This window comes from Algoriphagus aquimarinus, from assembly GCF_900112005.1.
Classification (GTDB): domain Bacteria; phylum Bacteroidota; class Bacteroidia; order Cytophagales; family Cyclobacteriaceae; genus Algoriphagus; species Algoriphagus aquimarinus.
This window is the reverse complement of sequence record NZ_FOKK01000025.1, coordinates 1-57,000: the sequence shown is the minus strand read 5'-3', so window position 1 is coordinate 57,000 and position 57,000 is coordinate 1. Positions and strand designations below refer to the sequence as shown.

At 39.5% G+C, this 57,000-nt stretch carries 47 protein-coding genes and 1 tRNA gene; 31 read left to right on the top strand and 17 right to left on the bottom strand.

All coding sequences use genetic code 11. The features are described from left to right. Positions 1-186: 186 nt before the first annotated feature. Positions 187-3,168, bottom strand: a complete 2,982-nt coding sequence (locus BM291_RS20525; protein ID WP_092901425.1) for a glycosyltransferase family 117 protein — start codon at positions 3,166-3,168, stop codon at positions 187-189. A gap of 168 nt (positions 3,169-3,336) precedes the next feature. Here BM291_RS20525 and trxA point away from each other — a divergent pair, with 168 nt between their 5' ends. From trxA to BM291_RS20465, 12 genes are all read left to right on the top strand, one after another. Next, positions 3,337-3,651, top strand: coding sequence for a thioredoxin (trxA, locus tag BM291_RS20520; protein WP_092901422.1), 315 nt, complete (start codon positions 3,337-3,339; stop codon positions 3,649-3,651). A 186-nt stretch (positions 3,652-3,837) separates the two neighbouring features. Next, complete coding sequence (locus BM291_RS20515) at positions 3,838-5,259, top strand: MBL fold metallo-hydrolase (RefSeq protein ID WP_092901419.1); 1,422 nt, start codon at positions 3,838-3,840, stop codon at positions 5,257-5,259. 130 nt (positions 5,260-5,389) lie between these two features. Beyond that, positions 5,390-5,971 (top strand): YeeE/YedE family protein, encoded by a 582-nt coding sequence (locus tag BM291_RS20510; protein WP_092901416.1) that lies wholly within the window; start codon positions 5,390-5,392, stop codon positions 5,969-5,971. Between the two features lie 10 nt (positions 5,972-5,981). Beyond that, positions 5,982-6,464 (top strand): DUF6691 family protein, encoded by a 483-nt coding sequence (locus tag BM291_RS20505; RefSeq protein ID WP_092901413.1) that lies wholly within the window; start codon positions 5,982-5,984, stop codon positions 6,462-6,464. Between the two features lie 262 nt (positions 6,465-6,726). Beyond that, a complete protein-coding gene (locus BM291_RS20500) occupies positions 6,727-7,902 on the top strand; it encodes an MFS transporter (protein WP_092901410.1) in 1,176 nt (391 codons plus the stop codon). Next, positions 7,899-8,615, top strand: coding sequence for an acyl-[acyl-carrier-protein] thioesterase (locus BM291_RS20495; protein ID WP_092901407.1), 717 nt, complete (start codon positions 7,899-7,901; stop codon positions 8,613-8,615). The genes BM291_RS20500 and BM291_RS20495 overlap by 4 nt, the downstream gene beginning before the upstream one ends. Positions 8,616-8,715: 100 nt before the next feature. Beyond that, entirely contained in the window at positions 8,716-9,762 is a 1,047-nt protein-coding gene (locus BM291_RS20490) for a c-type cytochrome (RefSeq protein WP_092901404.1), read from the top strand. Further along, positions 9,759-11,105: a hypothetical protein gene (locus BM291_RS20485; RefSeq protein WP_092901401.1), complete on the top strand. Its 1,347-nt coding sequence runs from the start codon at positions 9,759-9,761 to the stop codon at positions 11,103-11,105. Before BM291_RS20490 ends, BM291_RS20485 begins: the two co-directional genes overlap by 4 nt. A 517-nt stretch (positions 11,106-11,622) precedes the next feature. Beyond that, positions 11,623-12,615 (top strand): fatty acid desaturase family protein, encoded by a 993-nt coding sequence (locus BM291_RS20480; RefSeq protein WP_092901398.1) that lies wholly within the window; start codon positions 11,623-11,625, stop codon positions 12,613-12,615. Between the two features lie 7 nt (positions 12,616-12,622). Then, the gene (locus tag BM291_RS20475) at positions 12,623-13,825 is read left to right on the top strand and encodes a DEAD/DEAH box helicase (protein ID WP_092901395.1); all 1,203 of its coding nucleotides are present in this window, start codon (positions 12,623-12,625) and stop codon (positions 13,823-13,825) included. Between the two features lie 10 nt (positions 13,826-13,835). Next, positions 13,836-14,117: a cold-shock protein gene (locus BM291_RS20470; RefSeq protein WP_175499756.1), complete on the top strand. Its 282-nt coding sequence runs from the start codon at positions 13,836-13,838 to the stop codon at positions 14,115-14,117. 2 nt (positions 14,118-14,119) lie between these two features. Next, complete coding sequence (locus BM291_RS20465; protein ID WP_086501652.1) at positions 14,120-14,314, top strand: cold-shock protein; 195 nt, start codon at positions 14,120-14,122, stop codon at positions 14,312-14,314. 225 nt (positions 14,315-14,539) lie between these two features. On the opposite strand, the gene BM291_RS20460 is transcribed toward BM291_RS20465, so the two are convergent. After that, positions 14,540-15,718: a hypothetical protein gene (locus tag BM291_RS20460; protein ID WP_092901392.1), complete on the bottom strand. Its 1,179-nt coding sequence runs from the start codon at positions 15,716-15,718 to the stop codon at positions 14,540-14,542. Positions 15,719-15,878: 160 nt separating this feature from the next. On the opposite strand from BM291_RS20460, the gene BM291_RS20455 reads away from it, so the two are divergent. Continuing rightward, positions 15,879-16,310, top strand: coding sequence for a Dabb family protein (locus BM291_RS20455; protein WP_092901389.1), 432 nt, complete (start codon positions 15,879-15,881; stop codon positions 16,308-16,310). On the opposite strand, the gene BM291_RS20450 is transcribed toward BM291_RS20455, so the two are convergent. Beyond that, a complete protein-coding gene (locus BM291_RS20450; protein ID WP_092901386.1) occupies positions 16,311-16,718 on the bottom strand; it encodes a hypothetical protein in 408 nt (135 codons plus the stop codon). It lies immediately after the preceding gene. Positions 16,719-16,835: 117 nt separating this feature from the next. Further along, entirely contained in the window at positions 16,836-17,906 is a 1,071-nt protein-coding gene (msrA, locus tag BM291_RS20445) for a peptide-methionine (S)-S-oxide reductase MsrA (protein ID WP_317045674.1), read from the bottom strand. Between the two features lie 225 nt (positions 17,907-18,131). Between msrA and BM291_RS20440 the strand changes: the two genes are divergently transcribed. Further along, complete coding sequence (locus BM291_RS20440; RefSeq protein ID WP_092901380.1) at positions 18,132-18,722, top strand: outer membrane beta-barrel protein; 591 nt, start codon at positions 18,132-18,134, stop codon at positions 18,720-18,722. Between the two features lie 10 nt (positions 18,723-18,732). On the opposite strand, the gene BM291_RS20435 is transcribed toward BM291_RS20440, so the two are convergent. Beyond that, a complete protein-coding gene (locus BM291_RS20435; RefSeq protein ID WP_139229158.1) occupies positions 18,733-19,389 on the bottom strand; it encodes a GDSL-type esterase/lipase family protein in 657 nt (218 codons plus the stop codon). 296 nt (positions 19,390-19,685) lie between these two features. Here BM291_RS20435 and BM291_RS20430 point away from each other — a divergent pair, with 296 nt between their 5' ends. Further along, positions 19,686-20,801: a DUF4407 domain-containing protein gene (locus tag BM291_RS20430; protein WP_092901373.1), complete on the top strand. Its 1,116-nt coding sequence runs from the start codon at positions 19,686-19,688 to the stop codon at positions 20,799-20,801. Positions 20,802-21,160: 359 nt separating this feature from the next. On the opposite strand, the gene BM291_RS20425 is transcribed toward BM291_RS20430, so the two are convergent. From BM291_RS20425 to BM291_RS20415, 3 genes are read right to left on the bottom strand one after another with little or no spacing between them, the layout of a single operon-like run. Then, complete coding sequence (locus BM291_RS20425) at positions 21,161-21,922, bottom strand: DUF5995 family protein (RefSeq protein WP_092901370.1); 762 nt, start codon at positions 21,920-21,922, stop codon at positions 21,161-21,163. Positions 21,923-21,926: 4 nt separating this feature from the next. Then, on the bottom strand, positions 21,927-22,652 hold the full coding sequence (locus BM291_RS20420) for a VIT1/CCC1 transporter family protein (protein ID WP_092901367.1): 726 nt from the start codon (positions 22,650-22,652) through the stop codon (positions 21,927-21,929). Then, the gene (locus tag BM291_RS20415) at positions 22,652-23,815 is read right to left on the bottom strand and encodes a dipeptidase (protein ID WP_092901364.1); all 1,164 of its coding nucleotides are present in this window, start codon (positions 23,813-23,815) and stop codon (positions 22,652-22,654) included. The genes BM291_RS20420 and BM291_RS20415 overlap by 1 nt, the downstream gene beginning before the upstream one ends. A 1,160-nt stretch (positions 23,816-24,975) precedes the next feature. On the opposite strand from BM291_RS20415, the gene BM291_RS22480 reads away from it, so the two are divergent. Further along, on the top strand, positions 24,976-27,735 hold the full coding sequence (locus BM291_RS22480; protein ID WP_139229157.1) for a T9SS type B sorting domain-containing protein: 2,760 nt from the start codon (positions 24,976-24,978) through the stop codon (positions 27,733-27,735). Positions 27,736-27,740: 5 nt separating this feature from the next. Here the strand turns inward: BM291_RS22480 and BM291_RS20405 are convergent, their stop codons facing one another. The 5 genes from BM291_RS20405 to leuS all read right to left on the bottom strand — a co-directional run bounded on the left by BM291_RS20405 (position 27,741) and on the right by leuS (position 33,231). Beyond that, on the bottom strand, positions 27,741-28,580 hold the full coding sequence (locus tag BM291_RS20405) for an FkbM family methyltransferase (RefSeq protein WP_092901358.1): 840 nt from the start codon (positions 28,578-28,580) through the stop codon (positions 27,741-27,743). Further along, positions 28,580-29,650, bottom strand: a complete 1,071-nt coding sequence (locus tag BM291_RS20400; RefSeq protein ID WP_092901355.1) for a glycosyltransferase family 4 protein — start codon at positions 29,648-29,650, stop codon at positions 28,580-28,582. Before BM291_RS20400 ends, BM291_RS20405 begins: the two co-directional genes overlap by 1 nt. A 16-nt stretch (positions 29,651-29,666) precedes the next feature. Continuing rightward, on the bottom strand, positions 29,667-29,981 hold the full coding sequence (locus BM291_RS20395; RefSeq protein ID WP_092901352.1) for a nucleotidyltransferase family protein: 315 nt from the start codon (positions 29,979-29,981) through the stop codon (positions 29,667-29,669). Beyond that, positions 29,960-30,226, bottom strand: a complete 267-nt coding sequence (locus BM291_RS20390) for a HEPN domain-containing protein (RefSeq protein WP_217647347.1) — start codon at positions 30,224-30,226, stop codon at positions 29,960-29,962. The genes BM291_RS20395 and BM291_RS20390 overlap by 22 nt, the downstream gene beginning before the upstream one ends. Positions 30,227-30,456: 230 nt before the next feature. Continuing rightward, positions 30,457-33,231, bottom strand: a complete 2,775-nt coding sequence (gene leuS, locus BM291_RS20385; RefSeq protein WP_092901349.1) for a leucine--tRNA ligase — start codon at positions 33,229-33,231, stop codon at positions 30,457-30,459. 235 nt (positions 33,232-33,466) lie between these two features. Between leuS and BM291_RS20380 the strand changes: the two genes are divergently transcribed. The 9 genes from BM291_RS20380 to BM291_RS20340 all read left to right on the top strand — a co-directional run bounded on the left by BM291_RS20380 (position 33,467) and on the right by BM291_RS20340 (position 44,814). Then, the gene (locus BM291_RS20380) at positions 33,467-34,093 is read left to right on the top strand and encodes a 7-carboxy-7-deazaguanine synthase QueE (protein WP_092901428.1); all 627 of its coding nucleotides are present in this window, start codon (positions 33,467-33,469) and stop codon (positions 34,091-34,093) included. A gap of 4 nt (positions 34,094-34,097) precedes the next feature. After that, positions 34,098-36,020: an OmpA family protein gene (locus tag BM291_RS20375; RefSeq protein ID WP_092901346.1), complete on the top strand. Its 1,923-nt coding sequence runs from the start codon at positions 34,098-34,100 to the stop codon at positions 36,018-36,020. Positions 36,021-36,506: 486 nt separating this feature from the next. Further along, positions 36,507-39,611 (top strand): SusC/RagA family TonB-linked outer membrane protein, encoded by a 3,105-nt coding sequence (locus tag BM291_RS20370; protein WP_092901343.1) that lies wholly within the window; start codon positions 36,507-36,509, stop codon positions 39,609-39,611. Positions 39,612-39,621: 10 nt separating this feature from the next. Continuing rightward, positions 39,622-41,205 carry a SusD/RagB family nutrient-binding outer membrane lipoprotein gene (locus tag BM291_RS20365; RefSeq protein WP_092901340.1) on the top strand — a complete coding sequence of 528 codons (1,584 nt, stop codon included), beginning with the start codon at positions 39,622-39,624 and terminating at the stop codon, positions 41,203-41,205. Positions 41,206-41,227: 22 nt separating this feature from the next. Then, a complete protein-coding gene (locus BM291_RS20360) occupies positions 41,228-42,073 on the top strand; it encodes a DUF1735 domain-containing protein (protein ID WP_092901337.1) in 846 nt (281 codons plus the stop codon). Positions 42,074-42,230: 157 nt separating this feature from the next. Continuing rightward, complete coding sequence (locus tag BM291_RS20355; protein ID WP_092901334.1) at positions 42,231-42,650, top strand: 6-pyruvoyl trahydropterin synthase family protein; 420 nt, start codon at positions 42,231-42,233, stop codon at positions 42,648-42,650. 65 nt (positions 42,651-42,715) lie between these two features. Continuing rightward, positions 42,716-43,102 carry a four helix bundle protein gene (locus BM291_RS20350; RefSeq protein ID WP_092901331.1) on the top strand — a complete coding sequence of 129 codons (387 nt, stop codon included), beginning with the start codon at positions 42,716-42,718 and terminating at the stop codon, positions 43,100-43,102. Positions 43,103-43,178: 76 nt separating this feature from the next. Further along, a complete protein-coding gene (gene lpxB / locus BM291_RS20345; protein WP_092901328.1) occupies positions 43,179-44,291 on the top strand; it encodes a lipid-A-disaccharide synthase in 1,113 nt (370 codons plus the stop codon). A 61-nt stretch (positions 44,292-44,352) separates the two neighbouring features. Continuing rightward, positions 44,353-44,814, top strand: a complete 462-nt coding sequence (locus BM291_RS20340) for a hypothetical protein (protein ID WP_139229156.1) — start codon at positions 44,353-44,355, stop codon at positions 44,812-44,814. Positions 44,815-44,885: 71 nt separating this feature from the next. On the opposite strand, the gene clpX is transcribed toward BM291_RS20340, so the two are convergent. The 4 genes from clpX to BM291_RS20320 all read right to left on the bottom strand — a co-directional run bounded on the left by clpX (position 44,886) and on the right by BM291_RS20320 (position 48,361). Continuing rightward, positions 44,886-46,112 (bottom strand): ATP-dependent Clp protease ATP-binding subunit ClpX, encoded by a 1,227-nt coding sequence (clpX, locus tag BM291_RS20335; RefSeq protein WP_092901322.1) that lies wholly within the window; start codon positions 46,110-46,112, stop codon positions 44,886-44,888. Beyond that, positions 46,112-46,786, bottom strand: a complete 675-nt coding sequence (locus tag BM291_RS20330; RefSeq protein ID WP_092901319.1) for a ClpP family protease — start codon at positions 46,784-46,786, stop codon at positions 46,112-46,114. The genes clpX and BM291_RS20330 overlap by 1 nt, the downstream gene beginning before the upstream one ends. Positions 46,787-46,861: 75 nt before the next feature. After that, a complete protein-coding gene (gene tig, locus BM291_RS20325) occupies positions 46,862-48,187 on the bottom strand; it encodes a trigger factor (protein WP_092901316.1) in 1,326 nt (441 codons plus the stop codon). 92 nt (positions 48,188-48,279) lie between these two features. Then, a tRNA-Leu gene (locus BM291_RS20320) sits at positions 48,280-48,361 on the bottom strand. 157 nt (positions 48,362-48,518) lie between these two features. On the opposite strand from BM291_RS20320, the gene BM291_RS20315 reads away from it, so the two are divergent. From BM291_RS20315 to BM291_RS20290, 6 genes are all read left to right on the top strand, one after another. Further along, positions 48,519-50,735: a RelA/SpoT family protein gene (locus BM291_RS20315; protein ID WP_092901313.1), complete on the top strand. Its 2,217-nt coding sequence runs from the start codon at positions 48,519-48,521 to the stop codon at positions 50,733-50,735. Between the two features lie 54 nt (positions 50,736-50,789). Beyond that, positions 50,790-51,278 carry a Fur family transcriptional regulator gene (locus BM291_RS20310; RefSeq protein WP_092901310.1) on the top strand — a complete coding sequence of 163 codons (489 nt, stop codon included), beginning with the start codon at positions 50,790-50,792 and terminating at the stop codon, positions 51,276-51,278. Positions 51,279-51,282: 4 nt separating this feature from the next. Further along, positions 51,283-51,630, top strand: coding sequence for an STAS domain-containing protein (locus tag BM291_RS20305; RefSeq protein WP_092901307.1), 348 nt, complete (start codon positions 51,283-51,285; stop codon positions 51,628-51,630). A 146-nt stretch (positions 51,631-51,776) separates the two neighbouring features. After that, positions 51,777-53,048: an adenylosuccinate synthase gene (locus BM291_RS20300; RefSeq protein WP_092901303.1), complete on the top strand. Its 1,272-nt coding sequence runs from the start codon at positions 51,777-51,779 to the stop codon at positions 53,046-53,048. Between the two features lie 101 nt (positions 53,049-53,149). Continuing rightward, on the top strand, positions 53,150-55,486 hold the full coding sequence (locus tag BM291_RS20295) for a PKD domain-containing protein (RefSeq protein ID WP_092901300.1): 2,337 nt from the start codon (positions 53,150-53,152) through the stop codon (positions 55,484-55,486). Further along, positions 55,483-56,505, top strand: a complete 1,023-nt coding sequence (locus BM291_RS20290; RefSeq protein ID WP_092901297.1) for a PorP/SprF family type IX secretion system membrane protein — start codon at positions 55,483-55,485, stop codon at positions 56,503-56,505. Before BM291_RS20295 ends, BM291_RS20290 begins: the two co-directional genes overlap by 4 nt. Positions 56,506-57,000 lie beyond the last annotated feature (495 nt).

Below are 57,000 nucleotides of genomic sequence, written 5' to 3'. Positions count from 1 at the left end.
ATGCCTTTTGTGGTAGATTATTTTTGAACCACAAAAGGAACAAAGGACATAAAGCTCAAAATGAGAATTAGCTGTCCAAGGAGATTTTCTCTAGTTTTTTCTATGTGTCTATGTGGCTAAAAAAAATCTCACAAAAAAAGGGGTTCGAATCATCTTCGAGCCCCTTCTCTATAGATTAATAGCTATTTATCTTCTATCCAAAGCGCTACCACCACTTTGCTGTGGTCCTAGGAATTGTTCCATTCTTAGCTTTAGCTCTTGGGCTTTTTCCTGATAACCTCTTTCTTCCAGAAGTGGGATAAAATACTTGAGCATCTCTACTGAGATCATCATTTCTCTGTCGTATTCTCTGTTTTCGCTCGTATAAAATTCGATCATATCAAGAGACTTTTTGGATACTTTATCGATGATATCTAATGCCTTTTCATCCTCTCCAACTTCAAAGAAAAGAGGGACTGACTGACCACTGGAGAGATCGTAAGGAATTGCTTCATTTGGCATTGTTTCCAAACCATAATTAAGCAGCGTTGCAGCTTTTTCCATATCCCCTTTGTCTAGCAGTGCAATGACAATGCTATTCAAAGCACTTCGGTGATTGGAAGCAAACCGTCTGTACTCCTCATCCAAATACGCATCAGGATTGTTCATGCCTCTGAAAGCAAATTTGGTCATGTAGTTTTCATATGCCAAATCTGCATTTACCAGTTCCTCACGAATGTAATCAGGCTTTTGAACTGGTAGTAATCGATAAGTCAATCCTTCCATTACTACATGGTCTTGAATGTTCAGACCTAGAGTTGACAAGGAGGTGTTGTTGAAGTATATCGGGCGATCCCAGTTATTAGAGGCGATTAGATCCAAAAGCATCAAAGTTCCTTTTGTAACATAATTTCCTTTGACTTGAAGGTTCATTTGTGGAGCGAAAAGTGGAGCAAATTCTGCAGGGATAATATCCCTATTGGCTACAGCAGCACTATCAACTTCCAAAATCAGATTTCTTGATGGGACCATGTTTGCAACGGACTTGCCACCTGTCTCCATCTTCAGAAGGTCAGATCCTGAGTTCAAAAGCTTCAAATATTCCTTCACAGAAATGGCATTCATGCCTTCTCTTTCCATTACATACAGCACATCATTTGTGCCTTTTTGGTAACGGTTAGCATCTAAGCTGAACGGCAAAGCTTCAGATTCATTAACTGGTCGTGTCATTTGATCCACATACCAGTCTGTATCGAAGTAGCTCAATACAATCACTCGGACGTCGGTACGGAAACCTTCTACTTCCTGTACATACCAAAGTGGGAAAGTATCATTATCACCACCCGTAAATAGAATGGCGTTTGGAGCACAAGATGCCAAGAAGTTTCTAGCAGAATCCACTGAGAAGTATCTTCCTTTTCTATTGTGATCATTCCAGTTTTGAGCTCCCATCAAGCCTGCTACAGGGAGAGTAAGAAGGGTGGCAATAATACCAGCAGTCGCCAAATTCTTCGTCGCTCGACCTATCATGTGAGCTATCGCCATTACGCCGATTCCCACCCATATTGCAAATGCATAGAAGCTACCCACATAGATATAATCACGCTCTCTCGGCTCTACCGGAGGGGAATTCAGGTAAAGTACCAGCACTACACCCATCATCAGGAATAGCATTAAATTAACGTAGAACGACTTAGGGTCTACCTTAGCCTGGAAGAATAGGCCGATGATTCCCAGTACGAGCGGAAGCATCAAGTAGTTATTGTGGCCTTTGTTCTCCGTGATATAGTCAGGATAATCTTTGAATGCATCTGAGATTCCTATCCATGGAGCATCGCTGAAATCAGATTCACGACCAGAGAAATTCCACATGAAGTAACGCCAGTACATTTTGCCTAACTGATGCGAGAACATGAAAGAAATATTGTCTCCGAAGGTAGGATCTTGACCTTCTCTCAAACCTAGTTTTTGGCGGTAAAGCCTTTTATGATTTTCCTGAGTAGAATAAACCCTAGGAAGAATAGTAGTCTTAGTCGGATCGTAGGTGTTTACCAAAGAATAATCTACAATCTCATACTTGTCTTTGCCTTTCATGTATACAGGTGCACCTTCCTCTTGAGAGACTAATTGTGCAGTGAAATACTGTCCATGAAGTAAAGGTCTGTAACCATACTGCTCACGCTTCAGATACGATACATAGCTGACGATATCTTTTGGCGCATTTTCATTGATTACGGGGTCTTGGTTGGCACGCACTACTATCAGTGCATAACTCGCATAGCCGATTAGAATGAAGATGAATGATAATAATGCAGTGTTGAGAATGGCATTTCCCTTTTTACGGGAATATTTATAAGCATAAAATACCGCTGCAAAAAACAGTAGCATGAATACGACTATGCCAGATCCAAAAGGTAGACCTATGCTATTCACAAAGAAAATCTCCATAGAACCAGCCAAGCTTGGTAGTCCAGGGATAATCAGATTGTTGATAATTATCAATGCTACTCCACCCAAGAACATTGCGAAAATGCCTCCTTTGAAAGTTGGGTTTTCGTACTTTTTGAAATAGTAGATCAATGCCAAAGCTGGCAAAGTCACCAAGTTCAATAAGTGAACGCCAATGGAAAGTCCTACCAAATAGGCTATGAAGATCATCCACTTGTTCTCTTCACGAGGATCTTTGATTACATCCCACTTCAGGAATGCCCAAATCACGATAGCTGTGAAGAAGGAAGACATAGCATAAACTTCAGCCTCTACGGCCGAAAACCAGAAGCTGTCTGAGAAAGTGTAAACTAGTGCTCCGACGATGCCGGCACCCATCAAGGTGATAACTTCACCCTTGCTTTCCTGGCCTTCTACTACTTTAAAAAGCTTTTTTCCAAAAAGAGTGATAGACCAAAAAAGGAATAAAATTGAGAAGCTTGAGAATAGCGCACTACCTATATTCATCCAAAAGGCCACCTGCAAAGGATCTCCGAATGCGAAGAAACTGAACATGCGATAGACTAAAAGGAAAAATGGAGCTCCTGGAGGGTGAGGTACTTGTAACTTGTACGCTACAGCTATAAATTCTCCTGGATCCCAGAAACTAGCAGTTTGTTCGACAGTAAGAACGTAAACCAAAGTAGCTACCGCAAAAACGACCCAACCGGTCAGATTATTGATTTGCTTGTAATTGAGCATTTAGTAAGTGGAATTTGACAGGCGAAAATAAAAAAAATAAATACCAAATAGGGTGATTTTAGGTATTTTAAAACTATTGCTGTTATACCTGCCCATTCCTATGTGATATTAATTACTAACCTGAACTGATTTTGCTTTTACTTTTGTTGTGTCCAAAACACAGAAACTATGAGTGCAAAAGCCAAAACATTCCAAGAACTAATAGACGGAGATCAAGCGGTATTGGTAGATTTCTTTGCCACTTGGTGCGGTCCATGTAAAATGATGCAACCTATTTTGGAGGATACAGCCAAGCAAATGGGCGATAAAGTACGGATATTGAAAGTAGATGTGGACAAAAATCAGTTGGCAGCAAGTAAGTTTCAAGTTCGTGGAGTACCAACCTTGATACTTTTCCAAAAAGGTAAAATCCTGTGGAGAGAGTCCGGCGTCGTCCCAGCTCATCAGCTGGTCAAAACCATAAAATCTAATATTATAGAGTAAGCTTGAGCCTTCTGTGACAAAAGTCATTTAGGGCTAAAACTCAAACCCCTACTTTTGTGAAGAGCTTTAGAAGCTGGAAGACCGATGACGGGAGACCGAAGTGCCGAAATCCTAGAGTTTGTCATACCCTGGGATGCTTTAGTCTCATTTTACTTCTAGAAAAAATACACTAATAGAAACATAGATATGAAAATAGAACAGATATATACAGGATGTTTAGCCCAAGGAGCTTATTATATTGAGTCAGACGGAGAAGCTGCGGTAATCGATCCGCTGAGAGAAGTTCAGCCTTACATTGAGAAAGCCGATCGGAGAAATGCTAAAATAAAGTATGTGTTTGAAACTCACTTTCATGCAGACTTTGTCTCTGGTCATATTGATTTGGCTAAGAAAACTGGAGCTGAAATAGTCTATGGCCCTACTGACATGAAGCTTGGCTTTAATGCTCATATTGGTCAAGACGGTGAGGAGTTCCATATAGGCAAAGCTAAAATCAAGTTAATCCATACTCCTGGTCACACCATGGAGAGTTCTTGCTACTTACTTTTCAATGAGGAAGGAAAAGAGGAAGCGATCTTTACAGGCGACACGTTGTTTATAGGTGACGTAGGAAGGCCTGATTTGGCACAGAAAGTAGTCGCAGATTTGACTCAAGATATACTTGCAGGACATCTTTATGATTCGCTTCGCAATAAAATCATGCCGCTTTCAGATGAGTTGATCGTCTATCCAGCACATGGTGCAGGGTCTGCCTGTGGCAAAAATATGAGTAAGGAGACTTCCGACACACTGGGTAACCAAAAGAAAACTAACTATGCTCTTCAAGAGATGAGTAAGGAAGAGTTTACCAAGCAATTGATTACTGGATTAACTCCACCACCTGCTTATTTTCCTCAAAATGTCATGATGAATATCGAAGGATATGATAGCATTGATGATGTTTTGGAAAGAGGAGTGAAGCCATTGACACCGAAAGAATTCGAGGCGGTAGCAAATGAGACAGGTGCTTTGATCTTGGATACTAGAGCCCCTCAGGTTTTTAACAAGGGCTTTGTGCCTAACTCAATCAACATCGGAATTGACGGGAGCTTTGCGGTTTGGGTAGGAGCTATGATTCCAGACTTGAAGCAGCAAATCTTGGTCGTATCAGATGAAGGAAGAGAAGAGGAAGTGGTGACTAGATTAGCTAGAGTGGGTTACGATCATGCTATTGGATACTTGAAAGGTGGATTTGACGCTTGGAAAAAATCTGGTGAAGAAATAGATCAAATCACTTCAATATCTGCTTCGGAGCTAGCGGAGATCAAAAAAGAAGATAAAAACATTCATGTTCTGGATGTAAGAAAAATTTCAGAATTCCAATCGGAGCATGTACTTGATGCAGAAAATGCACCCCTAGACTACATCAACGAAAGCATGCTGAAGATAGACAAGGATAAAACCTACTACGTTCATTGTGCAGGTGGGTACCGATCTATGGTTTTCAATTCCATCCTTAGAGCCAGAGGTTATGATAACCTTATTGATGTCAAAGGTGGATTCAAAGACCTTAAAGAATCTGGGGAATTTGAGATTTCAGAATTTGTCTGCCCAACTACGTTACTGTAAGTGGTAAGTAGCTAGTATCAAGATTAAAGAGTCAAAATTATAAAACCGTGGTCTGTGTCCTCACAGACCACTTGGTTTAACTTTCAAGCTGATTAACTGCTTGGAATTATATCACCCAATTAATATTCAAATGAATCAATTTATTGACTGGCTTAGCCAGCCCTGGCCATGGTACGTGGCAGGCCCAATGATAGGCCTTACCGTTCCCGCCTTACTGATCTTGGGAAATAAAAGCTTTGGAATTTCATCTTCCCTACGTCATGTATGCGCGATGTGTATTCCTGCTAAAATCCCCTTTTTCCAATATAACTGGAGAAAGGAAATGTGGAATTTGGTATTTGTCTTTGGAGTTTTGGTCGGTGGTTTTATCGCAACCTTCTTTATGTCAAACCCAGATGAAATCGTAATTGCTGCCCAAACTCAAGCCGATTTGGCCGCGTTGGGGATTACTGATTTCTCAGGCCTGATGCCCTCAGATATTTTCTCCTGGGAAAATATATTCACTGCCAAAGGATTAGTATTCTTTGTCCTAGGTGGGTTCTTGGTCGGTTTTGGAACTCGCTATGCTGGAGGATGTACCTCTGGACATGCGATCATGGGGATCAGTTCCCTGCAATGGCCTTCAATGGTCGCTACCATTTTCTTTATGGTTGGTGGCTTTCTGATGACTCAGGTGTTTTTGGCTCCTTTAATGAAGTTGGTAGGATTTTAATCATAAGAAAATGAAAGTAGATAGAAATATATCGGAAGCAGTTTGTGATGCACCAAATTCTCAGGAGACAGGAGAGAAAGGAATGGCATTAGTGAAGTATTTGATTTTGGGGATTTTGTTCGGAATCGTATTTGTAAAAGCGGAGATCATCTCTTGGTTTAGAATCCAGGAAATGTTCCGTTTAGACTCATTCCATATGTATGGAGTGATTGGTTCAGCGATAGTAACTGGGATTATATCCATTCAATTGATCAAAAGACTGAAAATCAAATCCATTGCCGGAGAGGAAATCATAATCCCGAAAAAGGAATTCCGCAAAGGGCAAATCTATGGTGGGTTTGTTTTTGGCTTAGGTTGGGCAATTACTGGAGCTTGTCCAGGGCCGCTATTTGCGCAGATCGGATCAGGGTTTACCGTAGTGATCGTGACGCTACTATCAGCTATTGCTGGAACTTGGGTCTACGGGAAATTTTCAGATAAGCTGCCGAATTGATAGACTCATAGCTCAAAAATCAATAATGAAAGCCACTTTCCTAGAAGAAAGTGGCTTTTTTTAATCAAAAACTTTTTTGATGATAAAGCGCACAATAAATATGGCGGCAACGATTACGGCTCCTGCTATGACCAATTCCATGGTTTTTTTGATAAGGTGAGTAAGACTAAGGTAACTAGTTTTCAGAGGCAATGTTCTGAAAGAGGCAGGTTTTTGACCTACTATTGCCTACTTTTGTGAGCCTCTTAAACCACCTATTTACATGAACACACTTTCCAAAAGACGAGTTGCCCTAGGGGCATTTTTCTTTTTCGTAGGTCTTTGCTTCGCCTCTTGGGCAGCAAGAATCCCGGATATACAGTCCAAGTTTGATCTGTCTGAAGGTCAATTGGGTACCTTATTACTGTTTTTGCCTTTGGGGTCTGTCATTGGTTTGCCTATCGCAGGCTGGGCAGTTCATCGATTTGGAAGCCGCTCAGTAGTGATGTTCGGTAGTTTTGCCTACGCGATGACCTTACCATTAATTGGATTAGCACCTACCACTTGGTTTTTGATCCCAGTGCTGATTCTGTATGGTATGCTTGGGAATGTGATGAATATCTCGCTCAATACGCAAGCTTTGGGGTTGGAAGATGAGATGGGTAAAAGTATCCTAGCTTCATTCCATGGCTTGTGGAGTTTAGCGGGTTTTACAGGCGCAGGATTGGGTGCATTAATGATTTTTGTTGGTTTTTCGCCAGCGCAGCATTATGCTGTAGTGATGGTTATTTCGGTTATCATTATACTTTCTGCCCAAGGCTATATTATCAAGGAAAAGAAAGTGGCAGAAGGTGGAGGCGGATTGGTAATGAAAAAGCCAGATGCTCTTTTATTACGGATTAGCTTGATTGCTTTTCTGGGCATGATGGCCGAAGGTTGTATGTTCGATTGGTCTGGCGTTTATTTTAAGAAAGTTGTCCAGTCAGATCCTTCCTTAATTGCACTTGGTTACGTTGCTTTTATGGGCGCGATGGCTTCTGGTAGATTTATTACTGATAAAGTAGCTGCTCGATATACCAAGGTGGAGGTAATACAAGTGAGTGGAGTTTTGATTTTCATTGGCTTGAGTATCGCAGTTATATTTCCGACTATAGTCGCTTCTACTTTAGGGTTCTTATTGGTAGGACTTGGAGTAGCCTCGATTATTCCGCTTTCATATAGCATTGCTGGGCGATCCAAATTGTATTCACCTAGCGTCGCACTGGCCTTGGTATCTACTATTTCATTCTTCGGGTTTTTGCTTGGCCCACCGTTGATTGGATTTATTGCAGAATTATTTAATTTAAAATTCTCTTTTGCGCTAATAGCAGTAGCGGGATTAGGAATTACCGTTCTGTCAAGCATAAGAAAAGCTGTTTTTCTTATTCCGATTAAGCCTTCACCAAATCGTGCTAAATGAATTCTAAGGTTGCCTTTCAGTTTGAAAAAGATTTTGAAATTCGTTCCTATCAGGTCGATCCAGATGGGAAGTTGAGTTTGACAGCATTGTCTAACTTATTTCAGGAAATTGCTTGGCGACATGCTGATTCAGCTGATTTTGGTAGGAATCTACAAGAGCAACATCTGTCATGGATTCTATCTAGAATTGATATCACCTGTGCCAAATTACCTTCTTGGGGAGATTCAATTAAGGTTTTTACTGCGGGTAGAGGTGTAGACAAGCTCTTTGCTTTTCGGGAGTTTTTGGTTACAAATCCTTCGGGAGATGTCCTTGCCCGAGCGATGAGTTCTTGGGTATTGATGAATTTGCAGAGTAAAAGAATCCTAAGGCCTGAATATGCTTTACCACCTGAGCTTTTTGATCCTGAGGAAAAGCCAGCCTGGCAGCCAGAGAAAATTAGGCTTAAAGGAGATTTACTGAAAAGTGAGAAACTGAAAGTGAGGTATTCCGATCTTGATCTGAACAATCATGTTAACAATACCAGCTATGTTCGATGGGTGGAAAATATCCTTCGTGAAAACGGCTGTCATACCCTGCCATTTTTGATTAATTACCTTGCGGAATGTGTGATGGGAGATGAATTGAATATTCATCTATACAGAAATGAAGGACATTTTATAGTCCAGGGAGTAGTAGAAGATAAGCAGGTTTTTCTGGCAGAAGCCAAATGAAACCTTAGTCTTCAATTATAGTTTTTTAAACCTTCAACGTGATCTTCGTCACATGCTACGAGGAAGATTTAGATCATTTTTGTAGCTTGATCAGGTAATTATGAATCAGACTACTAACTCTTTATTTCGACTCTTCCCACTAATCATGGGACTTCTAGTCTCGGCGATACTTCTTGTAGGTGTAATTGCAGGGCTTTTGTATTTTGATTATGCGGGTATTGAGCCGCCAAAAATGCAATTAGCTGGTGTACCAGCAACTCTAGATTCACCTAAATCAAAAGCTTTGATGGATCCAGTAGGCATGTGGCAAGCTCCAGATTGGACTTCAGTAGATTCCGAATCCAATGCTGACGAGATAAAATATGGTCGTGAGCTTATCGCCAATACGTCTGAATACCTAGGCCCTCAGGGCAAGGTGCGGAAAATTTCCAATGGATTAAATTGTCAGAACTGCCATCTACAGGCTGGGACTGTTCCTTTGGGAAATAATTATTCCGCCGCAAAGAGTACCTACCCTAAGGTGCGAGGTAGATCAGGGAATTCAGAAGATATACAATTGAGAATCAATGGCTGCTTCCAACGAAGTTTAAATGGAGAAGTCTTGGCTGACGATAGTAAGGAGATGATAGCCATGGTGGCTTATATGAATTGGCTTGGTAAAGAGGTCGCCAAGGGTGAGAAGCCAAAGGGCGCTGGAATTTACGAAGTGCCATTGTTGGATAGAGCTGCGGATCCTATCAGAGGGAAGACCATATACGAAAGGCAATGCGTGACTTGTCATATGATTGACGGACAAGGAGTGATGAAAACCGATGGAACAGGTTATACTTATCCGCCTCTTTGGGGGGAGCATAGCTATAATCAAGGCGCTGGATTATTTCGTATGTCTAGATTTGCTGGGTATGTAAAAGCAAATATGCCTTTTGGTGCTACGTATGAAAACCCAATTCTTTCGGATGAAGAAGCTTGGGATGTAGCTGCATATGTGAATAGTTTGGATAGACCGAAGAGAGATTTTCCGAATGACTGGCCTGATATTTCTAAAAAGCCTATAGACCATCCTTTTGGCCCTTATTCAGATGAATTCTCTGAACAGCAACACAAATTTGGTCCATTTCAAGCGATCAAAGAAGCAGCAAGCAAATGATGAAATATGTATTCGGGCTATTCATTTTTATCCCATTTCTAACTTTTGCGCAGCAACCTGAGAAAAAACTTGAAGTATCTCCAGACGTTCATTTTAGAATGTTTTGGATGAGTACGAGCTATTCGAATGATTTCAAAGATGACTATGCGTTGGGAACTAGCTTAAACCTTGGAGCCAACATCGCCTATGCTGGAAATTTACAATTCCGAATAGGTTACCGTATTTTCGGGAATATATGGAGCTCTGATTTGACAGCTCTTGATCCCGTTAGCCAAAATGGAAATCGTTACGAAGTTGGATTATTTGACTTGTTGAATCAAAAGGATCGCTTTTTTGGGAAGTTGGAAAATTTATCCCTAACCTATTCCAAAACTAATTGGGGACTGTCTGCTGGTAGAATGGGCATTCATACCGATTGGATCAATGCGCAGGATGGTAGGCTTTCTCCTACAGGAATAGAAGGTGCAAATGTTTGGTTTTCGACACACGATAAGTGGAAGTTCTCTGCATGGGGAATTGGGAAGATGAGTGTGCGTGGTACAAGTGAATGGCTTTCTGTAGGAGAAAGTATTGGTGTATTTCCTGTTGGTCGCGATCTAAATGGCCACGGATCTCAATATGCTGGAAATACCAATAGTGACTGGATAGGGATAGCTGAAATAGAAAAGGATTGGGAAGGGCTGAGTTTACATGTGTCAAACACATTAGTTCAGAATATTTCCAATACGCTTTGGGCAAAAGCAGAGAAAAAGTGGAAAAATGAGCAATCAGGAATTACCTGGCTTTGGGGAGTTCAGGCAGGGTTTCAGTCTGGATTGGGAGATGGAGGGAATGAAGACCCGATATTTCAATTCAAAAATCCAGAAGACAGGAACTGGGCTGTTTCAACAAGGTTTGGTTACCAGAGAACTGCATGGAACCTTAACCTAAATTACACCAAGACAGGCGGAAAAGGCATTTGGTTAAGTCCTAGAGAGTGGGGGAAGGACGCTTGGTATACCTTTATTCCTAGAGAAAGAAATGAAGGCTTTAGCTCATTGGACGCAGTGACGGCTTTGGTAGAATACACCTTCCCGAACACCAATCTTAAGGCTTTTGCACATGTAGGCTTCCATTGGCTCCCTCCCTTGAATGCACCTTCGGAGAATAAATACAACATGCCGGCTTACCGACAAATAAATTTGGGGATGAAGTATTCGCCCAAGGCAATTTCAAAACTTGATTTTCAATTGTTGGTCATGAACAAAGAAGCAATACGGAATCAGCCTTTAAAACCGGGACAAGAATATAATAAGGTTGGTTTAATTCATGTAAATGGAATAGTGAATTGGAGATTGAATTAAATAATTTCAGGGCTCAAATTTTATTTATACTGAAAAGTGATGTGTCAAGTGCTTCTTTATGAGCTATTCAGGGATTATGGCGGTGTTGATTTTCTTTTTTCTATGATTTAATCCGTCAAAAATAGATTGCTTTTATAATGGATTAGGATATTCGAAATCTTCTCATCACCTTTGTATCCATAAAGGCGCTGTCCGCGGATATCCTTTTTACTTGAAATAAAGTATGCGTTGATTATCAACCTGCTTAAGTAGCAAATTCAAGAGTTTCCCCTCGCAAAGGTTTTAATTCTTCATCTTTCTACTTTTTTAATTCACAAGATTCGGTCAAGTCCATTCTTGGAATTAAAACCTGCAGAGAAAATCCCACGGGAAACATTAGTATTTATAGTTTAATTTCAGTGCCATTAAGACAGTAAGGTTCTCAGAATCAGAATTATCTGAATTCTCCCAAACATTAAGAAAGCGAGTTTATGGACATTTCACGTCCACAAACAAATCGAAGTACGGAAACACGGAAATGGTGATTAAGTCCATTATTCTAGTCTCCATGTATGTCGTGCCTCTTTCTCTAGTGATCACGGGCGTGGCAACCACCACATTCCAGTTATTTGCTTGTTATTTATTCTCAGCTTTTGGAATGGCTGGCGTGGGCATGGGAGTTATGCATGATGCAATTCATGGATCCTATTCAAAACATAAGAAAGTAAACACCTGGGTAGGGTATACCCTTGATATGGTGGGAGCAAGTTCCATGGTTTGGCACCTTCAGCACAATGTGCTTCATCATAGCTATACTAATATTGACGAGCATGACGACGATATTAATGCGCCTTTCTTTTTGAGATTCTCTCCGAATGCTGAGAAAAACGGTTTGCATAAATTTCAACATCTATACGCTTGGTTCTTCTATTCGCTATCCACCATCTCATGGGTGACTGCAAAAGACTTTATCAGATTTACTAGGTATTATAATAAAGGTCTTGTAAAAGGTGGAGAGAAAGCTTACAAAAAGGGCATCATTAAATTGGTATTCTTAAAGCTTGCATATTTCGCTGTTGTGCTAGGATTGCCAATTTTGTTCGCGCCATTTTCTGCGGGCATAATTATACTAGCGTTTATAATGATGCATTTTGTTACTGGTTTTATCATTACCATGGTATTCCAGATAGCGCATATAGTAGAAGTGGTTGATTTCCCTAAGGCTGACACAAATGGTGTAGTTGAAGGAGAGAGAATACTTCATCAGTTGGCGACTACTTGTAATTTCGCTCCTAAATCAAAAGTTTTATTTTGGTTTGTGGGGGGGTTGAATTTCCAAGTAGAGCATCATTTGTTTCCTGATATTTGCCATGTGCATTATAAGGATATAGCACCTATTGTAAAGGCTACAGCGGAAGAATTCAATGTGCCTTATTATTCAAAACCACATTTTTTAATGGCTGTGTTGGACCATTTCAAAATGCTCTATGTATTGGGTAACGAACCCGAAATGGAGCCAATCAAAGCCTGATTATCGTATGAGTATTAATAGAAACACGAATACAAGACCGCCTGCTAACCAAAGACGAAATTCTCGTCCTGCAACAAGGCCAGGTCAAAATAAAAAGAAGGAATCTAAATTAGATCCAAATTTATTGATCAAAAAGGCTGAGCCTAGTGGTCAAGAAGGATTTCGCTCAGAGACACCTTTTTCAAGCGTTAACCTGAATGCCTCTTTGTTGAGAAATATAGAATCAAAGGGTTATGAAAGCATGACCAATATTCAAGAGCAGGCTATTCCGTCCTTGATGGATAGAAGAGATTTGCTTGGAATATCAAATACTGGTTCAGGTAAGACTGGAGCATTTTTGATCCCCATAATTGAGCATGCTAAACTAGATCCACAGAATTTCACCGCTTTGATCGTAACACCGACTCGTGAGTTGGCTTTGCAAATCGAAGAGGAATTCAAAAGCTTAAGTAAAGGAATGAACCTGTATTCTAATACTTTCATCGGTGGAACGAATATCAATTCTGATTTTAAAGCTTTAAGTAGAAAGCTACATGTGATTGTGGGGACTCCAGGTAGATTATTGGATCTTTCAATTCGCAAACTGCTGCATCTCAACCGAGTAAATACGCTTGTGTTGGATGAATTTGATAGAATGTTAGATATGGGTTTTGTACATGATGTAAAAAAACTCGTAAATTTGATGACGAAGAGAAGTCAAACAATGCTTTTCTCTGCGACATTGGAACCAAGTCAAAAACAGCTTATTGACGGATTGCTTAATAATCCTGTTGAGATCAAAGTAAATACTGGTGGTACAACCAGTGAGAATGTAGATCAAGAAGTTATTCATGTGCCGGAAGGCAAGAATAAGTTTGATATACTTGCTGATTTATTCAGAGGCAATGATTTGGAAAAAGTGATTATTTTCACTGAAACCAAAAGGCTAGCAGATAAGTTAAGTAAGCAATTAAATCAGTCTGGTATTAAATCTGGGTTGATTCATGGAAATAAGTCCCAAAACTTCCGGAATAGAACGATTGATGAGTTCAAAACTGGAGTGACTCGAGTGCTAGTGGCTACTGATGTAGCAGCTAGAGGTATAGACGTAGCTGATGTGACCCATGTGATCAATTACCAGCTTCCCATGTCTATGGATAGTTATATCCACAGAATAGGCCGGACAGGTCGAGCCGGAAAAACCGGTACGGCCATAACATTTGCCAACTAAAATCGCCGAAATGTCAAAAAACCAGAACACATTCATTAAAAAGCAAAAAGCAGAACTTAAAAAGAGGAAAAAAAGAGACAAGCAAGAAAAGATGGCTGCTCGTAAAGATCAGCCGAAAAGCGGAGATCTGGACGATATGATTGCGTACGTGGATGAGTTTGGTAACATCTCAGACACTCCGCCAGAACCAGAACCACCGAAAAAAGAAAACGTGCCTAGGCCATCAAGTTTGCCTAGACCGCAGAATACACAACAAAAATTTAATAGAAACAACAAATTTAAAAACGAGTAATCATGAATGAAGGAACAGTAAAATTCTTTAACACAACCAAAGGTTTTGGTTTTATTACACCAGCAGACAACAGTGAAGATGTATTTGTACACCACTCAGGTCTAGTACACGAAATCCGTGAAAACGATCACGTTACTTATGACGTAGTTCAAGGTAAAAAAGGCGTTAACGCTGTGAACGTGAAAGTAGCTAAGTAATTCCAGTCGGGCTCTGCCCAATTAAGAAATACAAAGTTCAATGCCTGCAGATCTATGATTTGCAGGCATTTTCATGTTTAATGTATTCTGTATAGGCCATCTTCTCTGGTTATGGCTACAGTATTGCAGATCCATTATAGATAGAAGTATGAGATAGGTATACTGTACGGGATTGCGGATGAAATCCTCATTGTTCAAATATTTTTCCCTAGTTACAGGTTTCTGTTACTTGTTTTTAAGTTGATATATGGAAAATCTAGTGAATTCCTCCTCAAAATCTGGGTTTTCGCTTTCTTGTACCAGTATTCTATTCTTTGGAAGAGCTAGAATCAGACTACCTTTTATTCCTGCAAGCTCAGTAGAGATTTGTTTATCATTTTTGAAAATTACTATTCGTTGTTCAGATTCGTCAAATTGACCTATGTAGGGCTTCTCCTCCGAATTTCTGCTGTCATATTCCGACTGAGATATTCCAGTGAAATATTGAAGAACATAGGTGTTACCATCGAGCTTCAAAAGCTTTTGATTTCTAGCAGCAAGTCTGTTCAATACCAATACATTTTCATCTGAAAATGGAGTTCCTATTGGGACAGGAGAATAGGATTGGAATTCAGAATGGATTATTGGTATTGATCTCTTTAAAGATAGATCTGGTAAATTATAAATTAGGATTTCCGTGTCTAGGTTCTGGACAAGTGCTAGCTCATTACTATCAAGATCAATAAAAAATGACTTTCCCATTAATTCAGGATAGATGTTTTCTGTTGAATTATAGATTGAATTCGCTTCATAAGGAACTACTGTTTCGGTTCTACCCGTTAGCATATTCAATTGATAGAAGTTTTGAAGTGTGTCTTTTCCTTCTAGATTATGAATAAGATAAGTGGCGGTGAGGTAGTTGCTTGGTCCCACCAAGAGAAAAGTGGTATCATTTTTTTGGTAGTAAGGTGGTCTACCTAGCGGAGTGTTAGCGCGAATAGGTAGGGGCGACATAATTCTGTGCGATTGTTCGATTCCATAATCCTTATTGTAACTGATTACCTGAAAAGGTAATTCTACAATCCTTTGCCCATTTGGTCCAAAGCCTAGTCCAATTGGATTCCAAGTGCCATAAAAATTAGGCCCATCGCCTTTTCTATGAACTCTATTTAAAATCTCCCCATTTTCTGATATTTCTAGAATATCATCCTCGTTTAAAGAGTACCCTAAATAGAGCTTCTCCTCGGAGCTATAGTCAAGAATGCTTATTCGTGTAAAGTTGTCAACTTGAAATGAATCAACTTTGACTAGTTCATAGATTTCTTCTTTTTGCGTTGCTAAGTCACCATTTTTGGTAGAACAGCTACTAGCTATGGCTAATAAGATCAGGTACAAGTTGAAGAAAGAATAGATTGGGTTTTTCATTTATTTTTATTTCGTAGACCTACTAAATTTTCGTTAAATATAATTTTAATATTAAGGAAAGCCTATGATCTCCCATTTTAATTGATTTGGGTATTACAATCTGCTGTTGTCTTAGAATATTTTGTTGAATCTCCCTAGATTGTGATAAAATCTATAACCTATGAAAAAGTATATTTACTTCTTACCTCTGATTTTGGCAATTGCATGCGCTGAGAAATCAGAGCATCACGAAGAAAAAGAAGTGCACGAAGAAAAACACCAAGAAACTATGGCCGCAAAACCTGATTCCGTTCTCCGACACAATGTGTTTTTCAGTTTTAAAGAGACATCATCTCAAGAAGATATTCAATCAGTGATTGATGCTTTTAGAAATTTGCAGAATGAAATTGATGGAATTGAGGCTTTTGAGTATGGTGTGAATTCTAGTCCTGAGGGATTAAATCAAGGCTTGACGCACGCTTTTGTGTTGACTTTTCACTCGGATGCAGCACGTGATGCCTATTTGCCTCACCCTGCTCATGCTGCTTTTGGAGCCATCTTAGGTCCTCATTTGGATAAAGTAACCGTAGTAGATTACTGGTCTCGTCCTTAATTATTGATTAAAGGGCAAGGCTGATCCATCAGTTTTGCCCGTATTATCCACGGTTAGAACCTCTGTGACTACAAAGTTACTAGTACCTCTCCATGGTAGCATCCCGTTGTATTCTTTGTAGCGGAGCTCCACGAACTTACCAGACGCTCTTTCTAGCCGTTCTGCCACGTCGGTATCCACTACGCTGAACCGAAACTCGTTGCTTTGTAGTCCACCCGCTGTAGGGCTCTGAAACCCTTCCTGTACGACTCTGCCTTCATAGGTTTTAAACATTACACCTTTTTTCACGAAGTAGTTTAAGCTTCCAGCCTTTACTCCCTCGCCAAATACGAAGTAGAATTTATACCAAAATATCCCAGCAAATACTCCGATTAAAACAATACCGGCAATCCAAGCGAATTTTTTCATAACGAGAGTAAGTTTGGCTTAAAGATAGAAAGTGGGATGATTTTAAATTAAAAAAGTCGCTAAAAAAATCTATCATCAACAAAAAAGGCTACCCGAGAGTAGCCTTTTTCAAACTAATTAATCTACCAACCAGAGATAAGCTCCATACCCTTTGGCTTCCATTTCCTCTTTTGGGATAAATTTCATCGCCGCAGAGTTCATACAATACCTAAGGTTTGTAGGTTGAGGGCCGTCATAGAAAACATGTCCAATGTGGCTTTTACCAAACTTACTCCTTACCTCCACCCTCAGCATCCCCAAATCGTCATCAGTTGGTTTTTCCAACACTCTAGCATCGATAGGTTTGGTGAAGCTTGGCCATCCCGAACCCGACTCGTATTTGTCTTTAGAACTGAAAAGTGGTGCGCCAGATACAATGTCTACATAGATGCCCTCTTCATGATTGCCATTGTATTCATTCTGAAATGACATTTCTGTGGCGTCTTCTTGTGTTACTTCGTATTGCAGCTTAGTTAAGCTATTCTTGAGTTCAGATTTGGCTGGAGCTTTATACTTGTTCCCACTGAGCTCTGGCCAATGAGCTTTGATAAATTTATCACGCCCAGATCCACTTCTGTAAGAATAGTAGTCCTGCGGGCTTTTTTTGTAGTAATCCTGATGGTATTCTTCAGCAGGATAGAAGTTTGTATACTTGATCAAAGGGGTTGCAACTGGCTTATCGAATTTACCTGACTTATCAAGTAGCTTCTTAGATTCATCAGCTACTTTCTTCTGCTCTGCATCATGAAAGAATATTGCAGATTCGTACTGAGTCCCTCTATCGTAGAAGGAGCCTCCTACATCGGTAGGGTCATACGTCTGCCAGAATATATCCACCAATTCTGAGTAACTGATCACCTCTGGGTCGAATGTGATCTGTACTGATTCTCTATGAGAAGTTCTTCCACTTGATACTTCACCATAAGTAGGGTTTTTTTCTTTGCCTCCGGCATATCCAGAGATAACTGTGATGATTCCATCTATTCCTTCAAAAGGAGCTTCTACACACCAGAAGCAACCACCTGCAAAAGTGGCTAATTCTGTTTTTCCTTTATAGTCATCAAGTTTATTAGCATCTGCGGATGCCACCTGACTTTGAACCGACGTATTTCCGCAGGCAAACATCAAGGCTACGATGAGTGATAACATTGGCGTAATAAGTTTATTTGAGCTAAACATGTTTTTGGTTCTTTTTTTGTTTTGGATGATCTAGCATTCATTAAATACAAACTCAATTTAAGTTATTCTGTTTTGAGAGGTCGTGTATTTTATGATGCTAACATATTGAAATACGAGATGAATCCAAACTCGGTTTGTCTTTCAGCTTGCATTTCCTAAGATTGTTCTTTCTGACTTATTTTAAATCTGAAATTTATGAAAAACGTTGTTCAAGTAATTTTCGCAATTGGTATGGTGTTCCTTTTTGCAATAGAAGGCAATGCACAGCGCAAAGGTTCAGGATTTGGGATAAAGGCGGGAATGAACTACAATACTTCAGGGAAATATTTCAAAGATGCCGGTTCAATATGGAATGATCCAGGAGCATCGATAGGTTATCAGGTTGGGACATTTTATAAACTGGCTTCTTATGATATTTTTCTCCGTCCTGAGCTACTCTATACACATTCCAAATTTGAATCAGGATTAGGTCAAGTCAAATATGATAGACTGGATGCGCCTATAATGGCGGGATTTCACATGTTTAAAGTACTCAGTATTGTGGGAGGCCCATCGTTTCACTATTCACTTAATGAGGAGTTTCCTGAGGTTTTAGAAATTGAGTCGGGCAAAAAAATTGATTTTGGTTATCAATTTGGTTTAGGCCTAAATGTTGGGCCTGTCGGGTTAGATTTAAGATACGAGCGAGTGTTTAACGATCAAAAACTCACATTAGATCGTGTACTAAAACGCGAAGATAGTTTCAAATCGGAGCAAGTGGTTTTGGCGCTGTCTTTCCAATTTTAGAGAAGTTTTTCTACTTCAAAAATGGTGTGAAAATCTCCCTCCAGAGCTCATAACCTTTTTCGTTCATATGGAGATTATCTTCGATGAAAATATCAGCTCTAGGCTTTCCAGTGTCATCTAGCATGATGTCCCAGACATTTACGAAAAACACATTGTCATGTGTAGTAGCATATTGACGTATTAGATCATTCAAGGCCTCGTAGGATGTTTTCTTGTCCCAGCGAGATGGGCTTGGTTTGGCAGCTATCAAATGAACTAGTGCATTTGGATACCTCATGTGGATATTGGTAGTCAGTTCATCCAGATTTTTCATGATAGCAGAGATTTCTTGCCCTGCATTTATGTCGTTATCGCCTTCATAGATGAAGATTTTGGCTGGCGCATATCGAAGCACTGTTTTATCTAGATGAAGCAAAAGTTGGTCAGCTTGGGATCCTCCAAAAGCTGAGTTGATAATAGAGACATCAGGGAATTGATCTTGTAAGTTCTTCCACATTCTCACACTAGAGCTTCCGGTAAATACAGCACTTCCTTTTTCCCAGCCAGCAGCATCAATTTCTAACGCTCGCTTGTTTACCTCCTCTTGAAAAGGAATTTCTTGAGCAAAAGAGAATTGCAGATTAAATAAGAAAAGGATTAGTAGAATGGTGGAGATGGGTGTTTTCATAACTTGAATATAAGAAGGTGACTTTTGGAAACCCAGATTACTTCTCTTGCCCACTCATTTTTTTGTAAAATCCTGCACAGATTCGATCAGTAAAAGTTCATATACGTACAGGTCGGACGTTTTAGGAGCTTTGTTCGCAAAAGGTGACAAGATTCTTTCGTCACATCTATTATTTGAAATATGAACGCTGGGGCTGTTTTTATTGGAATTCGTCCCAGTTGAAAGTTAGGGGCAGGTAAATAATCTATTTTGGAGAGGTTTTAGCGTTATCATTCAGATCAACCCTTTTTCCTTTTATGAAAAATTTCACTCGTTTTTTCTGGTTTTGCAGTGGTGCTAACTTCTCCTTACTCAAGCGTTCACCTACCGAATCGAACAAATATATAGGCATTGGAGCAACTGTGTTTTTCACTGGAGTATTAGCTTCTTTGGCTGCTGGATATGCTTTGTTCACTGTCTTTCAGTCTATTTGGCCAGCTGTCTTTTTTGGATTGCTTTGGGGTTTGATGATTTTCAACCTAGATAGATTTATTGTTTCCAGTATGCGTAAGCGTGAAAAAGCTAGGGCAGAGTGGAAGCTAGCTATCCCTAGATTGGTCCTGGCAGTTCTATTGGCTCTGGTAATTTCCAAGCCCTTGGAGCTAAAAATGTTTGAGCGTGAAATTGATCGTAAGATTGACGAAAAACGAACTGAATTTATCACAGAGTCCAAGCTCAATTTGGCTAAGGGCTTTCCAGAAATCCAGGAGTTGGAGGCTAAAATTGATACGTTAAAATCTGAGGTTGCGACTAGCGAAGAGTTTCGAAACAAAGTGCAGTTGGACTATGATGCGGAGCGATTTGGAGAGAAAACAGCAGGAACGAGTGGGATAGTCGGTTTAGGAACAAATGCCAAGAAGAAAGAACAGCAGCTCGATGCTGCTCAAGTGACGTTGGATCAGTTAAGGCTGAGAAACCAAGTTCGAATCGATACGCTTGAAGCTCAGATACGTGAGTTTATTGCCTTACGTCAGCTGGAGTTTGAAAAGCAACAACCAGGAATAGAAGGTTTCGATGGGTTGGCTGCGAGAATGGAAGCATTAGATGCTTTGACTAAAGAGAGCTCTGCTATGGCTATGGCAAATGTTTTTATCATGTTGCTTTTTATCGCAATTGAAACTGCTCCAATCTTCGTGAAATTGATTTCTCCACGTGGACCTTACGATGAGTATTTGGAATTGCACGAAGACAAGGTTAGGCTTTTCAAAGGTGAAAAATGGACTTTTGCCAAAGGTGAATCAGAAGCGAGAGTTGGGTACTTTCAAGACACTCATTTCTATGCGACTGACTTGAAAAAGGAGAAGACGAATAGGAAAAACAAAGCCCAAACTGCAGCAGAAATCTCTGAGATAGAATCCAAGTTTAGGGTTTAGCTATAAGTAAAATTGAAGTGTATTTCATTAGGGTTTTCCTGACTAATGATTGATTTATAGTGTTTTGTGAAAAAATATATGCTATAATAGTTATGTGTGACGTACAGAAAATAAAATCTTTACGTAATTAAAATTTTGTGCTATGGATACTAAAGTCACGTCGTCATTCAACAAAGATGTAATCGATCGTCAAGTTCAGGATTTTGAAGATGGCTTGGAGTATTATTCTGCTTAGGGGAGTGATTGTGACGTGATTGTGACCAAGGATTAGGCTCGTTTTTATTATTCCCAAATTCCTGTGATGAGATTTGAGAACTTTTTGGAGGAGTACATCTTTTAATTTTCTCCTTTCTGTCGTCCTAAATCGTTTGCGCTTCTTTCACCACCGTATCCAATTGATCCATCGTGCGGCTAACGGATTTCCATTCTACGAAGCCGACCATTTTTAGCATAAGTAGTAAGAATTTTCCGGGGTTGATCAGCTTGTTTGCTAGTTTTGCAATGTTGGCATCCCGCTCTAAAATCGACGTGGATCGATCTTCGCACCCATAATATTCTCCTGCGTATTTCCATGCACCATCTCGGGCAAGCTGAATAGAGAAGTTGAGAAGCATTTCATCCCGGCCTTTGGCCAATGGTATTAGCCAGCCAAAAATCGGAGAGACTTTGCCGATATTGACTTTGACTCCATCTACTAATTCGGCGAGAACTGCATTGATTTTATTGAAGTCGTTTTGAATGCCAGCGATAGGCTCCGCGCCCATGGTGTCTGCGGCTGAGATACCCAAATCTAAATTGATATGTGCATTGATACCCAGAAACAAATGCTGAAGAACTAGGTGTTTGCTAGTCATACTAGCTTCGAATGCTAGCAACCAACTATTGGTAGGTTTTTGACCACTTTTCCATAGGTCATAAGCCTGAATGAATCTGCCTGCAAAAAGCACATCCAATTTTTCCATACGCTCATTGTCTTCAAATTCCCTAACAAGGATGCCATCTCGGATTCTTCGTGTCACCTGGCGGTATAGAATTGCAAAATATCCCATGCGTGATTGCTCGCTTTTACATAGATCTACAATTTGATCCATCCGAACCAGTACTTCATCTATGGTTTTCATGTCATTATTTTATAAAAAAGTTTTCAAGGATGTCGCCTACATAATAAGCTACAACTGCCGCTAAAAGACCTAATGCAACTGTCTCTGCTATGCTTTTAATTATAGAAGTTTGGTTCACTAGGGATTTTAAAGCTCCAATTACTACAAAGGCTAGCCCTGTAAGTACACTTGTCCAGAAGAAAATATTAATTGTGGACGGGTAGAAAAATGTATAGAGATAAACTAGCAAGGGAATAAATCCTACAATAAGGAAAGATACGAAAGTGGCGACGCCAATCTTAAAGGGGCTTTTGGTTTCCTCCATTAGGTTTAATTCATCCTTCATCATTTCAGCTACCCAAAGATCTTTGTTCGAAGTGATTTGATCCACTACTTTTTCCAACAATTCGCCATTGAAGCCTTTCGCCCTATAAATATCCGCGATCTCTGCTCGTTCTATTTCAGGAAGATGTTCTATCTCCCAGTATTCAAGTGATTCGTGTTTCTTGTAATTTTCCTTATCACTTTTAGCAGATAGATAGGCTCCTACAGACATGGAGAATCCGTCTGCAAGTAAGTTGGCAAAGCCCAGGATTATAATTATCCCTGGATCCAGATCTGCGCCAAATCCACCGGCGACCACTGCAAATGTAGTCACGGCTCCGTCAATCCCTCCATACACAAATTCTCGAAGGTATTCTTGAAGTTTCTGGAAGTATTTACTCTCTTGGTGAATATGCGCTTCGTTCATTAATTAAGGTTTTGTAAGAAAAATCTTTTAATATTCTCACCCATTACTGCCTGGATCTCAGTTTCGTTGAAACCTTGGTTCATCATTCCTTCTACCAAAAGCGGAAAGCCTGTAATATCAAAAGGAACTGCGACTGCTCCATCGTAATCAGAGCCTAAAGCGACGTATTCAATGCCGACTAGGTCGCGAACATGCTTAATGGAAGCGATGATGTTGGGTAGCTCAGGGACTCCTACAGCTTCATCGAAGAAGGCAATTCCAATGATTCCGCCGTTTTTAGCTATTTTCTGAATATGCACGTCGCTGAGGTTTCGTGGTGAATCCAGAACTCCTCGCACGCCTGTGTGAGATACGATCACTGGTTTGTCAGTCATTGCCAAAACATCATCGACTATCGCAGGTGAGCAGTGCGCGAGATCAATAAATATTCCTTTCTCATTCATTTTGTTGACTACTTCTTTTCCAAAGGCTGTTAATCCCGCCTGACTTTGTCCGTGGGCAGACCCTCCAAGCTCATTGTCAAAAAAGTGCGTGAGTCCTATCATTCGAACTCCGGCTTCAAATGCCCGATCCAGATTTTCAATCTTACCTTCCAAGGCATGTGCGCCTTCGATTCCCAGCATTCCGCCAATAATAGATTTGTCAGCTTTTCTCGCTTCAATTAATCGTTGGAAGTCTGCTTTATTTCTCACGAAAATTGCCTTTCCCTCTTCCTCTTGAATAAAGTCTGCCAGTTTTTCGGATTGAGAGAGTGTGCGATTGATCAGGCTAAACCAATTAGCTGGATATTCACCTTTAGCAATGGTGAGTGGTGTAATGTTGTCAAAAGCATCCTCGGTGTTTATTTTCATGTTTTGTCCAGCTGGAGATTTGGATACAATGGTGAACATCTCCAAGGCTACATTTGCTTCACGCATTCTAGGGAAATCCACTTGTCCTCGACTCCCTCTTTCAGTAAGGTTTCGTCCCCATAGCAAGGCGTCGCAGTGTAAATCGGAAATGAAGTCCAGCCTATGGTACATCGCTTGGGCTTCGATAGAGACAGTATAGGGAGGAGGTGATTTTACTGGGTTTCTTTGGGATTCAATATAGGGTGGGATAATCAGCGTGGCGGCAAAGTAAATCAGCACGATTGCTCCCAAAACAATAATTAAGTTCTTCATAGTAAGTAGTTACACTTTGAAGATAATGAAAAAAAGGCCTTTAACTGAAAAAAGCTATTTGGATAGAGATAGATAGGTTATTAGGGAGGATTTTGCGATTAAGATGATATTCAGTTAATTTCTCTTCGATATTTCATGAAAAATAATTATTTGTTTTTGGGCGGTTTAAAACATTTTCATTATGTTTATCAAAATTAAAAGATCAAAAAAACAAATACACAGCAAGGATTACAAAAGTATATTTGGTTTTAGATGATTGACGATAGACCCACTCTTGGGAGCTTTTTTTAAAAGCTCCCTTTTTTTTTACTTATATTTTTTCAGTGTTTGTTGATATGTAAAAAGGCGGTTTAAAAAACCTTTGATTTAGATCAAATTTCTGTTGAGATCTGAGAAACTGGTTAAAAAGAGTTAATAAATTGGGGATGATCCTTTTAGATTGAAAATTTGGTGTATTGAGAAAAGTCATTTCGAAAATTCTGAAAAGACATATTTGGAGAATTATTATACTGATCTAGTTTGAAGAATGTTTTTCTCAGATAAGGCTGACTATTTTTCATTGTAGGTTGAACCCTATAGATTTTCCGAAAATTCTTACCTCCGTCGAAAAGAAGCCTAAATCAAAATAGATTTGAAGGTTATTTTTAAAAAGACTCGTAATCAGTAAGATGCTGAAGTGTTTTTGTAGACTAAAGTAATAAGTTTTGTGAAATCACTTCATAATATGATAGAACGGCAGAGGTTTGGTAAATGAGTATAAAATGTGTTGTCGAGTTGATATTGAAACCATGTATGGAAGTAGATTACTAATGTTTTAAAAATTGAGAAAAATGCTGTAGAATTGCCTGTCCATAACATTTGATGAAAATTGACGTTTGGCTTGTTTAAATAACCTTCGATTTAATACTTACAAGCAATTTCTCCTCAAAATAGGATTTCATTTTACCCGAACATTCTCTGTGACAAAAGTTCCTTTAGCCTCCCTATTATCACTTTTCTTAATCTTTTGTATTCAGATTTCTGTCATTGGTCAGGTTCGAGTTCCTTTTACTGAAAGAGCATCGGCATCCAATCCCAGTAGAAAAACTTTTAATGTGAAAGGAGATTTTGCGTTAATTGGAAATACAAATTTGAGTCTTGCTAACTATGCTGATGACTTAATGAATGATAATTTATTGTTGTTTGTAGATGTGGATTCTGATCCAAATACCATAAATTCTTCCTCGGCTACTTTGGGTTTCAACAAAGAAAATGGAGCAGATGCGAATTGTACAAATGTGCTTTTCGCTGGTCTGTATTGGTCGGGAAGAGGGCCTACCCAAGATGTTTTTTATGTTGACGATCAAAATGGATTTCCTAAAAAATTAGATCGTAAAGAGATTACGTTAGTTGGGCCGAATGATCCTGTAGGTGGTAAATTCAGAGCTGGAGAGAATGATATTCGATATACCTATGGCCTTGATTTGGGGAATGATTTGGGATTGTATGTAGGTTTTGTGGAGGTTACAGATTACGTCAGACAACAGGGCGAAGGAGAATATACTGTAGCTGATCTTGGCGCACTTGAAGGTTCAAATTATCACTACGGTGGCTGGTCCCTAGTGGTGGTGTACGAGAATCCAGTTATGGAAAATAGGAGCATAACAGTTTTTGATGGGTATGCTTTCGTTAGGGGTAGTGTGGTTGCAGATTTTACTATACCTATCTCTGGTTTTTCTGCAGTGGACAGCGGGCCAGTAAATATGAAGCTTGGTGTTGCTGCCGGTGAAGGTGATGTTGCTGCCTTGGGAGATTATTTTGAAATAGAGAAAGGAGTTAATACCGATGATTTCATAAGGCTATCTCACTCAGGAAACTCTCCTGATAACTTTTTCAATTCTAGTATCAATACCGGGGGAAACGCAAGGAATCCAGAACTCAAGAATAACACGGGGATGGATATTTCAGTCTTTGACATCCCCAATGCCGGAAATAGTATTATTTCGAATGGACAGACTAGTACGAGGTTTAGGTACGGGACAGATGGTGATGCCTATGTCATATATAATATTGTAATGGCCGTGGATGCCAATGAGCCTGAAGTGCAAGGCTATCATTTTTTGAATTCTGTAAATAATCAACCCTTTGCGGAAGGGAAAAGTATAAAACCTGGCGACGAACTGGAGATGATTGTTGAAGTCAAAAATACGGGTGGTGTGATACTTGAAGATTTGCTATTGGAAATTAACCTGCCTGATGGATTGGAATATGTTTCTTCAGTTGGTGAGTATTTTTTTGCCGGTAATTCAGGTAATCGACCTTCGCTATTTTCGAATCAGGTCGTTTGGGATTTAGGAGATATTCCATTGCCAAGTAATCCTGACGAACTAATGGCCAAGCTGACTTATACCGTTCGTGTTACTGAAAAGTGTGAAGTATTGATTGACTCATGCAGTGCTAATTTTGTGCTCGATGGGCAAATCCAAGGAATTAATGGGGACTCAGGAAAGCCGATTCCAAATACGCCTTTGTTGATAGGCTTCAGTGAAGAATCACAATGTTTTAATGCTCCTATTTTTGGTCCTATAGATTTACAGGTTGATGCAGATGAATTTCTAAACGTAAACTGTGGCTATGAATCTGGTAAATCAAAGATTATAATCTGTTCAGAGCAAGGAAATACAGAGATCTCCCCTTCTCTTTATTTACCGGGTATATTTCCAGAGGGTACTAGATATTACAATGAATTCCCTCTTACCAGTACTTACATAGAATATGGAAATGGGATAAATTTCCCTCTTGATTACGAAGCTATTTATTATGCTGTGATCCCTGATAGCAATTGCCCAATAGGTTTTGGCTTTGCCGTCAGCGAGGTGGAAATAGAGGTTGAGATGGATGAAGGTTCTTGTGAGACATCTACTCCAGAGCGAAAAGTGAGCTTATCAATAAGTAAAGGCGTGCCTCCTTATTCTATTCTTTGGGAAGAGCGAGGTACACCTACCACAGAAACAGTCAGAGATCTATTACCTGGATTACATCGCGTATTTGTAATAGATCAGACTGGTTGTGCTGCCCGAAGTGAGTTTGTGGTACCTGAAGCAACCCTTTTTTCAGTTGAATTAACAAAAAATTCTGCTCAAATAACTTGTCCAGAGGAGCCCAATTTGTCCATTGAACTAGCTTTTGAGGCAGACGAACCATCGGAATATAAGGTTTTAATTTCTGGTGATTTATTGTCAGGTGAGAAGTTTGAGTTATTAGAAGAAGGATTGCCAGAAGGTATATATGAATACAAGGAATTTTTACCGGGTAGTTATTCGGTGAAAATCGAGAATTCGAACGGCTGTAGTCAAATTAGATCGTTTGAAATCGATGAGCAGGACCTTACTTATTTAAAGGCGGGTTTTGGATATAGCAGTGAGTCCCTTGTGAATGAAGGCTTGTTGAATTTCAACTATCCAATCAAATTTGAAAACTTTTCTGTTGGGTCTAGTATAGACAAATACAATTGGGACTTTGGAGATGGTGAGGTTAGTTCTGAGTCAGATCCTATTCATAAATTTCAAAACGCTGGAAATTACGAAGTCAAACTTACCGTTACGGATGAATTGGGATGTGTGAAAGAACTGTCCAAGCTACTGACTATAGTTGGTACTAAATTTCTGAGAATGCCAGATGCGTTTACTCCAAATGATGATGGACGAAATGACTTCTACTTCCCTGTTTTCGATCAATTGAAATCGATCAGGTTTTCGGTCTATAATAGATGGGGAGAATTGCTTTACTACTCGAGCAACCTAGAGGATAAAGGTTGGGATGGTATCTTCAAAGGATCAGAAGTACCGAATGGAGCCTATGTGTACAAGGTGGAATATCTCCACGCAACAGACGGAGCAGAGCTAAAAACTCAAACTGGAAGCTTTTTACTCATCAAGTAGAAAAGCTATTGTGGGGTCGCTAGGATATTACAGAAATCTGGTAAGTCTTCCACTTTACTCAGAGATCCTCTAAGACCTATTTTAGAGAAAGAATAATTGAATGGTTTCAGAAGCTCTAGAATATGTTCGGGCAGGTAGCCACCCGCGATACAAGCGTCTTTGTTGATTTCTAATAAAAGTATAGGGCGATGTGTTTTGATTGTGTTAAGGGCCCCTTTTAGCACCTGAAGTTCTGCTCCTTCCACATCTATCTTAAGGAAGTTAACGTCACTTACACTCAATTCTTTTATTTGCTCGTCAAGTGTGTCGAGTTGGATTTTACCTATTTCTATGCTGAACTTATCAGTGTTGTAAATGGTGTTTGTGCCCTCGTTAGAGTCCTCGCTCGCATAGAGAATAACCTCTCCCTTTTTGTCAGAGAGCCCTAGTTTTACTGGCGAAATTGTCTTGTGGAATGCGTCGTTGAGTCGGATGTTTTCGGTTAATTGATCATAAAGCTTCTGCATAGGTTCAAAAGCCACGACTTTTCCTTGGGTTCCAACTTTTCTAGCTGCCCAAAGGGAGTATTCTCCTTGATTTGCGCCCACGTCAATGAACGTGTCGCCTTTATTCAAAAACTTTTCCAGTACGAAAATAGGAGCCCAGTCATGTGCGCCTCGCCAATAGATGGCAGCTCCCATTTGCTTGGCAATATCAACTTTCATCGAAACTCCTCTAAATTCGAAATTCCTCCAGTTTTCAGGCTGAGAAGAGCCATCGAAAAATTTTCTAAACAATTTGGTGACAAAAAAACCGCCTGGAATCACATATAAATTCCTTGAAATTTTACTTAAGAAGTGTTCCATTAGTTAGTATAAGACTTGCCAGTAAATCGCTCCAAAGCCGCTATTAATTTTTCCTCTCTAAGCGCTATAGAATAATTGGCTTGAATATGAAGTCGTGAATTTATGGAAAGTAAATCTTTATTGACAGAATTGAGCACTTTATCCATGACCGGAACAGCTGACTCTAGGGATTTCTGGGGGATTATAAATCCAGATTTTCCCACAATCTGCGGAATATGATTGGATGATGATCCTATTGGTATAGCTCCGCAAAGCATGGCTTCACATAAGGCACAGCCAAATCCTTCAAAACTTGAAAGCTGGAAGTAGAATTCAGTTTTCTGATACCATGCAAGTAAATCTTCTGGGGACAGGAATCCTAAGAAATGAACATTGGTGGGTGTTTCTAGTTTTATGTCTGCGGCCTGAATTCCTGCAAAATAAAAGCTACAGTTTGGGTATTCTCTAGCAATCTCTAGAATCAAATCTCCTCCCTTGAGCTCAAATTGGCTAGGTGACATGACTGCCAAAAAGCTATTTGTAATTCGATCTGGCTTATCGGGCAAAGTCCACTGCTTGTCATCCAGTCCGTTATAAATGACTTCTATCGGGGTTTTAATTCCTGGGAAATGGAATAAAAGCCCTTGCTTTTTGGAAGTGATAGCAGGATCGAAAAGTAGCTCTGTTTCGATCAATGATTCACTGACAGGAAAGATTGCATTAGCTCGTTTGTAGCTGAAGCTGCAAATTCGCTTGAGAAGCCCGATTCTTAGACTCCCGTAATTTATCTCGGGAATAGCTGCGCAATCTGTACCGTGTGTGACGATGAATACTTTTTTACCAAACGTCTTACCGAAGATTGTTGCCCAAAAAGCCCAATATCCACCAAAGTTGACAAGGATGAGTTTTGCTCCGAAAATGCTGAATAGCATAGCGAAAAACTGAGTGATGAAGTTAATAGGAGCGAGTCTCTTATCGCTCCAAGGCTGGTTAATGACCCGAACAGTGAAATATTTAGACAACATCCTGATGTCACTTTTTACAAATGACTGTAGGGATGGTGTGATGTACAGGATTTTAGGTGAACTCATCTAGTTTTGTTGGACCTCAAAAAGTGGTGACCAAGTTGATTCCAGTACTTTTTATTTCTAACGCAAAGGGGTTTTTGGAATTGAAATCTTCAGTTTTAATTGGATGTGGCTCAATCCTTAAATCTATTGAGCGTCTTAGCTTTCGAAGTTCGTTTTGTATGGAAAAAAAATCATCCATGTGATCTAACACTAGTGCGATATCTAAATCACTTTCTTCCTTCTGAGATCCTTTTGAATAAGATCCAAATAGAAAAGCACTTCTCAGCCCAAATTTTTCTGGGATGCTCTCAATGTATTTATTCAGAATATTTATAATTCGCTGATCAGCCATTTCCTGAGTTTTTCTATTCGTTCAATCCAGATTTCTGTAAACTCCTTTGTACAAAGTTGGTGAAAATCCTGTTTGTAATTATCATAACGGACATTCAGGTTAAAAGTAGTGATTTCGTCAAGCCAATCTTTTTGTTCTTCTGCAGGATTTAAGTTTGCTTTTGCTGTTAATCGAAGTAGATCATGAATAAACAATGGATGTTTCTTATTGGACTTCACATAATGTGCTTTCAGTAATTTCTCCAAAACCAAATGTCCAATAAATAGACATCAATCATAATCTTTTGATTTAAATAAGTTCTTCATTGTCCGATAGTTTTGATCAGAAGAATTCACCCAATAATCAATTACTCGTTGGATGTTTTCTAGTTTATCAGACATATTTAATAGCCTATTTAATGACTAAAATAGTTCTATTTAGTAAATCAAAAAAGCTCAACCCATGACAGGTTGAGCTTTTTGTATTTGAAGTAGTTCTAAACCACCAGATTCACAATTTTTCCAGGTACAATAATGATCTTTTTAGGTGCTTTTCCTTCTAGCCATTTCATGACTGTTTCATCTGAAAGAGCAGCCTCTTGGATTTGGTCTTTGGTGAGAGAGAGATCAAGATTGATTTTAACTCTCATTTTCCCATTGATCATCACCGGGTATTCAAATGCACTTTCCTTCAAATGACTCTCGTCGAAAACTGGGAAAGATGACTCGGTAATTGAGCCTTCATGACCTAATAAACTCCAGAGTTCTTCCGCAATATGCGGTGCATATGGAGAAACCAATAGTGCCAATGGTTCTAAAATCGCACGTTTGTTTGACTTCAGAGCGCTTAGTTCATTTACACAGATCATAAAGCTCGATACAGAAGTGTTGAACGAGAAGTTCGTCATATCATCTTCCATCTTCTTCAGTGCCTTGTGAAGCGCTTTGTATTCTTCCTTGCTTGGCTCCGCATCGGAAATCTGTAGTTCTCCAGCGTTGGAGTGGTACAGGTTCCAAAGTTTTCTCAAAAATTTATATACTCCGTCGATTCCATTGGTATTCCAAGGTTTGAATTGCTCCAAAGGCCCAAGGAACATCTCGTACAATCTTAACGTATCCGCCCCGTAGCGCTCGATGATGTCATCTGGATTGACCACGTTGTATTTGGACTTGGACATTTTCTCCACCTCAGATCCGCAGATGTATTTGCCGTCCTCTAGGATGAATTCGGCATCCGCCAAATCAGGTCTCCATGCTTTGAATTTCTCTAGATTCAACTGATCGTTGTATACGATATTCACGTCCACGTGCATTGCAAATGCATCGTGTTGTTCTTTCAGACCGTAGCTTACAAACTTGTTTGTGCCTTTCACTCTGTACACAAAGTTCGATCTTCCCTGGATCATGCCTTGGTTGATCATCTTCTGGAATGGCTCGTCGATGCTTACTACTCCAAGATCATACAAGAATTTGGTCCAGAATCTAGAATAAAGAAGGTGTCCTGTAGCATGCTCGGATCCTCCGATGTATAAATCTACAGCACCCCAATAATCCGTTATTGTTTTGTCCGCAAACTCAGTTTCATTCTTTGGATCCATATATCTGAAGAAATACCAGCTAGAACCTGCCCAGCCTGGCATCGTGCTTCTTTCCAAAGGAAATTCTCCATCCGAAGTTTTGTAGTTCCAGTCTTTTGCGCGAGCAAGTGGAGGCTCACCATCTTCAGTAGGTAAGTATTTATCTACCTCTGGCAAAACGAGAGGCAAGTCTTTTTCTTCAATTAAATAAGGTAATCCCTCTTTGAAATAAACAGGAAGTGGCTCGCCCCAATAGCGCTGACGAGTGAAAATCGCGTCACGCATTCTGTATTGGATTTTGCCTTTTCCGATGCCTTTTTCTTCCAAAAACTCAATTGCTTTGGTCATGGCATCTTTCATGTAAAGATTGGAAATAAAGCCTGAATTGATAATCAAGCCTCCTTTTCCAGGGAAAGAGCCTTCCTCCATAGAACCATCGATCACCTGTCTGATCTCTAGGTCGAAGTGCTTCGCAAAGTTGTAATCTCGCTCATCATGTGCAGGAACTGCCATCACTGCGCCAGTACCGTATCCAGCCAAAACGTAATCAGCCACCCAAACTTGGATTTCTTCTCCGTTGAAGGGGTTGATCGCATAAGAACCAGTGAAAGCGCCAGAGATAGTTTTGACATCACTCATACGCTCACGCTCCGAGCGATTTTTGGCTACTTCGATATAAGCTTCAGCTTTTGCTCGTTGATCTTCTGTGATCAAAGCTGCTGCTAGATCAGATTCTGGTGCCAAAGCCAAATAGGTGACACCATATATAGTGTCTACACGCGTGGTGAAGACTTTGATGGTTTGTTCGGAATCTTTTACCTGGAAAACAACGTCAGCCCCGATGGATTTGCCTATCCAGTTTCGCTGCATTTCTTTGACTGGCTCAGACCAATCTAATTTATCCAAGCCTTTTAATAGGCGATCAGCATACGCGGTGATTCTCATCGACCACTGCATCATTTTCTTACGTTCTACAGGATGTCCGCCACGTTCCGAGAAGCCTTCTTTGACTTCGTCGTTGGAAAGTACAGTTCCTAATGCCGAACACCAGTTTACCGTAGTTTCGGCAAGGAATGTAAGTCTGTATTTAAGGAGTGTTTCTTGCTTTTCTTTTTCAGAAAACGCATTCCAGTCTGCAGCACTAAATTTCTCAGTGTCCTCATCGCAAACAGCTTTCACTGTTGAGTTTCCTTCTTTCTCAAATCGCTCAATCAATGAATCAATCGAAAGTGCTTTGTCGGCATCCTGATCGTAGTAGCTGTTGAAAAGCTGCATAAAGATCCACTGCGTCCATTTGTAATAGTCTGGATTGGAAGTTCTCACTTCTTTGCTCCAGTCAAAAGCAAAACCGATATTCTTCAGTTGCTCCGTGTATCGCGTAATGTTTTGCTCAGTGGTGATCGCTGGATGTTGCCCAGTTTGGATAGCGTATTGTTCAGCAGGAAGTCCAAAGCTGTCATAACCCATTGGGTGAAGGACGTTGAAGCCTTTGAGTTTTTTGAATCTAGAGACAATGTCTGAGGCGATATATCCAAGTGGGTGGCCGACATGGAGTCCCGCCCCAGATGGGTATGGGAACATGTCAAGAGAATAAAATTTTGGTTTGTCAGGATTTACCTTGGCTAGGAAAGTTTGATTCTTTTCCCAGTAAGCCTGCCATTTTTTCTCGATCTCCTTAAAAGTGTACTCCGCCATGATTGAATTTTTTCTAGTTTTTTAGCTGAACGCCTGCAAAAATAGAAAAATTGACGGGCTTTTGAATTCAAATTGATAATTGATCCTAAGTAAAGAACAGATGTTGATCAAAAGATTGGTTTGAACAAAATATTACAATTTTCTAATTTTTAAATTTTTCAATCCAAAAGCCTACCTTTGCGGCATAATTCACCCAGCGGTTCAATTGCCCGCTTTATCAAAAATTCAGATGAATATGGATACGAAGGAGTTAGTAGAGAAAGGATTGGAGCTTCCGTTAATGGAAGCTTTTTACACAATACAAGGAGAAGGAAGGTTTACTGGGTATCCCGCTTATTTTATCCGGCTTGGAGGCTGTGATGTGGGCTGTGTCTGGTGTGATGTCAAAGAGTCTTGGGATTCGGGCAAGTGGCCGGTGTTTTCTATCGAGCAGCTTGTTGAAGATGCATTAGCTTTCCCAGGTCGTCTGGCCGTAATCACTGGTGGCGAACCTTTGATGTATGACCTAGGGCCATTGACGGCGCTGTTGAAAGCTAACGGATTTACTACCAATATCGAAACTTCTGGAGCCCACCCATTTTCAGGGGATTTTGACTGGGTTTGTTTTTCTCCTAAGAAATTTAAGAAACCCCACACCTCTATATATAAGGAGGCGGACGAACTGAAAGTCGTTGTTTTCCATCAGAGTGATTTTGCCTTTGCGGAAGAGCATGCTGCACTGGTGAATTCCAGCTGTGAATTGCGTCTTCAGCCAGAGTGGAGTAAGGCTGATAAATTCACGCCGATCATCATTGATTTTGCAAAAAATCGCCCAAAGTGGAAAATATCGCTTCAAACTCATAAATTTATGGACATACCCTAAGTCCATGCGCCCTTTTCTAGCCGGAATTCTTCTTTTATTGACCTTTTCTTTCGCTAACGCGCAAAGCTATTCTATCATTGATGGTAAGGCAATAAGGATGTATCGCGAAGGAGAGGAGTTGACTCTTTCTCGGCAATATGACGAGGCAATTAGCAAATACAAGGATGCAATAGACCGAGAGGCTTCATTTTTAGAAGCCTATGTAAAGTTAGCCCAACTCCAGATTACGCAGGGCGACTTAGCGAATGCAGAGAAAACAGTAATCGCCGGGAAGTCAAGATTGTCTGGTAAGAATGTTACAGTAAAGCATAGAGCAGATTTGGGTTGGGTACTGACTCACGTGTATTTACAGCAAGGGAGGTTTCAGGATTCTTTTGATGAGTTTGGGCTGACAGATCCGTTATTGGATGTAGATTTCAAGAAGTCAATTTCTTATGTCGACACTAAGGCACAAATGGAATTCTTGGCTGAGCAATTAGAGAACTTTAGGCATATAGAAAAGGAGAAATTACCAGCTCCACTCAATGAATTTCAGCTTCAGTATTTCCCGGTATTGACAGCAGATGGAGAGCAGATACTTTTTACCAAAAGAGATGGAACTGGCAACAACGATAAGGAAGATATTTTTATGGCATTCGTGTCTCCTGAAGGTAATTGGTCTAAACCTCAAAGTGTAGCCCAGGCAATCAATTCTCCATATAATGAAGGCACTTGCTCTGTGACTGCTGATGGAAATATACTAATCTATACATCTTGTGATGCACCGGATTCTGAGGGGAGCTGTGATTTGTACATCGCCTATAAAGTGAATGGGATTTGGCAGCGTCCGAAAAATATGGGCAAGAATGTCAACTCAAGGTCATGGGATTCTCAGCCGTCACTCTCTGCAGATGGGAGAATATTGTTTTTTTCCTCTAATAGAAAAGGTGGATTTGGGGGTAATGATATTTGGTATAGTGTAATGCAAAGCGATGGGGTCTGGACTGTCGCTAAAAACCTAGGAGCTGTAGTCAATACGCCAAAGGATGAGATTTCACCATTTATGTTTTTTAATAATGAGGTGCTTTTCTTCTCATCGAATGGTCACCCTGGGTTTGGGGGAATGGACATACAGCTCTCGAAGGTGGTTGATGGTGAATTCACGAAGCCGGAAAATCTTGGTCTTCCTATTAATGATCAATTAGATCAGGTTGCATTATTTATTACAGCTCAAAAAGATTACGCATATTTCACGGAGTTGAGTACTGGGGAAAAAGAAATTAATCGCTCCTTATTATATAGGTTCAAATTCCCTAAAGAAATATCCTTGGGTGAAAACCTGACTGTGACCGAAGGAAAGGTGTTTAATTCCAAAACTGGGGAGCCTATTGATGCTACCCTTTCTTTGGTGTCACTTACGAATGACAGCACTTTATACCAGTTTAAGGCGGATGGTAAGACAGGGGAGTTTATGATGCTTTATCCGGACAAGGCAATTTCGGGTTTGTATGTAGAGAAGAAAGGTTTTATCCCCAAAATTTACAACGTAGAACGGGATAAAATAAAAAATGTAAAAGATTTGAAAATAGAACTTGTACCTGTTGCTGCAGGTGAGGAGTTTGTTTTTGAAAATATATTCTTTGAATTTGATCAGTTTGACCTTAAGTCTGAGTCGATCTCTTCACTAAAAAGACTAGTTAAATTTTTAGCAGAAAACCCTAATGTTAACATTCTGATCACAGGCCATACAGATAATGTAGGTAGTGCGAGCTATAATCAGAATCTTAGTTTACAGCGGGCGAAAAGTGTTCAGGAATATCTCATTACACATGGGTTTCATCATGGACGTGCTCTAGTGGAAGGGAAAGGCGACAAAGAGCCAATGGTACCAAACACGAATCCTCAAAACCAAGGATTGAATCGTAGGATAACTATAAAAATTTTATAGATCGAGCATCCCCAACTGTTCGAAAGCGGTCAAAATCCTCTAAAAAATAAACTGCTTTATTAATTACGTGTTTATTTTAATAGTCCATGGCCTTTTGATTTGTATCAGTTCAGATGTAAATTTCTCATATAAGGCAAATTTGGGTAAAAAAGAGGTTGATTTTCATTTTTGTATTAGGGAAAATTTTGTTTTAATGCCTTATGGAGAAATAATAATTTATTTATGAGTAAGGCATTAGTTTGAGTAGTGACATTTTCAATTTTAATAAAAAATTAACTTTTGTTAACATTAGAATAACAAAACAAAAATATATAAAGCATGCCTTGTAGCTGTGTTAATCCAAATAAAATTTTGTATTTAAGCTAAAATGGAGATTTTTATTAATTTCCATACAAACTCGTATAGTCAAATTTGTAACCCTTGGTTTTGCGATATTGCATCAATAAGAATATCATTGGGTATAATATAAACCAAATCATATTACTTATGAAGAAAATTTTACTCCTAGGGCTTTCGCTTTTCCTAGTAAGTGCTGTGGCATTTGCACAGGGGCGTAAAGTAACCGGAATAGTATCTTCGGGCGAAGACGGTCAGCCAATCCCAGGCGCAACCGTATTAGTTAAAGGTACTAGTGTAGGTACTGCCACAGACATTGATGGTAAGTACGCATTGACCATCCCTACTGACGGGAAAGTATTGGTGTTTAGTTTTATTGGAACTAACACGCAAGAGATTCAAATTGGTCAGCAATCTGTAATCGACGTTGTTCTTCAGCCAGATGTACAGAGTTTGAGTGAAGTTGTGATCACGGGTGCTGCAGGTATTGAATCCAGAAGAATAGAAATGGGTTACAATGCTACAAGTATCGAGACTCGCGATGTGGCTCAAGGTAGAGCTGCTAACGTAGCTGCTGGTTTGACTGGTAAAGTTGCAGGTCTACAAATCAATACAACTGGTTCGGGTGTAAATCCTAACGTTAGAGTTATATTGAGAGGTAGCCGTTCTTTGACTGGTGATAACGAAGCCTTGATTGTTGTGGATAACGTAATTGTTCCTAATTCTATTTTGGGAAATCTTAATCCTCAGGATATTCAAGAAATCACTGTACTTAATGGTGCTAACGCTGCCGCTCTTTACGGTTCTGCTGCATCTAACGGTGCATTGATTATCGTTACCAAGAAAGGTAAATCTGGAGCTCCAAGAGTAACAGTAGGACATACTGTTAATCTTGAGCAAGTGAGTTTCTATCCTCAGATTCAGGATTCATTCGGTTCTGGTTATGCAGGTGGATATCCTCATGATTACGTTCCTTATGAGAATCAGCAGTACGGTCCAAGATTCGATGGATCTATGGTAGAAATTGGTAAGCCTTTGGAAGATGGTTCTATTCAGACTGTTCCTTATGCTAATACAAATTCTAAAAATGATTTCTGGGAAACTGGTGTGACCAATCAAACAGATCTTTCTGTAAGTGGTGGTGACGACAAGTCAACAAATTTCTTCTCCGCACAGTATCTTACAAATGACGGTACTACACCAGGTGATCAGTACACTAGAGCGTCTATTCGTTTCAACAGTACAAGAAAATTCACTGACAAATTGGCGTTGAACGTATCTACAAACTACGTACAGAATAGATATGACATTACTACTGCCACTGGTAGCATGTATGATCAAATCCTTCAGACTCCAGCTCATATTCCATTGACTAGTTATAAAGATTGGAGAAATGATCCATTTGCTAACCCTAATGGATACTATAATGAGTATTATGACAATCCATATTTCCAAGCGGATAACAGTCGTCAGAATTCTGGCAATGATTATATCGTAGGTAACGTTGAATTGAAATATAAGCCTTTAACGTGGGTGGATTTCACTTACCGTGTAGGTATATCTAACAGAAGCTATTACAATAAGAATACAACTGGGAAATTCACTTTCACAGATTATACTAAAGGTATATCTTCTGCAAAAACTGATATCGCAGGCGGTGTTTCTGATGGAGCTGGTTATAGCAATCAACTTATCTCTGATTTCTTGATCAATTTGAAGAAGCCAGTTGGTGAAGATTTGTTCTTCAATTTATTACTTGGTAACCAATTGAGAAAAAATCAATCTAAAAGTGTTGGTGTAAGTGCTAATGGCCTTGTAATTCCAGGCCTTTACAATGTGTCAAACAGAGTAGGTGAGGCTGGTGCAAGTGAAAGTAACTTTGAATCTAGCCAAATAGGTGTATTTGCACAGTTCAAGACTGCATACAAAGATTACTTGTTCCTTGAATTGACAGGAAGAAATGATTGGGTTTCTACTCTTTCTAAAGCTAACAGATCATTCTTCTATCCTGCAGCAAACGTTTCATTCGTAGCTTCTGATGCTTTTCCTTCTATCAAAGGTAAAGTTATCTCTCAGTTCAAAGTTAGAGGTGGTATTTCTCAGGTAGGACAAGTTAACTTGGATCCTTACCAGTTAGATCCTACTTTCAGCCCTTCTTCAGGATTCCCTTATGGTAGCCTTTCAGGTTATTCTTTGGATAATCGTCTTGTTGCTGCTGACCTTGAGCCAGAGATTACTACTTCTTTTGAGTTGGGTACAGATTTCATCTTATTTGACGGAAAAGTTAACGGTGCATTCACTTACTATCAGTCAGAAACTGAAAATCAAACGATTTCAACTGGTGTTTCTTCAGCTACAGGATTTTCTTCCTACCTACAGAATACTGGTATTGTTGCAAACCAAGGGTTTGAAACAATGTTGAACGTAACAGCTTTCGCTAGAAATAACTTCCAGATAAACATTGGAGCCAATTATACTTTCAATGATAACTATGTGAAAGAGATTGCTGACGATTTGGATAGACTAGCTCTTTCTAGTGGTGGTAATGCGCAAGTATATGCTATCGAAGGACAGCCTTACCCTATGTTGATAGGATCTGTTTACAAGAGAGATGACCAGGGAAGAATTATTGTAGATGCTAACTCTGGATATCCAAGTGTAGCTGAAGGTCAAGTGCAGCTTGGTAATACTCAGCCTAGACATAGATTGGGTCTGAATACTGAAATACTTTATAAAGGATTTAGATTGTATGCCCTTGCTGAATACAGAGGTGGATATAATATTTATTACAGTGGAGGTGGATCATTTGACTTCTCTGGATCAGGTATTACTACTACTTACTTCAATAGAGAGCGTTTTGTAATTCCGAACTCATCTTATGAGAATCCTGAGAGTCCAGGAACATACATTGAAAACACAAATGTTACTGTAACAGACGGTGGTGCTGGTTTCTGGACAGATGGTTCATTTAGAAGAAACGTAGCAGAGAACTACCTAATTGACGGTGCTTACTGGAAATTGAGAGAGGTTGCGATTTCTTACGACTTCCCAGCTAGCTTAATGAGTAGAGTTGGTTTTATCCAAGGTGCTACTATTACAGCTCAGGGTAGAAACTTGTTGATCTTCACTCCAAATTCAAATATTTACACGGATCCAGATTTCAACTTCTCTGACGGAAATGCTGTAGGTATTGTAACGCTATCTGCAACACCTCCAACTAGATTCTACGGTGGTTCTATTACATTAACATTTTAATTAAATAGAAATGAAAAATATATTAAGAATATTTATTCTTGCTTCCTTTATCTCCCTCACCTCATGTGAGTCATTTCTAGGAGATAATGTGAATCCTAATTCAGCAACTTCGGCTACGCCTGAGCTTGTATTGCCAAATGCACTGACAAGTTCTGCTAACCTGTTCATGAATTTCCATACTAGTGCGATGTGGATTAATGGTTATACTGTCAATGCTGGCGGTTATGGTGGATGGGGTGCGACTGTTACTTATAACATGACTACTACTTCCTATAATGGGCTTTGGTCTGCTACTTATGATGATCTTATTAACTATGAGTACATCCTGAATACAACTGCTGAAGATCCAAGCTTAGCATACTTTAACGGTGTAGCTAGAGTTATGAAGGCTTTCAACTATGCGATGTTGGTTGATGTTTTCGGAGATGTTCCTTATAGCGAAGGTCTTAAAGGAGCAGCGAACGTAACTCCTACTTATGATAGCCAAACTGAGGTGTACAAAGATTTGGTGTCTCAGTTGAATAGTGCTATTGATATTTTCACGAATGCAAAAGGTGCAAATAGCCTTGGTTCTGCTGACGTAGTATTCGGTGGTAGTGTAAGTAAGTGGGCTAAATTTGCTAACACAATAAAGCTTAGAATGCTATTGAAAATGGCTGCTTCTTCTGAAACTAGTGCATTCGCTACAACAGAATTTGCTGCAATGAATACTACGGTTGGCTTTATGACAGAAGATGCTAAAGTTAACCCAGGTTACATAGCTACTGCAGGTAAACAAAACCCGCTTTGGGAGAGATATCACTCGAATGCGGCAGGTACGTTGTCAGGTTCAGGTAGATCAGCTATTCCTAGTAAATATGTTTATAGCTTCTATAACGGTACTAAACTTACCGATAATGCTAGAGGTCCTCTAACTTACCGTAGTTTTAACAATAGCACACCTACAGGACAATTAGGTAATTTAGTTGACAATCCTGCAGCACTTGCAAGCCAGACTGCTTGGTTCGTTGGGACCGGTACTGGTACAAATGCGGTGGCTACAAATGGGCTTCTAAAAGGCAGAACTGCTGGTTTTCCTATTATGTTAGCAGCTGAATCTTATTTGCTTCAAGCTGAAGCTTATATGAAAGGTTTCCTTGCAGGAGATGATCTTAAAGCTTTCGAGAATGGTGTTACTGCCTCATTTAGGTATTTGTATTCAGACATTGCAGGAGCTCTTCCAGCAGGTGTCAGTCTCGCAACTCAACTGGCAACATACAAAGCTGACAACGCAACTAGCTATTTGGTTAATTACAACCTAGCAAGTTCTCAAGCTGAGAAATTGGAAGCAATTATTACACAGAAGTATATAGCTAATAATTTTGTAAATGGTCATGAGTCTTGGGCTGATTTCAGAAGAACTGGATATCCTAAAATTGTGAATGGTTCTGCAAATCCAAATTTGAGCTTTGCTTCTATTTTATCGTCATCTCCAAGAGCTGATAAATTGCCAGTAAGATATCTTTACGCTTCTTCTGAATTCCAGTTGAATCCTGAAAATGTTCCAACAGGAATTGATCAGTTTTCTAGCTTGGTATTCTGGCAAGCCCAATAATCCATAATTAATAGAAATACATATGAAAAATATATTATATAGAATAGGGATGTTTGGTGTTGCTGCATTGACACTGACTTCCTGCTTGGATGAGGATCCTTTATTTGATCCTGAGAAAACTACTGGTATTATTGAGTTTGTAGAGCAAGCGCCACTAGTAGCAGTAGGGAGTGTTTACCCTTTGAATAAACTTACGTTTGAGGCTGTACCTGCAGATCAAATCGAAGTAATCGTGCAATATTCTGGTGCTTACAATGCTCCAGAGGATTTAGTTGTGACGGTTGAGCTTTCTCCTTCAGATCTTCCAACATATAATGCTGATCAAGGTCTTACCGGTGTGGATCAATATGTTATGTTGGATGCAGGTAGTTATACTCTACCAGGTGGAGGTTCTACTGTATCTGTTACTATTCCAAAAGGAGAGAAAAGAGTTAGTTTCATGATTGATGTGAAACCTGATAAATTTAAGTTTGATGCAAATTATGCTATTCCATTGAAGATATCTTCTGCATCTAGCGGTGTAGTAAGTGGAAACTTTGGACACATGATTTATGCTGTGATTCCTAATAATCAGTGGGCTGGTGATTATGACCATACCTATTCTGGTTCTCTAGGTTCTGGGACTAACGTAGTTCACATGACAACTATTGGAGAGTTCAGAACTACTTCAAATTTGATTGGAGTTTACTCTAACCAGACTATCATTGAAATTGATCCAGTAAATAATTACGCAAGTGTTATTTCTGTTTCAGGTTTAGGAAATGCTACAAATTATCCTGAGAACTTTTGGGATCCAGCAACTAAAACTATTCATGTTAAGTATACAGTAGGGTCACGTACCATGACTGAGACTTATGTGAAGAAATAAGCTTATAACGTTTGCCTTCTAGGCAATGATTATAAAGCCATCCCGAATTTTCGGGATGGCTTTTTTTGTACTTGAAAAATCAATTTCTCCTAATGATTTGTCATGAATTCCATTTTCCGCATCTTCTGGTTAACTTTGCGGCCTATTCCTATTAGAGATGATTTACGTTTGTAGAAAAGAACACTTCAATGCAGCCCATAAACTTTGGAATCCAAAGTGGTCGGATGAAAAGAATGTAGAGGTATTTGGCCCTTGCGCCAATGTCAACTGGCATGGTCACAACTTTGAATTGATCGTGATGGTGAAGGGTTTACCAGATCCTGACACTGGCTTTGTGGTGGATCTGAAAAAGCTCAGTACCATTATTCGAAACTTAGTTATAGAGCGAGTTGATCATAAAAATCTGAATGTAGATGTAGATTTTATGGAGGGCAAATTAGCCAGCTGTGAAAATCTAATCATGGAGTTCTGGAAGATCCTTGAGCCTGCGGTGAATGAAATCACTTCACATGGAGGGCTACATAAGCTTACTCTTTATGAAACTCCGAGGAATTTTGTGGAGTACTTTGGCGAGTGAAATTTTTGTGAATTGTCAGTAGTAAGTCGTAATTTTTGTATAGTTAATTTTATACCTTAAAACTTATGGCTTACGTAAATTTTTACTATGAACTTGATGTTTACAAATTGTCAAGACAATTAGCGAAAGATGTATATAGGATATCCAAGAATTTCCCGAAAGAGGAAAAGTTCTCTTTGATTGATCAAATAAGAAGGTCTTCAAGGTCGGTAGGAGCGCAGATTGCTGAAAGCTGGGCTAAAAGGAGGTATATCAACCATCTCATTTCTAAGCTTACAGATTCCGATGCTGAACAATATGAGACTCAGCATTGGATTGAAGTGGCATTTGATTGCGAGCTAGTCAGTGACCAGAAAAGAGATTTAATCGTTAAATCCTGCGAGGTTATTAACTTAAAGCTTAATGCGATGATGTCTAAAGCAGATCTATTTTGCACATTTGGAAAGAGATAATCTTTAATACTAAAGAATTCCTCCTAACGAATTCTACTACTAACTACTCACCATTTACAACTTACAAACACCAGATTTGACTCCATTTAAAAAACTATACATCATCTCCGGAGAGCGCTCAGGTGATCTGCATGCATCAAACTTGGTACGATCTCTTTTGGCCAAAGATTCTACCTTGAAGATTCGTGGGATGGGAGGAAGCTATTCCAAAGATGCTGGCGTAGAAATAGCGGTTGATTATGCGGAAGTAGCTCTGATGGGTTTTTTGGAAGTGGTATTAGGTTTTCGAAAAGTCCTGAAATATCTGAAACTAGTAAAGAATGATATCCTGGCTTACAAGCCTGATGCTATCATTCTAGTTGATTACGGTGGTTTTAATATGAAAATTGCAGCTTTCGCTAAGGAAAATAATATCCCTGTCCATTATTATATTCCTCCGAAAGTTTGGGCTTGGAATCAAAAGCGAGCATTAAAACTTAAGGCTACTACTGATCAGGTCTATTCAATCTTGCCTTTTGAGACGCCTTTTTTTGAAAAGTATGACATGAAGGTTCACTATGTAGGAAATCCTTTACTGGACGAGATAGCTAAGTTTACCCCACATGAATTTTTCTTTCAAAAAAATGAGCTTAGCTACCAGCCTATTATTGCATTACTTCCAGGCAGTAGGGCGCAGGAGATTAATGCTATGCTAGATCGTATGGTGGAGTTAGTAAAAGAATTTCCTAATGCTCAGTTTGTGATTGCTGGAGTTGGAGATTTAGGGATTAATATTTACCAGAGAGGAATAGATGCTGGTATTCGAGTGATCTTTGACCAGACATACGATTTGCTTTCTCATGCTATTGCAGCCGTGGTCACATCTGGCACGGCAACTTTAGAAACTGCTTTGTTTAGAGTTCCTCAGATAGTAGTGTATCGGACTAGTTCTGTCTCATATGCGATTGCCAAGAATTTGATTCGTGTCCCTTATATTTCTTTAGTCAATCTTATTGCGGATAAGCAAGTGGTTAAAGAGCTTATTCAAAATAATTTTTCTATTCCGAATTTAAAGGCTGAATTGCAGCAGATTTTAGGAAATCAAGTTTACAGAGGTCATATGCTGCAGGGATATGATTTGATCAAAGAACAAATTGGAGAGGGAAGTGCTTCGGATACTGCGGCTGGACTTATTTTGTCCTACGTTTGAAAAATTTGAAATCACAGCGATTCATTTCATTAAAATGAAGATGATTCCTAAATTTCTCTCTATGCTCATTTGCTTGGCAATTCTTTTTTCATGTGGAAGGTTTGAGCCAGATTCATATGACTATGATGCTGATTTTGAAGAAATCATATCAGATTTGAATTTCAATTCTGGAGTAAACGAGCGACGTTTAGACTTGTCTCAGGTCTTTATAAAAAGTGATTGGGATAGTATTATAGTTATTAAACCTTACTCTCAATACAGCAATTTCGCGCGTTTGAATTTGAGAAACACCTCTGTTGTAAAGTTTATTCTAACTGAAATGGAGTATTCAGATTTTCACTACTATCTACTTTTTATTAAGGAAAAGCAGATTATGGCTTATTCAAAAATGAGCAATTTGTATCGTATAGGTTTTGATGAGACTATGCTCTTTCCCATTATATCTAATTCAAATGGCGAAATGGCAATAAGGCAAGTTCAACTTAACCCAGCCTTTTATCAAATAGAAAAAATTGGTAAATGACGTTGTCTTTAAAGAGCAAAAAAAAGCCTCGATTATTATTTAATCGAGGCTTTTGGTTGAATCATCAAATTTTAAGCTACTTGGAGTCGCTTAAACTTCGATTTATCGAATTTTTCATGAGCGTATTTAGCATCTATAATTAATTCTTTGATAGAATCATCGGAAGGAATTTCATACATCGCATCTGTAATGATTGCTTCGCAAATTGATCTCAATCCTCTTGCACCAAGATTGAACTCTACTGCCTTCTCTACGATGAAATCAATCCCACTTTCTTCGAAAGTGATTTTCACTCCTTCATAGTTAAGCAACTTAGCATATTGCTTCACCAACGCATTTTTAGGCTCTGTAAGGATTCTTTTCAAGGCATCTGCATGAAGAGGGTCCAAATGAGTCAATACAGGAAGGCGTCCGATCAATTCTGGAATTAATCCAAAAGCCTTCAAATCCTGAGCTGTCACATATTGCAATAAGTTTTCTCGATCTGCGACTGCATCTGCAGCAGCTTTGCTGAATCCCATTGGCTGGGTATTCAGTCGCTTTCCAATATGTCTAGAAATTCCATCAAAAGCTCCACCACAAATAAAGAGAATGTTCTCCGTATTCACAGCGATCATCTTCTGATCTGGATGCTTACGTCCTCCTTGAGGTGGTACGTTTACAATAGTGCCTTCCAATAGCTTTAGCATAGCTTGTTGTACACCTTCACCACTCACATCTCGTGTGATAGAAGGATTGTCGGACTTTCTTGCGATTTTGTCCAACTCATCTATGTATACGATTCCGCGCTCAGCCGCTTCTACATTGTAATCTGCAGCCTGGAGTAATCTGGTCAAGATGCTTTCCACATCCTCACCTACATAGCCAGCTTCGGTCAATACAGTCGCATCAGCGATACAGAAAGGTACTTCCAATGTCTTGGCCAGTGTTTTGGCTAGATAGGTTTTACCTGTACCCGTATCACCTACCATAATGATGTTGGATTTCTCAATCTTCACGTCATCATTCTCGTCCTTTTGGAAAAGTCGCTTGTAGTGATTGTAAACAGCCACAGTCAAAACCTTCTTAGCATCTTCCTGACCAATCACATATTGATCTAAGTAGGCAGTAAGTTCCTTTGGTTTCTTGAGTTTGATTTTTGGTTTTGCCGTACCTGGTTTCTTGGTTTTATCGTCTTCACCAAGGATCAGATGAGCTTGATCAATGCAGAAATTACAAATGTGCGCAGAGATACCCGACACCATTAGATCTACATCTTTCTTATTTCTACCGCAAAAGGAGCAGGTAACTTGAGCCATTATTTTGGTTTTTTAACTAGTACTTCATCTATAAGGCCGTAAGCTTTCGCTTCTTCTGCCTTAAGCCAATAATCTCTTTCGGAATCTTTCTCTATCACTTCTGGAGTTTTTCCAGTATGCACAGCTAGAATATCATATAATTCCTCACGCATAGATAGAATGAGCTTTAAGGAAATCTCCATATCAGTGGATTTTCCTTGCATACCGCCTGAAGGCTGGTGAATCATTACTCTAGAATGCTTTAGTGCAGATCTTTTGCCAGCTGCACCGCCTGCAAGTAAAACAGCTCCCATAGAGGCAGCTATCCCTGTACAGATAGTAGCTACATCAGGATTGATAAATTGCATCGTATCATAGATGCCTAGACCTGCAGTCACAGATCCTCCTGGGCTATTGACATAAAGTAACACATCTTTCTTAGAATCTACTGACTCCAGGAAAAGTAGCTGGGCTACAATGATATTTGCAACGTGATCATCTACACCTGTTCCTAAGAAAATGATGCGGTCCATGATCAATCTGGAGAATACGTCAATCTCTCTGAAATTCTGAGGACGCTCTTCGATTACAGAGCGAGTCATATTTTCAATATGTTGTGTGTACTGGTCAAAAGCAGTACCACTTACGCCTTGATTGTGAATGGCGTATTTCCGGAATTCTTCTTTGTTGATCATCTTTCGAGTTTGTTGTGGTAAGCAAAAATAAAAAAAGCCCTTAAATAAGGACTTTTTTATGATGATTTAAGCGAATTACTTGTCTAAAAGTTCCTTGAATTCATCAATGCTTATATCCTTTTCTTTAACACTGATTTTGTCAAGTGCAAAAGCAAGGACTTTTTCATTCTGAATTGAAGTAAGCATGTTCATATAGTTTTGACCTTCTTCACCTTTAAGGTAGTTGTCTACGAACATATCCATGCTGTCTTCCATCTGCGCTCCAAGTCCAGAAGACGCGAATTGTTCACGAACCATTTGCTTGGTTTTCTCGATCACTTCTTCGTGTTCTGCTTTTACTTCATTTTTGGTAGCAATCTCGTTAGAGATCAAAGACCAAGTTAATTGTCTTGCGTAGATAGGGAATTCTTTTTCTACATCCGCTTCAGATACTTTGCCTTCATTGGCGATAAGAAGCCACTCTTTCAAGAATGCTTCTGGAAGATCTACCTTAGCAGCTTCAGTCAATACCTTTTTCAATTCCTCCTCAGTGAATACTTTGGATTCTCTGTCGTAGTTACCTTGAAGTGTTTCACGTACTTTAGTGATGAATTCTTCTTCTGATTTCACTTCGTCAGGACCGAAGATTTTGTCGAAGAACTCTTGGTTCATTTCGGCAGTCTCAGTTCTGTTGATGTTTTTTACTGTCATAGTCAACGCTCCATCGATGTCTGCAGACTCTTCTTCGCTAAGGCCGAAAGCCTCTTCCCACTGACCTTTCTTTACATCCTTCGCGTCGAACTCTACGACAGCTTCTTTGCTAAGTCCGATGAATTTACCTGCAAGCTTCTTAGTGATTTTAGTCAAGTCCAAAGAAACAGTTTTTTCCAATTCACCTTCAGTAGCCTTCAAGTCACCATAGATATGGTCTCCTTCTTCGCTTACTTCTGGGTTGGTACTATTACCATATTGAGACTTAAGGTTATCAAGAGTTTCATTGATCAAATTATCGTCTACTTTGATAGAATATTTTGTCGCTTTGATCTTTGGATCAAGTGTAAGATCTACTGACTCAACGAATCCGATTTTGTAGTCAAATTCAAACTCTTTTTGAGTTTTCCAGTCGATCGGAGCGTTTTGATTTTGTGGAAGTGGGTCTCCCAAGATTTTGAAAGATTGTTCTTTCAAATAAGTATTCAGGGATTCGCTAAGGATCGCATTGATTTCCTCTACAAGTACAGAGGTGCCGTACATGCCCTTCACCATAGACATAGGAGCCTTTCCAGGTCTGAATCCTTTGATGTTAGATTTTTTGGCAAAGTCCTTAAGTTTTGCCTCAACCTTAGGTTGGTAATCTGCTTCGTTTAATTTAATTTTAATTGAAGCTTGATTTGCTGAATGCTTGTCTTGTGTGATTTCCAAAGCTCAAAATTTTAGAATGAAGATTAACTAAAAACCCCCAATCCCTACCCTGTTGTTGAAGACAGTTGAGTGATTGAGGGTTCGGTATTTAGTGCGGATAGAGGGACTCGAACCCCCATGCCTCGCGGCGCTAGATCCTAAGTCTAGTGCGTCTACCAATTTCGCCACATCCGCAATACGTACAATTCAGAGTAGAATAACGATTCTAAATCGAATTGTGGATGCAAATGTAGGTACTAATAAATAAAATGCAATAGCAGACTAAAAAAAATATTCAACATTTGATGCAACATGGACTAAGACCACCATTTTTGTATTAAATTCCTCCTGTATGATTGAAGTGGACATCGAAGAAGAAAGAAAAGAAATACTTAAGCGCTACCGAAGGCTATTGAGACAAGCAAAGCCAATTCTAAAAGATGGTGATGCGAAATTGATAAAAAGAGCCTTTAATGTATCCCTTGACGCGCATAAAGATATGCGCCGCAAGTCAGGCGAACCGTATATCTATCACCCACTTGAAGTGGCGTTAGTATGTGTGGAGGAAATAGGATTGGGCACGACCTCAATCGTAGCCGCCTTACTTCACGATGTAGTGGAGGATACGGAATGGGAGTTGGAAGACATTGAACGGGAGTTTGGCTACAAGGTCATGACTATTATAGATGGTCTTACCAAAATTGCTGGCGTGTTTGAATACGGAAGTTCACAGCAAGCTGAGAATTTCCGGAAAATGCTCCTCACACTTTCAGACGACGTACGTGTGATTTTGATCAAACTTGCGGACAGACTCAATAATATGAGAACACTGTCTAGCATGCCTAGGCATAAGCAGCTGAAAATCGCATCGGAAACCATGTATTTGTATGCCCCTTTGGCACATAGACTGGGGCTTTATGCGATTAAATCTGAATTGGAAGACCTTTATCTGAAATACACAGATACTGCAACTTATAAGGAGATTGTTTTCAAAATCAATGAATCAAAATCCTACAGGAATAAATTCATTCGTAGCTTCATTCTGCCTATAGAAGAGGAGCTCAATAGAACAGGATTGCAATTCACAATTAAAGGGAGGCCCAAATCTGTTTTCTCGATCTATAATAAGATGAAGAAACAGGGGATTCCATTTGAGGAAGTATATGACCTGTTTGCGATAAGGATTATTCTTGAAAGTGATCTGGATAGTGAAAAGGCGGATTGCTGGCAAGTGTATTCTATCGTCACTGATTTTTATAGACCAAATCCAGATCGCTTGCGAGATTGGATCAGTACACCGCGCTCCAATGGCTATGAATCACTTCATACCACGGTAATGAGTGGAACTGGTCAGTGGGTGGAAGTTCAGATTCGTACCGAGCGAATGGATGAGATCGCTGAGCGTGGCTATGCTGCCCATTGGAAATACAAAGACAAGGAAAACTCCAAGGGACCTTCCGGACTAGATGACTGGATTACTCAAGTGAGAGGTTTGTTGGAGTCCAATGATGGGAATGCGATTGAATTTATGGATGATTTCAGAGGGAATTTATTCCATGATGAAGTCTTCGTATTTACTCCAAAAGGTGATTTGAAGGTCCTTCCATTTGGTTCTACCGCATTGGATTTTGCTTTTGAAATCCATACGGAAGTAGGTGCGAAATGTATTGGAGCAAAAGTCAATCAGCGATTGGTGCCTATTTCCCATAAGCTAAAGAATGGAGATCAGGTAGAAATTCTGACTTCCAACAAGCAAAAACCTTCTGAAGATTGGCTTAATAACGTTGTTACAACTAGAGCAAAAGCCAAAATTAAGGATGCGCTTCGTGAGGACAAGAAGTCAGCGATTCTTGATGGGAGAGAGATAGTCCAGCGTAAGATGAAGCAGATGAAGATGGAATTCAATTCAGAATCTGTAGAAAAGCTTCGGGCATTTTTCGAACTGAAAACCGCAAATGAATTCTATTTCCGTGTGGGTATTGGCGCAATTGATCCGACTTCGATCAAATCATTCAAAGATTTTAAGGCAACGCAGAAGCTTCAAAATAAATCAAGCCAAGAGAAGGTAAGAGATGAGTCTTCTTTTACCAAAGAGATAAAAAGTCTGAAAGGTCCAGATCATGATCAGCTACTGATCGGAGAGGATATGGATGTTGTAGATTACATTTTGGCAAAATGCTGTAACCCTATACCTGGAGATGATGTCTTTGGCTTTGTGACGGTAAATGAAGGAATCAAAATTCACCGTACATCTTGTCCTAATGCCTTGGAACTGCTTTCCAATCATGGGAACAGAGTAATAAAAGCTCGATGGACAAGTCAAAAAGAGATCGCCTTTCTCGCTGGATTACGAATTATCGGAACAGACAGAGTTGGACTGATTAATGATGTGACCAAAGTGATTTCAAATGAGTTGAAAGTGAATATGCGCTCTATCACAGTAGATTCAGATGCAGGGATTTTTGAAGGGACAATTAAGCTCTATGTGCATAGCACAGAGCATCTTGATAAATTGATCGAAAACCTAGTTGAGGTTGATGGGATATTAAAGGTTTCAAGGTTTGATTGATGCAATGAATCTTTTCTTACTTACAAAAGTTATATTTGAAAAAATACCCAGCTAATGCCTTTGAATACAAATCACTTCGAAGAGGTAAAAAAGATATTTACAGCTTATCTTGAAACAAAGAAGCTCCGTAAGACACCGGAGCGCTATGCTATCCTCGAAGAAATTTATAGCCGTACCGGACATTTTGATGTTGAGTCTCTCTACATCAGTATGAAAAATAAGAATTACCGTGTAAGTCGAGCGACTGTTTACAATACGCTGGATTTATTGGTTGAATGTGACTTGGTGACCAAACATCAGTTTGGTAAAAACCTAGCTCAATTTGAAAAGTCCTACGGTTTTAAACAGCACGATCACTTGATTTGCACAGATTGTAATCAGGTGCTTGAATTTTGTGATCCTAGAATCCAAAATATTCAAAATACAGTGGGCGAGATACTGAACTTTAAAGTGCTTCACCACTCTTTAATATTGTATGGCAATTGTCTCAAAGAGAATTGTGAAAATAGAAAAGTAGAAACACCGTTGAAAGACAAATTGTAATCACATGAAATTGACATATAATACAAGTAAGGATGAGCTTGCTCATTACCTATTTATTCAGGGTGATTTGATTGGAGATGAAGTAGGACCTAAATTGGTGGAGGTTGTTTCCGATGCAGTGGAAGAAGGAGCCAAGAATTTCGTAGTTGACCTGAGTGAAGTGAGATACATCAGTTCCAGTGGAATTGGTCTTTTGATCACGATGCTTACGAAAATGAGAAATAAGGACGGTGAAGTCTACCTAACTGCGCCATCTGATCATGTGAAGAAGCTGTTGATTATCACTAAGCTGAATAATATTTTTACAGTTTTTGACTCTGTGGATGAGTTCAAAAAGTCAGTAGTAAAATAGATCATACAGGTACTTTTATGCTAGAGTTAAGTCGTAGCATTTTCTGCGTGACGCAAATAATTACATCCTTTCCCTTGGTTTTCTATGTGCTTATCGCAAATTTCACGCTTCAAAAAGACTAGTGTAACAGATAGACCGCACATCAAATGAAGATGGATGTACTTCTAGGTCTCCAGTGGGGAGATGAAGGAAAAGGAAAAATAGTAGACGTTTTAGCGCCTGATTATGAAATTGTAGCCCGTTTTCAAGGAGGTCCAAATGCTGGACATACCTTAGAATTTGACGGGATCAAGCATGTTCTGCATCAGATCCCTTCTGGGATTTTTCGCTCACAGATACTTAATATAATAGGCAATGGAGTCGTACTCGATCCAATTGTACTAAAAAGGGAAATTGATGGATTGGGTAAATTCTCTATCGATTATATGAAAAACCTGGTGATCTCTAAGAAAGCCACGATTATCATCCCAACACATAAATTGCTTGATGCAGCTTCGGAGAAATCTAAAGGTGATAAGAAAATTGGGTCTACCTTAAAAGGTATCGGACCAACTTATCAGGATAAGATAGGAAGAACAGCACTACGAGTAGGGGATATCCTAAGTCCTGATTTCAAAGAAAAATACGAAGCACTTGTAGCTAAGCATAAAACTACGCTTTCATTCTACAATCATCCTTTGGATGAACTGCCAGGAATGGAAGAGCAATTCTTTTTAGCAGTTGAGTTTTTCAAAACTTTAAATCTGATAGATAGTGAATATGTAGTTAATGAAGCGTTGGATTCCAAAAAGAGAATTCTTGCTGAAGGAGCACAAGGATCTTTGTTAGATGTGGATTTCGGTAGCTATCCATTTGTGACGAGTAGCAGCACTATGGCTGCAGGAGCATGTACAGGATTGGGAGTTGCTCCTTCCAAAATCGGTGAGGTATTCGGTATTTTCAAAGCATACTGTACCCGAGTAGGAAGTGGACCGTTCCCCACCGAGCTATTCGATCAGGATGGTGAGGATATGAGAAAAGAGGGGAATGAATTTGGAAGTACTACAGGTCGCCCTAGAAGATGTGGGTGGCTAGACTTACCAGCTCTTCGCTATTCTATCATGATCAATGGCGTTACTCAGCTTTTTATGATGAAAGGTGATGTGTTGAATATCTTTAAGGAGATCAAAGTTTGTACACATTATGAGCTTCCTACTGGAGAGAAAATTGACAAATTAAGCTTTGAGATTACTGAGCAGGAAGTAACTCCTGTTTACAAAACAATGAAAGGTTGGAATTGCTCTTTGGAGAATATGCATTCTTATGATGCATTCCCTGCTGAATTGAGAGAATATGTTGAATACTTGGAAACAGAATTGAATGTTCCAATCAAATTAGTTTCAGTTGGTCCAGATCGTACTCAAACGATTTTGCGCTAATCGAGCTTGCTATACTTGAAGCCCTTGATTTTAAATCAAGGGCTTTTTTATTTCTATGCGTTTAAAGTGTATTTTGGCTTTCCCAAAAACCTAGCCTAGCATTGAAATTTTTAATATTAGCCATCGCGCTCTACTTGGTGTCTTTCAATTCCTACTCACAAGTTGGTTTTCCTTACTGTGAAACTTTTAGTGCTGAAGAATCAATTGGATCAGAGACTGTTTATGGAGGTAGTGCAAGATTGGTTGATGGAGTACTGCGGTTGACAGACGCGCAGAGAGAGCAAAACGGTTACGTTTATATTGATATTCCTTTTTCTCCAGCATATGGAATAAAAGCTTCCTTCGAATACTTCATGTATGGAGGGAGTGGAGCAGACGGACTTACAGTATTCCTTTTTGATGCGGACGTGCAGAACTTTAGACCTGGTGGTTTCGGTGGTGCATTTGGATATACTCAGAGAGACAATGTGCCTGGGATGACAGGCGGTTACTTAGGTATTGGTTTTGATGCTTATGGGAATTATAGTAATTCTAGCGAAGGCAAAATCGGAGGATTTTCTGGATCACCAAATGGATTGTACCCTAATAGTATTTCGATAAGAAAAAGTGGGGTAGGTCTCAATGGCTATCAGTTTGTCAATGGGAAGATGACCGTGGATCCACCTTCCGGATCGCTTGGCCTAGCACTGGATGTAGAATATCAATTCCCATTGAGTTCTGGTGGGCAAGGAACTGGAAGGGTAACCGATCCAGCAATTCCAGGCTATCGAAAGGTCTTTTTAGAATTAGAACCCAATCCTAATGGCGTAGGATGTCTTTTGAAATTGGAAATGGTAGTTACTACTGTAACTAATGAACCTAGGACAATTACTATTTTTCCAGGCGTTCCTTTTCCATATGAGCCTTCAAAGAATCTGAAAATAGGTTTTGCGGCTTCTACTGGAGGAGAGACAAATATCCATGAAATTAGAAATCTAATTGTTGAAGTGTCCAATGATGAAGGTTTGCAAAATCCGGCGGGTGTAGATTTCTCAGATTTTGCATCCTGTGAAGGACAAGAGAACACTTATTATATAACAGATGAAGAAGTGATTCTTCCGAATGAAAATTCTGAAATAAGATGTCTGCAATTTTATGCATCCCTAGATGATATAGAACAAGAAAGTGAGGACATCTGTGCTCAAGGGAAATGTCGTGAGGAGAATAGAGTGCTGGAATTACCTCAAGGCACTTTCACTGCAGGAACAAATGGCGGAGATTTTACATTTTTTCCAAATAGGGGATTTACAGATCAAAGCGTCACTGTCTATTATACCATTACAGATACCTACGGAAAAAGCTCTGTTGGCAATTCGATGACATTGAAAATCCAAGAATCTCCAGAGCCAGTAAGTATATATGTCGGTGATAACCCAGTCTTAGTGGAAGAAGTGAGATTATGCGGAGGAGAAACAGTGACACTTACATCTAAAGGTGATGAAGTCTACGAGCGCTACGAATGGTATAAAGATGATGAGCTGATAGAAGGAGCTGTTTCCGAAAAATTCACTGCGAATACAATAGGCGAGTATTTGGTGAAAGCTTATAATCGCAAGAATTGCCCAGCCATCTCCAATTCTGTTTTGGTGACTTTTCCTGAATTCCCCGACTTTGATTATATGTCTCCTTTAGTAGGTTGCACACCCGGCCAGTCTGTGAATGTGACAACTAGTATTTCAAATTATGACCCACTTACCTATGACTATAAGCTTACTGGAGAAGGACAAACTTATTTAAATGATGAAATGAAGGCAATCTCTATAGCTGGAGAGTATGAACTTCAGATTAAGCATGCTGATTTAGATTGTTATTCATCGCCCGAACCATTACAAATAGTGATTCTAGAGGAAGAGTTGTTGGCAGATTTCGAATTTGAAATACTAGGAACAGGAGTGAAAGGTGAGGAGGATGGAGGATTCTACCCCGATGATGAGTTCCAGTTTTCGGATATGTCGGCTGAAGATGCTATAAGTTGGAATTGGGATTTTGGTGATGGTTCGAAATCTACGGAGCAAAACCCAACACATATATATGGTAAAAAAGGAGACTATGATGTAATCCTTACTATTACTAATGAGTGGGGATGTGAAGCATCAGATGTTAAGAGGGTTTCAATAGTGAGAAGCTACAGACTTATGTTTCCTACAGGTTTCACACCTTTAAAAGATGAGAATCAATTTTTTGTCCCAAAATCCAAAGGGTTAGTCTCAGGACAGCTTTTGATTTTCAATACTTGGGGGAATTTGATTTTTGAAACGGACGATATAAACACCATTGGTTGGGATGGGAAGTTGGATGAGAAATTGTTGGACGCAGGATTCTATGTATATAGATATAATGGAATAGCCACTGATGGAGAAAAGGTGACTAAAGCAGGTAAATTCAAATTGATTAGATGATGAGAATTTACCTAGTATTTGTTTTTCTCTTTCTTTTAACTTCTAGGGCTTTCAGTCAGGATGTTCAGTATTCGCAGTTCTATGCCAATCCTTTTTATCTTAACCCTGCATTAGCGGGGAGTACTGGGGTTACCAGGGTAGGAGTTAATTTCCGGAATCAATGGCCAGCATTGGATCAAAGCTTTATAGCATACACTGCATATGCAGATCATTTTTCTGAAAAATACAATTCAGGGTTTGGGATAATTGTTTCGGGAGCTCGGGAGTCTTTCAATCAAAGCAGGACAGATGAAATTGGTCTTGTATATAGTTATAGACTTAGGTTGGCTGAAAAGCGCTTTCTACATGTTGGAGCTCAGGGAAGTTTTTTATCAAGAGATGTGCTTTTTGACCAAGTTATTTTGGGAACACAGTTAGATGTAGATAAAGGAGTAATAGTCGGCGAGCCAGGTGATGGCTTTTCGGGAGATAGTCGCCTTAGGGCAGCAGATATAAATGCGGGACTCTTATATTATGAAGATAAATTTTGGTTTGGATTCTCTGCCTTTCATTTATTGGAGCCTCAGATTAGTTATTTGGAATTGAACTCAAACAGACTTCCGGTCAAGTATTCACTGCACGGTGGAGTCAGGTTTAATCTAGCTCCAGGGAATATCAATGATTATTTCAATAATACAGATCAGGAACGTTCACTAGCACTTGCATTTAATTACAAGTCTCAAGGCGCTTTTGATCAGTTAGACCTAGGAGCAGAGTTTTATTTTGAACCTTTGATCCTAGGTTTTTGGTACCGCGGTCTTCCTACAAAGTATAATTTGCCAAATAATGAGTCCTTGATTGGGCTTATTGGAATTGAAATGGACTCTGGGCTAGACGTAGGATATAGCTTTGACTACTCTATTTCAAAGTTGGGCCAACGTGTATCTGGTGGAGCTCATGAGATTTCATTGAGGTATGTTTTTTCGCCCATCAACCAGCGTAAAAAGGATTATCCTGAGCTTCCTACGTTCAGATATTAAGTCAAGCCTCAATAATTCAAGAGATTGTTTCAAGGAATAGAATATTGACAGAAGATCTAGGTTGAATGGTAGTCTTTTCAGATTCCGTAGCGCAATTTTATTTCAAAAATCTTTACTGGTTGTATTCAGTTAGTTATGCCTTTTGTAGGGATATTTTGGGATTAGGTCTTGTTGTTAAGAATAAAAGGTAGATATTTGCACTCCCAAACAACGCGAACGGCTGAGGAAAAGGGAAGAGTCGTAAGGCTCAGAAAGTATTGAAAAATTAAATTTTGCAAAGGGTTTGGAAGTCAAAAATGATCTCTTACCTTTGCGCTCCCTTCAGGACGGAAGGGGGATAAAGCGGATCGGGTTTAGTCTCTGAGAAACTTTAAAAATTAAATTTTGCAGAGAGTATTGGAAGTTAAAATTATCCTCTTACCTTTGCACTCCCTTCAGCAAGGAAGGGGAAAAAACGGAACGAAAATCGAAAGATTTGAAGCTCTGACAAGAGTC

Bases quoted from the DNA above. Each gene is read 5' to 3' on its own strand.
- BM291_RS20305 (WP_092901307.1), top strand. From the start codon at position 51,283: ATGAAATTGACATATAATACAAGTAAGGATGAGCTTGCTCATTACCTA.
- BM291_RS20450 (WP_092901386.1), bottom strand. From the start codon at position 16,718: ATGAAAAAATTCGCTTGGATTGCCGGTATTGTTTTAATCGGAGTATTT.
- BM291_RS20460 (WP_092901392.1), bottom strand. From the start codon at position 15,718: ATGAAAAACCCAATCTATTCTTTCTTCAACTTGTACCTGATCTTATTA.
- BM291_RS20510 (WP_092901416.1), top strand. From the start codon at position 5,390: ATGAATCAATTTATTGACTGGCTTAGCCAGCCCTGGCCATGGTACGTG.
- BM291_RS20330 (WP_092901319.1), bottom strand. From the start codon at position 46,786: ATGATCAACAAAGAAGAATTCCGGAAATACGCCATTCACAATCAAGGC.
- BM291_RS20430 (WP_092901373.1), top strand. From the start codon at position 19,686: ATGAAAAATTTCACTCGTTTTTTCTGGTTTTGCAGTGGTGCTAACTTC.
- BM291_RS22480 (WP_139229157.1), top strand. From the start codon at position 24,976: ATGAATGATAATTTATTGTTGTTTGTAGATGTGGATTCTGATCCAAAT.
- BM291_RS20525 (WP_092901425.1), bottom strand. From the start codon at position 3,168: ATGCTCAATTACAAGCAAATCAATAATCTGACCGGTTGGGTCGTTTTT.
- BM291_RS20340 (WP_139229156.1), top strand. From the start codon at position 44,353: ATGCTCATTTGCTTGGCAATTCTTTTTTCATGTGGAAGGTTTGAGCCA.
- BM291_RS20505 (WP_092901413.1), top strand. From the start codon at position 5,982: ATGAAAGTAGATAGAAATATATCGGAAGCAGTTTGTGATGCACCAAAT.
- BM291_RS20425 (WP_092901370.1), bottom strand. From the start codon at position 21,922: ATGAAAACCATAGATGAAGTACTGGTTCGGATGGATCAAATTGTAGAT.
- BM291_RS20365 (WP_092901340.1), top strand. From the start codon at position 39,622: ATGAAAAATATATTAAGAATATTTATTCTTGCTTCCTTTATCTCCCTC.
- BM291_RS20475 (WP_092901395.1), top strand. From the start codon at position 12,623: ATGAGTATTAATAGAAACACGAATACAAGACCGCCTGCTAACCAAAGA.
- BM291_RS20360 (WP_092901337.1), top strand. From the start codon at position 41,228: ATGAAAAATATATTATATAGAATAGGGATGTTTGGTGTTGCTGCATTG.
- BM291_RS20405 (WP_092901358.1), bottom strand. From the start codon at position 28,580: ATGGAACACTTCTTAAGTAAAATTTCAAGGAATTTATATGTGATTCCA.
- BM291_RS20495 (WP_092901407.1), top strand. From the start codon at position 7,899: ATGAATTCTAAGGTTGCCTTTCAGTTTGAAAAAGATTTTGAAATTCGT.
- BM291_RS20490 (WP_092901404.1), top strand. From the start codon at position 8,716: ATGAATCAGACTACTAACTCTTTATTTCGACTCTTCCCACTAATCATG.
- BM291_RS20415 (WP_092901364.1), bottom strand. From the start codon at position 23,815: ATGAAGAACTTAATTATTGTTTTGGGAGCAATCGTGCTGATTTACTTT.
- leuS (WP_092901349.1), bottom strand. From the start codon at position 33,231: ATGGCGGAGTACACTTTTAAGGAGATCGAGAAAAAATGGCAGGCTTAC.
- BM291_RS20350 (WP_092901331.1), top strand. From the start codon at position 42,716: ATGGCTTACGTAAATTTTTACTATGAACTTGATGTTTACAAATTGTCA.
- BM291_RS20310 (WP_092901310.1), top strand. From the start codon at position 50,790: ATGCCTTTGAATACAAATCACTTCGAAGAGGTAAAAAAGATATTTACA.
- BM291_RS20395 (WP_092901352.1), bottom strand. From the start codon at position 29,981: ATGGCTGATCAGCGAATTATAAATATTCTGAATAAATACATTGAGAGC.
- trxA (WP_092901422.1), top strand. From the start codon at position 3,337: ATGAGTGCAAAAGCCAAAACATTCCAAGAACTAATAGACGGAGATCAA.
- msrA (WP_317045674.1), bottom strand. From the start codon at position 17,906: ATGTTATCACTCATCGTAGCCTTGATGTTTGCCTGCGGAAATACGTCG.
- clpX (WP_092901322.1), bottom strand. From the start codon at position 46,112: ATGGCTCAAGTTACCTGCTCCTTTTGCGGTAGAAATAAGAAAGATGTA.
- BM291_RS20420 (WP_092901367.1), bottom strand. From the start codon at position 22,652: ATGAACGAAGCGCATATTCACCAAGAGAGTAAATACTTCCAGAAACTT.
- BM291_RS20435 (WP_139229158.1), bottom strand. From the start codon at position 19,389: ATGAAAACACCCATCTCCACCATTCTACTAATCCTTTTCTTATTTAAT.
- BM291_RS20440 (WP_092901380.1), top strand. From the start codon at position 18,132: ATGAAAAACGTTGTTCAAGTAATTTTCGCAATTGGTATGGTGTTCCTT.
- BM291_RS20455 (WP_092901389.1), top strand. From the start codon at position 15,879: ATGAAAAAGTATATTTACTTCTTACCTCTGATTTTGGCAATTGCATGC.
- BM291_RS20500 (WP_092901410.1), top strand. From the start codon at position 6,727: ATGAACACACTTTCCAAAAGACGAGTTGCCCTAGGGGCATTTTTCTTT.
- BM291_RS20515 (WP_092901419.1), top strand. From the start codon at position 3,838: ATGAAAATAGAACAGATATATACAGGATGTTTAGCCCAAGGAGCTTAT.
- BM291_RS20375 (WP_092901346.1), top strand. From the start codon at position 34,098: ATGCGCCCTTTTCTAGCCGGAATTCTTCTTTTATTGACCTTTTCTTTC.
- BM291_RS20465 (WP_086501652.1), top strand. From the start codon at position 14,120: ATGAATGAAGGAACAGTAAAATTCTTTAACACAACCAAAGGTTTTGGT.
- BM291_RS20380 (WP_092901428.1), top strand. From the start codon at position 33,467: ATGGATACGAAGGAGTTAGTAGAGAAAGGATTGGAGCTTCCGTTAATG.
- BM291_RS20470 (WP_175499756.1), top strand. From the start codon at position 13,836: ATGTCAAAAAACCAGAACACATTCATTAAAAAGCAAAAAGCAGAACTT.
- BM291_RS20485 (WP_092901401.1), top strand. From the start codon at position 9,759: ATGATGAAATATGTATTCGGGCTATTCATTTTTATCCCATTTCTAACT.
- BM291_RS20300 (WP_092901303.1), top strand. From the start codon at position 51,777: ATGAAGATGGATGTACTTCTAGGTCTCCAGTGGGGAGATGAAGGAAAA.
- BM291_RS20480 (WP_092901398.1), top strand. From the start codon at position 11,623: ATGGTGATTAAGTCCATTATTCTAGTCTCCATGTATGTCGTGCCTCTT.
- BM291_RS20290 (WP_092901297.1), top strand. From the start codon at position 55,483: ATGATGAGAATTTACCTAGTATTTGTTTTTCTCTTTCTTTTAACTTCT.
- BM291_RS20315 (WP_092901313.1), top strand. From the start codon at position 48,519: ATGATTGAAGTGGACATCGAAGAAGAAAGAAAAGAAATACTTAAGCGC.
- BM291_RS20355 (WP_092901334.1), top strand. From the start codon at position 42,231: ATGATTTACGTTTGTAGAAAAGAACACTTCAATGCAGCCCATAAACTT.
- BM291_RS20370 (WP_092901343.1), top strand. From the start codon at position 36,507: ATGAAGAAAATTTTACTCCTAGGGCTTTCGCTTTTCCTAGTAAGTGCT.
- BM291_RS20400 (WP_092901355.1), bottom strand. From the start codon at position 29,650: ATGAGTTCACCTAAAATCCTGTACATCACACCATCCCTACAGTCATTT.